General features: G+C 61.8%; 52 protein-coding genes (1 of these 52 only partly in view). 22 read left to right on the forward strand and 30 right to left on the reverse strand.

Annotation, left to right across the window (positions count from 1 at the left end):
- Positions 1 to 936, reverse strand: a 936-nt coding sequence (locus MN186_RS04950; RefSeq protein WP_242113165.1) for a site-specific integrase, incomplete at its 3' end; no start/stop codon positions are given.
- A 168-nt stretch (positions 937 to 1,104) separates the two neighbouring features.
- On the opposite strand from MN186_RS04950, the gene MN186_RS04955 reads away from it, so the two are divergent.
- Together MN186_RS04955 and scpB are read left to right on the forward strand one after the other, a co-directional pair.
- Complete coding sequence (locus MN186_RS04955) at positions 1,105 to 1,971, forward strand: DUF1403 family protein (RefSeq protein WP_289069584.1); 867 nt, start codon at positions 1,105 to 1,107, stop codon at positions 1,969 to 1,971.
- A gap of 1 nt (position 1,972) precedes the next feature.
- Positions 1,973 to 2,554: an SMC-Scp complex subunit ScpB gene (scpB, locus tag MN186_RS04960; protein WP_242113173.1), complete on the forward strand. Its 582-nt coding sequence runs from the start codon at positions 1,973 to 1,975 to the stop codon at positions 2,552 to 2,554.
- A gap of 28 nt (positions 2,555 to 2,582) precedes the next feature.
- On the opposite strand, the gene MN186_RS04965 is transcribed toward scpB, so the two are convergent.
- From MN186_RS04965 to MN186_RS04990, 6 genes are all read right to left on the reverse strand, one after another.
- Positions 2,583 to 3,530 carry an esterase-like activity of phytase family protein gene (locus MN186_RS04965; protein WP_242113174.1) on the reverse strand — a complete coding sequence of 316 codons (948 nt, stop codon included), beginning with the start codon at positions 3,528 to 3,530 and terminating at the stop codon, positions 2,583 to 2,585.
- 39 nt (positions 3,531 to 3,569) lie between these two features.
- Positions 3,570 to 5,132 carry an inorganic phosphate transporter gene (locus MN186_RS04970; RefSeq protein ID WP_242113175.1) on the reverse strand — a complete coding sequence of 521 codons (1,563 nt, stop codon included), beginning with the start codon at positions 5,130 to 5,132 and terminating at the stop codon, positions 3,570 to 3,572.
- Positions 5,133 to 5,170: 38 nt separating this feature from the next.
- Complete coding sequence (locus tag MN186_RS04975) at positions 5,171 to 5,971, reverse strand: polyphosphate polymerase domain-containing protein (RefSeq protein ID WP_242113177.1); 801 nt, start codon at positions 5,969 to 5,971, stop codon at positions 5,171 to 5,173.
- 33 nt (positions 5,972 to 6,004) lie between these two features.
- Positions 6,005 to 6,577 (reverse strand): DUF4956 domain-containing protein, encoded by a 573-nt coding sequence (locus MN186_RS04980; protein ID WP_242113178.1) that lies wholly within the window; start codon positions 6,575 to 6,577, stop codon positions 6,005 to 6,007.
- A gap of 247 nt (positions 6,578 to 6,824) precedes the next feature.
- Entirely contained in the window at positions 6,825 to 7,574 is a 750-nt protein-coding gene (locus MN186_RS04985; RefSeq protein WP_242113179.1) for a hypothetical protein, read from the reverse strand.
- Positions 7,575 to 7,614: 40 nt separating this feature from the next.
- A complete protein-coding gene (locus MN186_RS04990; protein WP_242113180.1) occupies positions 7,615 to 8,106 on the reverse strand; it encodes an RNA polymerase sigma factor in 492 nt (163 codons plus the stop codon).
- A gap of 105 nt (positions 8,107 to 8,211) precedes the next feature.
- Between MN186_RS04990 and MN186_RS04995 the strand changes: the two genes are divergently transcribed.
- Positions 8,212 to 9,666, forward strand: a complete 1,455-nt coding sequence (locus MN186_RS04995) for a S8 family serine peptidase (protein ID WP_242113181.1) — start codon at positions 8,212 to 8,214, stop codon at positions 9,664 to 9,666.
- A gap of 121 nt (positions 9,667 to 9,787) precedes the next feature.
- Here the strand turns inward: MN186_RS04995 and MN186_RS05000 are convergent, their stop codons facing one another.
- From MN186_RS05000 to MN186_RS05010, 3 genes are read right to left on the reverse strand one after another with little or no spacing between them, the layout of a single operon-like run.
- A complete protein-coding gene (locus MN186_RS05000; RefSeq protein WP_242113183.1) occupies positions 9,788 to 11,299 on the reverse strand; it encodes an aldehyde dehydrogenase (NADP(+)) in 1,512 nt (503 codons plus the stop codon).
- 48 nt (positions 11,300 to 11,347) lie between these two features.
- On the reverse strand, positions 11,348 to 12,349 hold the full coding sequence (locus tag MN186_RS05005; protein WP_242113184.1) for a 4-hydroxyproline epimerase: 1,002 nt from the start codon (positions 12,347 to 12,349) through the stop codon (positions 11,348 to 11,350).
- The gene (locus MN186_RS05010; RefSeq protein WP_242113185.1) at positions 12,346 to 13,593 is read right to left on the reverse strand and encodes an NAD(P)/FAD-dependent oxidoreductase; all 1,248 of its coding nucleotides are present in this window, start codon (positions 13,591 to 13,593) and stop codon (positions 12,346 to 12,348) included. Before MN186_RS05010 ends, MN186_RS05005 begins: the two co-directional genes overlap by 4 nt.
- Before the next feature lie 205 nt (positions 13,594 to 13,798).
- Here MN186_RS05010 and MN186_RS05015 point away from each other — a divergent pair, with 205 nt between their 5' ends.
- The 7 genes from MN186_RS05015 to MN186_RS05045 all read left to right on the forward strand — a co-directional run bounded on the left by MN186_RS05015 (position 13,799) and on the right by MN186_RS05045 (position 23,393).
- The gene (locus MN186_RS05015; protein WP_338024983.1) at positions 13,799 to 14,452 is read left to right on the forward strand and encodes a GntR family transcriptional regulator; all 654 of its coding nucleotides are present in this window, start codon (positions 13,799 to 13,801) and stop codon (positions 14,450 to 14,452) included.
- Positions 14,453 to 14,691: 239 nt separating this feature from the next.
- A complete protein-coding gene (locus tag MN186_RS05020; protein ID WP_242113188.1) occupies positions 14,692 to 16,440 on the forward strand; it encodes an ABC transporter substrate-binding protein in 1,749 nt (582 codons plus the stop codon).
- Positions 16,441 to 16,518: 78 nt separating this feature from the next.
- Positions 16,519 to 18,366 (forward strand): dipeptide ABC transporter ATP-binding protein, encoded by a 1,848-nt coding sequence (locus MN186_RS16535; protein ID WP_242113190.1) that lies wholly within the window; start codon positions 16,519 to 16,521, stop codon positions 18,364 to 18,366.
- Positions 18,366 to 19,367 (forward strand): ABC transporter permease, encoded by a 1,002-nt coding sequence (locus MN186_RS05030; RefSeq protein ID WP_242113191.1) that lies wholly within the window; start codon positions 18,366 to 18,368, stop codon positions 19,365 to 19,367. Before MN186_RS16535 ends, MN186_RS05030 begins: the two co-directional genes overlap by 1 nt.
- Positions 19,368 to 19,370: 3 nt before the next feature.
- The gene (locus tag MN186_RS05035) at positions 19,371 to 20,324 is read left to right on the forward strand and encodes an ABC transporter permease (protein WP_242113192.1); all 954 of its coding nucleotides are present in this window, start codon (positions 19,371 to 19,373) and stop codon (positions 20,322 to 20,324) included.
- 35 nt (positions 20,325 to 20,359) lie between these two features.
- Entirely contained in the window at positions 20,360 to 21,640 is a 1,281-nt protein-coding gene (locus tag MN186_RS05040; RefSeq protein WP_242113193.1) for an alpha/beta fold hydrolase, read from the forward strand.
- Positions 21,618 to 23,393 (forward strand): aminopeptidase P family protein, encoded by a 1,776-nt coding sequence (locus MN186_RS05045; protein ID WP_242113194.1) that lies wholly within the window; start codon positions 21,618 to 21,620, stop codon positions 23,391 to 23,393. Before MN186_RS05040 ends, MN186_RS05045 begins: the two co-directional genes overlap by 23 nt.
- Here MN186_RS05045 and MN186_RS05050 read toward each other — a convergent pair.
- The 6 genes from MN186_RS05050 to MN186_RS05075 form a co-directional block, all read right to left on the reverse strand.
- A complete protein-coding gene (locus tag MN186_RS05050; protein ID WP_242113196.1) occupies positions 23,360 to 24,388 on the reverse strand; it encodes a trans-3-hydroxy-L-proline dehydratase in 1,029 nt (342 codons plus the stop codon). The genes MN186_RS05045 and MN186_RS05050 overlap by 34 nt on opposite strands.
- The gene (gene lhpI, locus MN186_RS05055) at positions 24,378 to 26,066 is read right to left on the reverse strand and encodes a cis-3-hydroxy-L-proline dehydratase (RefSeq protein WP_242113197.1); all 1,689 of its coding nucleotides are present in this window, start codon (positions 26,064 to 26,066) and stop codon (positions 24,378 to 24,380) included. Before lhpI ends, MN186_RS05050 begins: the two co-directional genes overlap by 11 nt.
- Complete coding sequence (locus MN186_RS05060; RefSeq protein ID WP_242113198.1) at positions 26,063 to 26,785, reverse strand: amino acid ABC transporter ATP-binding protein; 723 nt, start codon at positions 26,783 to 26,785, stop codon at positions 26,063 to 26,065. The genes lhpI and MN186_RS05060 overlap by 4 nt, the downstream gene beginning before the upstream one ends.
- Positions 26,778 to 27,431: an amino acid ABC transporter permease gene (locus tag MN186_RS05065; protein ID WP_242113200.1), complete on the reverse strand. Its 654-nt coding sequence runs from the start codon at positions 27,429 to 27,431 to the stop codon at positions 26,778 to 26,780. Before MN186_RS05065 ends, MN186_RS05060 begins: the two co-directional genes overlap by 8 nt.
- A gap of 12 nt (positions 27,432 to 27,443) precedes the next feature.
- Positions 27,444 to 28,109 (reverse strand): amino acid ABC transporter permease, encoded by a 666-nt coding sequence (locus MN186_RS05070; RefSeq protein ID WP_242113201.1) that lies wholly within the window; start codon positions 28,107 to 28,109, stop codon positions 27,444 to 27,446.
- A 66-nt stretch (positions 28,110 to 28,175) separates the two neighbouring features.
- The gene (locus MN186_RS05075; protein ID WP_242113202.1) at positions 28,176 to 29,018 is read right to left on the reverse strand and encodes an ABC transporter substrate-binding protein; all 843 of its coding nucleotides are present in this window, start codon (positions 29,016 to 29,018) and stop codon (positions 28,176 to 28,178) included.
- A 180-nt stretch (positions 29,019 to 29,198) separates the two neighbouring features.
- On the opposite strand from MN186_RS05075, the gene MN186_RS05080 reads away from it, so the two are divergent.
- The gene (locus MN186_RS05080) at positions 29,199 to 30,218 is read left to right on the forward strand and encodes an Ldh family oxidoreductase (protein WP_242113205.1); all 1,020 of its coding nucleotides are present in this window, start codon (positions 29,199 to 29,201) and stop codon (positions 30,216 to 30,218) included.
- A 73-nt stretch (positions 30,219 to 30,291) separates the two neighbouring features.
- On the opposite strand, the gene MN186_RS05085 is transcribed toward MN186_RS05080, so the two are convergent.
- The 6 genes from MN186_RS05085 to MN186_RS05110 all read right to left on the reverse strand — a co-directional run bounded on the left by MN186_RS05085 (position 30,292) and on the right by MN186_RS05110 (position 36,978).
- Positions 30,292 to 31,230 carry a dihydrodipicolinate synthase family protein gene (locus MN186_RS05085; RefSeq protein WP_242113206.1) on the reverse strand — a complete coding sequence of 313 codons (939 nt, stop codon included), beginning with the start codon at positions 31,228 to 31,230 and terminating at the stop codon, positions 30,292 to 30,294.
- A 186-nt stretch (positions 31,231 to 31,416) separates the two neighbouring features.
- Positions 31,417 to 31,899: a CIA30 family protein gene (locus MN186_RS05090; protein WP_242113208.1), complete on the reverse strand. Its 483-nt coding sequence runs from the start codon at positions 31,897 to 31,899 to the stop codon at positions 31,417 to 31,419.
- A gap of 17 nt (positions 31,900 to 31,916) precedes the next feature.
- Positions 31,917 to 32,957, reverse strand: a complete 1,041-nt coding sequence (locus tag MN186_RS05095; protein WP_242113210.1) for a lipocalin-like domain-containing protein — start codon at positions 32,955 to 32,957, stop codon at positions 31,917 to 31,919.
- On the reverse strand, positions 32,947 to 35,322 hold the full coding sequence (locus MN186_RS05100) for an ABC transporter permease (protein WP_242113211.1): 2,376 nt from the start codon (positions 35,320 to 35,322) through the stop codon (positions 32,947 to 32,949). The genes MN186_RS05095 and MN186_RS05100 overlap by 11 nt, the downstream gene beginning before the upstream one ends.
- The gene (locus MN186_RS05105) at positions 35,319 to 35,975 is read right to left on the reverse strand and encodes an ABC transporter ATP-binding protein (RefSeq protein WP_242113212.1); all 657 of its coding nucleotides are present in this window, start codon (positions 35,973 to 35,975) and stop codon (positions 35,319 to 35,321) included. Before MN186_RS05105 ends, MN186_RS05100 begins: the two co-directional genes overlap by 4 nt.
- Before the next feature lie 97 nt (positions 35,976 to 36,072).
- The gene (locus tag MN186_RS05110) at positions 36,073 to 36,978 is read right to left on the reverse strand and encodes a bestrophin family protein (RefSeq protein WP_242113213.1); all 906 of its coding nucleotides are present in this window, start codon (positions 36,976 to 36,978) and stop codon (positions 36,073 to 36,075) included.
- Positions 36,979 to 37,042: 64 nt separating this feature from the next.
- On the opposite strand from MN186_RS05110, the gene MN186_RS05115 reads away from it, so the two are divergent.
- Positions 37,043 to 37,591: a HutD/Ves family protein gene (locus MN186_RS05115; RefSeq protein ID WP_242113214.1), complete on the forward strand. Its 549-nt coding sequence runs from the start codon at positions 37,043 to 37,045 to the stop codon at positions 37,589 to 37,591.
- Here MN186_RS05115 and MN186_RS05120 read toward each other — a convergent pair.
- On the reverse strand, positions 37,588 to 38,946 hold the full coding sequence (locus tag MN186_RS05120) for a formimidoylglutamate deiminase (protein ID WP_242113216.1): 1,359 nt from the start codon (positions 38,944 to 38,946) through the stop codon (positions 37,588 to 37,590). The genes MN186_RS05115 and MN186_RS05120 overlap by 4 nt on opposite strands.
- 93 nt (positions 38,947 to 39,039) lie before the next feature.
- Between MN186_RS05120 and hutI the strand changes: the two genes are divergently transcribed.
- Genes hutI through MN186_RS05145 form a run of 5 tightly spaced genes read left to right on the forward strand, consistent with a single transcriptional unit; the run spans position 39,040 to position 44,639 of the window.
- Positions 39,040 to 40,251 (forward strand): imidazolonepropionase, encoded by a 1,212-nt coding sequence (hutI, locus tag MN186_RS05125; RefSeq protein WP_242113217.1) that lies wholly within the window; start codon positions 39,040 to 39,042, stop codon positions 40,249 to 40,251.
- Positions 40,248 to 41,786, forward strand: a complete 1,539-nt coding sequence (gene hutH, locus MN186_RS05130; RefSeq protein WP_242113218.1) for a histidine ammonia-lyase — start codon at positions 40,248 to 40,250, stop codon at positions 41,784 to 41,786. The genes hutI and hutH overlap by 4 nt, the downstream gene beginning before the upstream one ends.
- Positions 41,783 to 42,583: an N-formylglutamate deformylase gene (gene hutG / locus MN186_RS05135; protein WP_242113219.1), complete on the forward strand. Its 801-nt coding sequence runs from the start codon at positions 41,783 to 41,785 to the stop codon at positions 42,581 to 42,583. The genes hutH and hutG overlap by 4 nt, the downstream gene beginning before the upstream one ends.
- Positions 42,580 to 44,247, forward strand: coding sequence for a urocanate hydratase (gene hutU / locus MN186_RS05140; protein WP_242113221.1), 1,668 nt, complete (start codon positions 42,580 to 42,582; stop codon positions 44,245 to 44,247). Before hutG ends, hutU begins: the two co-directional genes overlap by 4 nt.
- Positions 44,248 to 44,297: 50 nt before the next feature.
- Entirely contained in the window at positions 44,298 to 44,639 is a 342-nt protein-coding gene (locus MN186_RS05145; RefSeq protein WP_242113222.1) for a RidA family protein, read from the forward strand.
- A gap of 47 nt (positions 44,640 to 44,686) precedes the next feature.
- Here MN186_RS05145 and MN186_RS05150 read toward each other — a convergent pair whose 3' ends face one another.
- Both MN186_RS05150 and MN186_RS05155 read right to left on the reverse strand, forming a co-directional pair.
- Positions 44,687 to 45,376: a GntR family transcriptional regulator gene (locus MN186_RS05150; protein WP_242113223.1), complete on the reverse strand. Its 690-nt coding sequence runs from the start codon at positions 45,374 to 45,376 to the stop codon at positions 44,687 to 44,689.
- A 92-nt stretch (positions 45,377 to 45,468) separates the two neighbouring features.
- The gene (locus tag MN186_RS05155) at positions 45,469 to 46,362 is read right to left on the reverse strand and encodes a LysR family transcriptional regulator (protein ID WP_242113225.1); all 894 of its coding nucleotides are present in this window, start codon (positions 46,360 to 46,362) and stop codon (positions 45,469 to 45,471) included.
- Between the two features lie 80 nt (positions 46,363 to 46,442).
- Here MN186_RS05155 and MN186_RS05160 point away from each other — a divergent pair, with 80 nt between their 5' ends.
- The 5 genes from MN186_RS05160 to MN186_RS05180 all read left to right on the forward strand — a co-directional run bounded on the left by MN186_RS05160 (position 46,443) and on the right by MN186_RS05180 (position 52,078).
- Entirely contained in the window at positions 46,443 to 47,621 is a 1,179-nt protein-coding gene (locus tag MN186_RS05160; RefSeq protein ID WP_242113227.1) for a CaiB/BaiF CoA transferase family protein, read from the forward strand.
- The gene (locus tag MN186_RS05165) at positions 47,618 to 48,757 is read left to right on the forward strand and encodes an acyl-CoA dehydrogenase family protein (protein WP_242113228.1); all 1,140 of its coding nucleotides are present in this window, start codon (positions 47,618 to 47,620) and stop codon (positions 48,755 to 48,757) included. The genes MN186_RS05160 and MN186_RS05165 overlap by 4 nt, the downstream gene beginning before the upstream one ends.
- A gap of 126 nt (positions 48,758 to 48,883) precedes the next feature.
- Positions 48,884 to 49,969, forward strand: a complete 1,086-nt coding sequence (locus MN186_RS05170; protein ID WP_242113229.1) for a TRAP transporter substrate-binding protein — start codon at positions 48,884 to 48,886, stop codon at positions 49,967 to 49,969.
- A gap of 64 nt (positions 49,970 to 50,033) precedes the next feature.
- Entirely contained in the window at positions 50,034 to 50,528 is a 495-nt protein-coding gene (locus tag MN186_RS05175) for a TRAP transporter small permease subunit (protein ID WP_242113230.1), read from the forward strand.
- Positions 50,528 to 52,078: a TRAP transporter large permease gene (locus MN186_RS05180; RefSeq protein WP_242113231.1), complete on the forward strand. Its 1,551-nt coding sequence runs from the start codon at positions 50,528 to 50,530 to the stop codon at positions 52,076 to 52,078. The genes MN186_RS05175 and MN186_RS05180 overlap by 1 nt, the downstream gene beginning before the upstream one ends.
- On the opposite strand, the gene MN186_RS05185 is transcribed toward MN186_RS05180, so the two are convergent.
- The 5 genes in view from MN186_RS05185 to MN186_RS05205 are tightly spaced (each overlapping or abutting the next) and all read right to left on the reverse strand, a layout consistent with a single transcriptional unit that may run on beyond the window.
- Positions 52,075 to 53,067 (reverse strand): P1 family peptidase, encoded by a 993-nt coding sequence (locus MN186_RS05185; protein ID WP_242113232.1) that lies wholly within the window; start codon positions 53,065 to 53,067, stop codon positions 52,075 to 52,077. The genes MN186_RS05180 and MN186_RS05185 overlap by 4 nt on opposite strands.
- Positions 53,064 to 54,005: an isoaspartyl peptidase/L-asparaginase family protein gene (locus MN186_RS05190; RefSeq protein WP_242113234.1), complete on the reverse strand. Its 942-nt coding sequence runs from the start codon at positions 54,003 to 54,005 to the stop codon at positions 53,064 to 53,066. The genes MN186_RS05185 and MN186_RS05190 overlap by 4 nt, the downstream gene beginning before the upstream one ends.
- A complete protein-coding gene (locus MN186_RS05195; protein WP_242113235.1) occupies positions 54,002 to 54,907 on the reverse strand; it encodes a polysaccharide deacetylase family protein in 906 nt (301 codons plus the stop codon). Before MN186_RS05195 ends, MN186_RS05190 begins: the two co-directional genes overlap by 4 nt.
- Entirely contained in the window at positions 54,904 to 55,659 is a 756-nt protein-coding gene (locus tag MN186_RS05200) for an SDR family NAD(P)-dependent oxidoreductase (RefSeq protein ID WP_242113237.1), read from the reverse strand. Before MN186_RS05200 ends, MN186_RS05195 begins: the two co-directional genes overlap by 4 nt.
- Positions 55,650 to 56,469, reverse strand: partial view of a ketopantoate reductase family protein gene (locus MN186_RS05205; RefSeq protein WP_242113239.1) — the 3' portion only. The gene runs 200 nt beyond the window's last position; the window shows 820 of its 1,020 coding nt (coding positions 201–1,020); its start codon lies beyond the right edge, outside the window — the gene reads right to left on this strand; the stop codon is at positions 55,650 to 55,652. Before MN186_RS05205 ends, MN186_RS05200 begins: the two co-directional genes overlap by 10 nt.

Genomic DNA, 56,469 nt, shown 5'->3' on the forward strand with positions numbered 1-56,469 from the left:
GTGTTTCTGGACGTGGCGTTCGTCGACCTCGGCACTGCTGGCAAGGCCCGCGCGCAGAGAATGACCGGAGTAGAGCGCCAGACGTTCCTTTTCAGGCAGGTCCGCGCGCAGCCCGGCGTCCAGCACGCAGCGCTTGATCAACCGCGCCACGTGCTTGTCACTCAGCCGCGCATCCAGCGCGCGTTTCCCGTCGCGCGAGGTGCGGGTGAAGATGGGGCCGAAGTCGATCTTGGCGAAGTCCAGCCAATGTTCCAGCGCATGAACCGGGCAGGTCCGGTCCGACGATCCGCGGCCCACTTCGACCTCGCGCCAGCCGGTCTTGGCGTTCAGGGTCAGAACGGCGCCGTCATCAAAGATTTCGACCCAGCCGCCCGCGTCGGGCGTGTCGTCCTTGTGCACATCCAGGCTTACAATTTCACTGCGCCTGAGCGCGCCCGCGTAACCCAAAAGCAAGATCGCCCGGTCACGCAGCCCGCGCAGGTCGAAACCCAGCGTGGCGATCATCGCCAGAATATCGTCGGGCAGGATGGCGTCCTTCTGCACCGGGGGGCGGGCGTGTTTGCGCCTTATGCCGGCCAGCACGCTGGCGATGTGACGATCCGTGCGGTCCAGCGGCTGGCCGCGCTGCGCGCAGTTCCAGACAAGGCCGGACAAGCGTCGTTCGATCGTGGCCACCGACAGGGCCGGGGCGGCGTCCCGCGGCGCGGCCAGATCGGCCAGATAAAGACCAATCAGCTCAGACGAGGGGGGCAGGGGGTCCACACCCTTCGCGCGACACCAGCGGGTGAAGTGTTTCCAGTCCGTTCCATAGGCTGCAAGCGTATTGTCAGACGCGGCCGCGCGGGCATAGTCGCGGGCGGTGTCAACCAAACGATCAAGGGTGCCGGAGGGGGCGATATGGTCGGGCAGGGCGGTGTTTTCAGGGGTTTTGGGCATGGTTCAGAGGGTAAGCTTGAAAGGTCCGATAAGGCAAGCTTATTGGACATAGACAGAAACTGCAAGGCGGGGCGGTTTGTGCAATATTCACTGGCGCCAAGCGCCGCCATCCAGTACGCTTTCTTTATGAGCCATCCGCATCCCATTCCGAAAGACGCCCCGGCGGCAATGGCCGATACCGCCATTGGCAAAATACCCGCGCTTCCGCGCTGGGTCACGCGGGCGCGGGGTGAAACCCTTGAAGATGTGGCTTTTTTGTCAGGCGCGACGCTGGGCCATCTATGTCTTGTGGCGAGGCGGGATGACTTGCCCAACGCTTTGTGGCGTAGCCGTCTGGCGCTGGGTGCCACTGAGGCTTGCATGACCATCGCGGGCCGGTCTGAGCGCGTCGCCGATCTGCGCGATGCAGTGCTATTTCTGCGCCCCGGTGACACGCCTGACCCTGCTGGTGCGGTGTGCCAAAGCTGGCAACAGGCGGTGTCGCGACCGCTTTCGGCGCGAAACCTACAGCGCGCCTTGCCCGATCTGCGGGGGGACGAGGTTGCCCATTGGGTCGGCGCCCAGCAGGGGGCGGCGGTCGGCCGCGCGGCAGATGTGTTGCAAGCGGTGCTGACTGACCATCCCCACGCCGAGCACGCGGCGCTGATCCTGGCTGACGCGGCGCTGGCGCGGGCGATGGGTTGGGATCACGTCCTGCCGATCTTCGCCGCGGGGCTTGGCCCGCGTGATCTGCGCAAGACCGAAGATGAATTGCGGATGGCCTGCCACCGGGCGGTGGTTCGGGGCGCACAGGCGGCGATTGCGATGGCGGCGGATCTGGCGCGGCGGGCGTCGCGGTTGCAAGCGGTCGCGCCAAAGCTGCGCGCGAAGGGCGCGATGGCAGCGGTTGATATGTTTTTGACCCGCGATGCGGTGGTGCCCGCAGCCTTGCCCTTGCCCGACCGTGCGGCGCGACGGTTTTGCGACCGGCTGGTGACGCTGGGCGTTGCGCGTGAATTGTCGGGTCGCGACACTTTCCGCGTGTATGGAGTGTGACATGACCGCTGATTCACTGGACCGTGATCTTGCCCATTTGCCGGCTGATGCGCGTTGGCGCGAATGGCTGCTGCGGATCGAGGCGGTGCTGTTTGCCAGCGCATCGCCGGTGTCGCGCGACGATCTTGCCCGCGTGGTGGGGCAGGGGGTGTCGGTCGATTTATTGATCGACGATTTGGCCACCGATCTGCACGCCCGGCCGGTCGAGGTGGTCAAGGTCGCTGGTGGCTGGCTGATGCGCACCCGCCCGGCTTTTGCCCCGGTGATCCGTGCGGCGGCGGATGTGGGCGGACAGGCGCTGGACCTGCGCGAGTTCGATCTGGCTGTCTTGGCGGCGATTGCCTATGCCCAACCGATCACGCGCGACGGGTTGAAGGACATCTTCGGCAAAGAGATCAGCCGCGACCTGATCGGGCGCCTTAGCGCGCAGGGTTTGATTGCCACCGGCCCCCGCGCGCCCCGCCGCGGCGCGCCCTACACTTTCGTCACCACCAACCATTTCCTGACCGCCTTTGGTCTGCAAACCCTGCGTGATTTGCCGGATCGCGAGCAGTTGGAAGATGCGGGGATGAAAACAGGGTGAATTTTCACGCGGTATGTGGCGTTGCCGATTACTGTTCATGCAATGTTGCGGCACCGGTTATCCGAAGCAACCCGAAGACGCTGCGGTGATCGCCGTCTATCTTGTCGTCGCTGACGATCAGGAACAGGTCATCGGTAAGCTGCGTCAGGCCCTCGAAATCCGCGTCGGAAATGCCGGGAATTTCGATTTTTGCCACTTGCGTCGGGCATAAGCCACCATCCTTGCAGTCGGCGGGGTCGAGCAGCCGCAGCCACGGGATCAGGCGGTCGCTATCCGCTGCAACGTCGCGTTCAAGGATCATCAGGCGACCATCCGAAATGACGCCCATCGCCTTGATGCTGGTCGTTCCTATACCGGTCGTGTCATAGGCAAAGCTTTCACCCGTCGCGGCATGGATGGTCTGGGTCGTGCGCTTTTCGTCCTCAAGCGGTTCTTCGGGCGCGGTGAGCAAACCGAATGTCGGGTGCAGGGCAAGTGATTCCAGCCCGTCCTTTTCACTGCGCTGAGCAGCGGGATCGCGCAGGGCTTCGGGGACGGTCAGATCCTCGATCCATTCGCCTTGCAGCGAAAAGCGGGCGATGCGGGGGCCATCTTCGCTGACGATAGCAAGCGTTCCGTCCTGATCCAGCGCGATATCTTCGGCGTTGAAGCCCTGATCGTTCATGCGGGCGCCGTTGGGGTCAAGCAGTCGGTGGCCCGACAGAGGGGTCAGGGCGGCAATCCGGTCGCCGGTCAGATCAATGGCAAAGCGGAACAGCCGGCCCTTGTCGGATATCGCGAACAGCGCGTCTTCGTCTTGGTCATAGGCAAGGCCTGAGAGTTCAGAGATCTTCAGATCGTCAATGCGCGGTTCGGCCAAGGTCAGCGTATCCAGCACCTCGACCATAAGGCCGGGTTGTTCGGCTGTGGCGATTTGTGGGGAAAGCAGGCTTGCGGCGCAAAGCAGCGCGGCGGTGATGTGGGTCGTTTTTACCATGGGATATTCCTTTCATAGTTCCGAGTCAAAGCGGGCAGATCAGGGCAGCATGATCCCCCGCAAGGTGAAGTAGATAAGGCTTGCCATTGCTGCCGCGGCGGGGACCGTGACCAGCCACGCGGCGATGATGCGCAGGACCACAGCGCGGTCGACCAAAGCGTGTTTTGGCTTGGGTGCGGGCATGGTCTGCCCAGACAAGCCATTACGGGCCTTGAGGTCGGCAAGCAGCGCGGCACGTTCGGTAAATGGTGTGGCGTGAAACCGGTCGATGAACCTGTCGGCGGCCTGTTGACCAGCGCCGTGATTGGCGCGGATTTCAGCCAAAATGCCTTGATGCTGCGCCTTCAGACGTTCGCGCAGGAAGCCGACGCCAAGAATCGCGCCCACGGTGACGTGGGTGGTCGAGACCGGCATCCCAAGCTGGCTGGCCAGAATGACTGTCAAGGTTGCCGCCATCGCGATGCAATAGGCGCGGATTGCGTCAAGGCGCGTGATCTCGCCCCCGATTGTGCGCACCAGCCGCGGGCCGAACAGAACCAGACCCGCCGCCAGACCGATGGCGCCAAGTGCCATGATCCACAGGGGGATACCTGCGTTGCTGTTGATTGTTCCCGACGACAGCGCATCGAAAATTCCCGCCAGCGGCCCGATCGCATTGGCCACGTCGTTCGAGCCATGCGCGAAGGACAGCGACCCGGCCGCAAGCACCAGAGGAACGGCCAGAAGCCGGTTCACGCTGCCTTTGCAGTTGCGCAGATATGGCAAGCGGCGCGCCACATGCGCCCGCATCAAAGCCCAGACCGGCAGGGCGGCGACAAGACCGCCAAGCATGGCCTGCACCAACCCGATATCGGTGATTTTGGACAGGCCCTTCAGCATCAGATAGGTTGTAAACGCCCATGCCATCGCGGCGGCAAGCACAGGCACACCGCGCTGCGCGGCACTCAGTTTGTCGGGGCTCCATGTGATGCTGCGTTTGACCAGATACAGGCACATGGCGGCCAGACCTGCACCCAGGGCCGGTGACAGCACCCAACTGGCGGCAACACCGCCCATGACACCCCAATCGACCACGCCGAAGCCAGCGGCGGCAATACCTGCGCCAAGCACTCCGCCGACGATGGAATGGGTGGTGCTGACCGGCGCGCCGATCATGGTCGCGAGGTTCAGCCAAAGGGCCGCCGCCAGAAGCGCCGCGAGCATCACCCGGACATAGGCCATTGTGTTGGGGATCAGGGACGGATCAATGATGCCTTTGCGGATCGTGCCAACCACGTCGCCACCCGCGATTATTGCGCCTGCGGCTTCGCAGACTGCCGCCATGACCAACGCCGCCCCCAACGGGATGACGCGCGCACCGACGGTGGGGCCGATATTGTTGGCAACGTCATTGGCCCCAATGTTCAGCGCCATATAGGCGCCTACACCTGCCGCCAGACCCATCAGAAACCCCGTGGCACCGCCACCGGCCCCGGCCCAGACGGCGGCCGCGACCAGAAACGCGGCGCAGGCGGTCAGCCTCCAGATCAGGGGGCCGTGCTGTGCCAAAGCTGGAAACCAGCGAATAAGCGGCGGTTGTTTTGTGGGGAAATGAGCCATCATGGCGATCTCCTTTCAAGGATTGTGTTGGGCGGGTGGGGTCACGCGGCTTTGGCGACTTTGGGTTGCCATGCCGGTTCACGCAGATGCAGGCGGCGCAGGGCGGGCAGAAAACGGTTGTGCCGTCGAACCTGTCCAAGGGCGGCCATGCCCACGCAATATTTCGAACACCGCTTGGTTGGATGCAGGTGCAGCCCGCGCAGGATCTTGTCGGCAAGCCCGTTGCCACGCGCCGATTTCGTTTCGACGATGAACATGTCGGGCAAGACATCGCGGCTGGCGTCGTCCACCTGAAACCCAAGGGCGGTGTCGATGGTCATCCGCTCGCCGCCTTCTTTGGCAACCAGGGTGATACGTTCGTATTCCATCTCGATCACCGGAAGCAGCGATTGGCCCAGGGGTTCGCCGTAAAGGTCACGGTGGCAGGTTTCGATGAACGCCATGCAGCGCTGATCAAGCTTCGTCAGACCGCATTCGACTTTCAGCCGCTTCTTGATGGTCATGCCGCGCTTGTCTTTCAGTTTGACCTCAAGATAGCTGAAGCCGGCATCGACATAGCGACGGATACGCACCTTGCAGCGTTTGCGCCGCCCCTGATGGTGGTCGTAATAGGCGCTTCGATCCACGCTGTCGTAATAGCGTGTCGCGTATGTGAAGGCGCGTTTGCCGTCGATTTCAAGCACATCGAAATACTTGGAGAACGCTTCAAGGGCAGGGCGCAGCCGTGTGGCCGGAATGATGTATTTGTTGTCCAGCCGTTCCAACATGGCGGCCTTGCCGTTCAGGTCATCCAGCCCAAGGGGCGTGAAATGCGTTAGCGATTTATCGATAAGCGGGTCCATTGGGGCCTCCTTTATTTTCTGAGGGTTTGGGGGTTACTGGCGGTAAAAGACCTTCAGGCGCGCCATGTCGTTGATGTAGTCAAGCGCGGTGATCTGGAACGACATCACATCGACGCCCAGACGGTTGGACAGGTCATTGCGCATCCGTTCCGGGTCCGACAATGCATCCGTGTCGATCTTGTCGAGCGTGATCTTGACGCCGTGGGCCGAGCTTAGGATGCGCGGATGGTCCAGCGCCCAAGCGCCAACGACCACGATGCTGACCACGATGCCGGTGAACAAAAGCGTGGTGCCCTGCAGCGAGCAGATCACCGCGATGGCGATGGCACCGAAGAAATATGTGATCTCGATCTTCGAGATTTGTTCCGAGCGCAGGGTGAACAGGGCAAGGATGGCAAAAAGGCCGAAACCGGCGGTGATGCTGAATTCCACCGATGAAAGAACCGTCAGCACGCCAAAGGCAAAAACGTTGAACAACGATGCGGCGGTGACAAGTTCCTTATCGCGGTAGCGGCTGTAATACAGGCCAAAGATCAGGGTCAGCATGGCGGCGATGTTGATGCCAAAGCGCAGTAATGTTTCGGGGGCGGGCAGTTGATCCAACATGATGTTCTTCCTTCTTCCGGCAGTTTCAGCCGGTGTTGTCAGTGTGTAGGTAATGGGATTACGGCAGGCCCCCGGACTTATTCCCCGAAGTTGCAAATTCATTTCAGACAAGAAGAAATGGGCGGATTGTTGCGCAGGACAACCGACCCGCAGGCCAATGAAAAAAGGCCGCTGGCTTGAATATAGCCAGCGGCGCAGATTTACGTTTTCAACTTTCAGGGGTGTCTGCTTTCAGCAGCGGAGTGGGTTAGTCTGCCTGCGTCAGCTTGCGAAGGGCGGCGGCTTCATCCGCGACCGACATGGGTGCGCTGGCCTGCGACGCTGACAAATAAGCATCCAGTGTTTCAAGCGACGATGCGGGCGCATAGCCGGTGTCATCTGCCGTGGCGGCGGCGACGGCCAAGCGGACCGTCCAGCTTGTATCTTCGTGACACGCGACCGAGATGATAGTGCGGCCCCGAGCTGGGCGGAATTCTATCTCGCGGCAAAATTCGCCTTCGGCATTGGTGAATGACGCAACGGCCACCACTTCGCCCCCGCCTGCAATGTCACGGCTTTCACCCGAAGGCAGATCGTCCAACGCCTTGTGCAAAGCGGGCTGTTCTAACCCCGTGACGTGCAGCGGATGGTTTGTTTGGCCTTGTTGCAGAAGCAATGTCCCCGCCACTCCGACCGCCAGAAACAAGCTTGCGGCAACCGGGATCTGCCAGAACGGCACCTGCCGCGCTTTGCGATGCGCAGCCAGATTAATCACGGGTTCGGGTGCGGTTTCGGCGGCCAGGGCACGGATGTGATCTTCAAGCCCCGCGGGCACGTTCGCCTTTTGCGCTTGGGACAGGTCCGACAGTCGTGTTGCCGTTTCGCCAAACATCGCGACCCGCGCGGCCAGTGCGGGGTCGTTTGCAACGGCGGCGTCGACCTTGGCTGCTTCGTCATCAGGAAGCATTCCATCGGCATAGGCCATCAATGTTTCGTCTGTTATCGCGCTGTTTGGCATTCGGAGTATCCTTGCAACTGCGATGTATACGGGTGGGCCACTAACTTATTCCCAGTTTTTCTGCCAATGCCAAACGACCGCGGGCAAGGCGGCTCATGACAGTGCCGATTGGTATGTCCAAAATCGCGGATGCTTCTTTATAGGTCATCTCTTGCATACAAACGAGGATCATCACCTCGCGCTGTTCGTCGGGTAATGTTTGCAATGCGGTATTGGTCTTGTCCAGCATCAGGCGTGCCTCGATGTCGCGCACGCCATCAACGGCGGGCATGTCGAACGCGGTGTCCGCGTCCACTTCGACGCCCCGCGTCTGGTTGCGCCGTGTGATGTCGATCCAGGCATTGCGCAGGATACGAAACAGCCAGGGTTCCAGCCGGGTGGTTGGGTCATAGCTGGTCCGGCCACGAAGGGCGCGTTCGACGGCCGTTTGCACCAGGTCGTCAGCCAGATCGGGACGTCTGCACAACGAGATGGCGAAACGCTTAAGGTTTGGCAAAACGGCGATGATATCTTCGGCAAAAGGGTCAGACATAATGTAACAAGCCTGCAATCTCCCCAAGCCAATTGGAATAATTTATGGTTGGGTACGTAATCTAGACAACCACTAACGTCGTCGACGCCAATTCGAGGGTATAGTATGATGTTCAAAGCTGCTTACAAGCCATTGATCATTTTCGTTTTCATGCTGAGCATAATGACGCCGCCCACGTTTGACGGTCTGAGCTTCGTCGGGCCCGCTATGGCGGATGATGACGACGACCGGGACGATGACCGGGACGACGATGACGATGATGATGACGATGATCGCGACAGAAGCAGGGGCGACGGTCGATCCGATCGGGGTTCATCAAGTCGGGGTGGTGGATCATTCAAAGACGAAGTGAACAACTTTTTGAATTTGTTCAAGCGGCGAGGAGTTGAACAGCGCCCGCCAAAACCTGCGCAAACGGCGGGGCGTCCGGTCCCTCCGCTTGCGAAATATGCGAAGAACGAGATTGTCACCTTTGGACTGAACGATGACGACTTGGCCGAACTGCTGGCACAGAACTATACCCTGATTGAAGACCGCGAGTTGACGGGATTGGCCAGCACCCGTGCACAACGTCTTGGCGTTCCTGAAGGTCAAAGTCTGGAAGACGCACGCGCCCTTGTTCGTGCCTTGCCAAGCGGGCAGGCGGCGGATTTCAACCACTTCTATCGTGCGGATGAGGCGCTGCCGACGAACGCCGTCGCGCTGCCGCGTCCCAGCCCGTGCGACGGCCCGCATTGCGTCAATCGTGCCTTGGTGAGTTGGTCGCTTGATCTGGCCAAGCAAGGGAAATGCACCGGCGATGTCACGGTCGGCATGATCGACACCGGACTGAACGAAAGCCACGAGACATTCACCAAGGTTGACCTGACGGTGCATCGTTTGACCGCAGACAGCGCCGATCCGTCCCGTGCCGTTCACGGCACCGCTGTTGCGGCCCTGCTGGTCGGCGCGCCGGACAGCCGTTCGCCCGGTCTTCTGCCCGGTGCGCGCATGGTTGCCGTTGACGCATTCCACCGCGCAGGCCGGGACGAGCGGGCGGATGTGTTCACCTTGATCGACGGGCTGTCCTATCTGGCCGAGCAGGGCGCGGATGTTATCAACCTTAGCCTTGCCGGTCCGCCGAACACTGTTTTGGAACAGGCGATCACGGAGCTGGACCAGACCCACAACATCGTTCTGGTCGCATCGGCTGGCAACGCGGGGCCGCATTCTGATCCGTTGTATCCTGCCGCCTATGAGCCGGTGATCGCCGTCACTGCTGTGGACCGTAACAATAACGTCTATCGACGCGCGGTGCAGGGCGGACATATTGACCTTGCCGCGCCGGGGGTCGAGGTCTGGACGGCCGCATCGGTCAAAGGCGCTCGCTGGAAAACCGGCACCTCTTTTGCGGCGCCTTACGTGTCCGCCAGCGCGGTTTTGCTGTTGTCGCGCCAGCCGGAGCTGACGCCGACTGATGTGCGGACGATGCTAAGCGAAGGTGCCACCGATCTTGGAGCGGAGGGCCGGGATGAGGTCTTCGGCCACGGATTGGTGTCATTTGACGGTTTGTGTGAATAATTGCCCCAACCTGCGCCCGCCGCGCGCGGTCGTTGATTGTAGGCAGTAAAAAGCATGATTTCGTTTTAAGAAGGGATCAGCCGCGCCGCAAGCCGGACGCGGCTGATCTTTTAGTGTGGCATTAGGCCCAGTCGCCCGGCAGAAGCGCGTCGGGGAAGTTTTGATAGCTGACCGGGCGAAGGAAGCGGCGGATGGCCATCGTGCCGACCGAGGTGCCAGCGAAGGTGGACGCGGGGTAGGGGCCGCCGTGAACCATAGCGTCGCAGACCTCGACCCCTGTCGGGAAGCCGTTGATCAGAAGACGACCGGCCTTGCGTTCCAGCACGGGAACAAGGCGCTGCGCGGTCTCGGTGTCTGCGTCGTCCATATGGAGGGTGCAGGTCAGTTGCCCGGCAAGATCGGTTGCGACCGCAAGCATTTCGTCGGCGTCGGCCACGCGCAGGACGATGCCCAACGGGCCGAACACCTCGTGCGCGAGGTCAGGATTGGCGCGCCAGTCTGCGCCGCTGGTTACGAACAGGGCGGGGGCAGCGTTGCGACCGTCGCAGGTTTTGGACAGCACTTCGCGCGCCGCACCGGTCGCGTTGACGGTGTCGCGCCCACTGCGATAGGCGTCTGCAATGCCGTCGGTCAGCATGGTTTGGCCGTCAACCTGTTCCAGCCCGCGCGCGGTTGCGTCGATGAAGGCATCGGCGTCGGGGCCGTCCACAACCACGGCGACGCCGGGGTTGGTGCAGAACTGGCCGACGCCCATTGTCAGCGACCCGGCCCAGCCGTCGCCCAGCGTTGCCGCGCGGTCGGCCATTGCGGCGGGCAGCATGAACATTGGGTTGATCGAGCCGAGCTCTCCGTAAAAGGGGATCGGTTCGGGGCGGGCAGCGCACAGGTCATAAAGGGCACGGCCGCCGCGCAGCGAGCCGGTGAAGCCAGCGGCGCGGATCAGCGGGTGTTCGACAAGTGCCTTGCCCACCTCCAGCGACCCGCCGTGCACCATCGAAAAGGTGCCGGGGTGCAGGTCGCATTTTGCCACTGCTGCGGTGATTGCGTCGGCCACAAGTTCGGCGGTGGCGGGGTGGGCCTCGTGCCCTTTCACGACGACGGGGCAACCGGCGGCAAGGGCCGACGCGGTGTCACCGCCTGCCGTTGAGAAGGCCAGCGGGAAGTTCGACGCGCCAAAGACCGCGACCGGTCCGATGGGGCGCTGGATCAGCTTCAGGTCAGGCCGCGGCAGGGGTGCGCGGTCGGGCAGGGCCGCGTCGTGGCGACGGTCAAGATAGTCGCCCTTGCGGATATGGGCTGCGAACATGCGCAATTGCCCGGTGGTCCGCCCGCGTTCGCCTTCCAGGCGCGCGGTTGGAAGGCCGGTTTCGGCGTGACCCATCTCGGTAATCTCGGCGCCGCGGGCTTCGATCTCATCTGCGATGGTTTCAAGGAAGGCGGCGCGGGTTTCAATGTCGGTGCTGCCGAAGCTTGTGAATGCCTCGTCCGCTGCGCGCGCGGCGCGGTCGACCATGTCGGCATTGCCGGCCGAAAAGCTGTGCGATGCGCCGCTGGCTGGATTGGATTGGAAGCTGTCGTCTGTGCCGATGCGTTCGCCAGCGATCAGGTGTTTGCCGTGGGGAGTGTAGGACATTGTCGTCTCCTTTAGGAATTGGAAATTAAGATGCGGCGTGTTTTGCGATCAGGTCACAACGAAGCCGTGCGCATAGGGGTCGCGGTCGTCGATAAAGATCGTGTTGATCCCGGTCTGGCGGGCCCAGCCCCCGACGGAAGGGATAATGGCATCGCGGTCGCCGACTTTTGTCGTCGCCTCGACCCGGCCTTTGAACAGGCTGCCGATGATGCTTTCATGGATGAACTCGTCGCCGACTGCAAGCTTGCCCCGCGCCGCCCAATGCGCCATGCGGGCCGATGTGCCGGTGCCGCAGGGCGAGCGGTCGATCGCTTTGTCGCCATAAAAGACCGCGTTGCGGGCGGTGGCGCCGGGCTGCGTGGGCGCGCCGGTCCACAGGATATGCGACAACCCGTTGATGGCAGGGTTTTCAGGATGAATGAAGCTGTAGTTTTGGTTCAGGGCGGTGCGCAGCCTGGGGCTGAGGCCGACAAGCTCGCCGGCGGTGAAATCGGCCATGTCACGGAACGCCTTTTGCGGCTCGACGATGGCATAGAAGTTGCCGCCATAGGCCACGTCGACCGTCACCTGGCCCAGCCCCTCGATGTCGGCGGTCAGACCTTCGGCATACAGGAAGGCGGGCACGTTGGTCAGCCGCACTTCCTCGACGAAGCGGCCGTTTTGCCGGTATTCGACCGTGACCACGCCCGCAGGCGTATCAAGAACCAGCTTGCCGGGTTCGCGCGGGGTGACAAGGCCGTTTTCGATGGCCATTGTCACTGTGCCGATGGTGCCGTGGCCGCACATTGGCAGGCAGCCCGAGGTTTCGATAAACAGAACCGCCACATCGCAATCGTCGCGCGTGGGCGGATACAGGATCGCGCCCGACATCATGTCATGGCCGCGCGGCTCAAACATCAGGCCGGTGCGAATCCAGTCGAACTCGGCCAAGAAATGCGCGCGTTTTTCGATCATGTTTGCGCCGTCCAGACGGGGTCCGCCGCCCGCGACAAGGCGAACGGGGTTTCCGCAAGTGTGGCCATCAAAGCAGTTGAATGTGTGGTTGGTCATGGTCGGGCCTTCGTGAAACGGCTTGGGTCAAAAGGTGCAAGGTCAAGTGCTGTGGGCCGCCCTGCGATCAGGTCGACCAACAGTTCAGCGGTACCAGCCGCCTGGGTCAGGCCAAGATGCCCGTGCCCAAAGGCCAATACAAGATTGGGGTGGCCCGGTGCGGGACCGATGGCGGGCAGGCTATCGGGCATGGACGGGCGGAACCCCATCCACTGAACCCCGTCCGAGGTATCGAGGTCGGGCAGAAACGACTTGGCCTTGTCCAGCAAAATCTGCGCGCGTTTCATGTTGGGGGGCAGGTGAAGCCCGCCAAGTTCAACCGCGCCGCCCACGCGTACGCCATCGCCGATGCGGGTGACGACGAAACCGTGCGAGGAAAAGGTCAGATGCGTGCGCACGTCAAAGGCACCGGCGGGCAGGGTGGTGTTATAGCCGCGCTCGGTCTCTAATGGCAGCGACAGGCCAAGAGGGCGCAGCAATGTGTTGGAATGGGCACCAGCCGCCAGAACCACTTTGTCAAATCGCACGGTGCCGTTGTCATGGTGGACTTCGGTGCCGGACCCGTCGGGGTGCAGCGCGTGGACGGCTGATTGCTCGATCTGGCCGCCATTGCGGACCAAGTCTTCGGCCAGAGTTTTGACCCACAGTTGGGGATCGGTGGTGTTGATCCAGTCAGGCGTGAATACAGCCGAGGTGAAACGGTCGCTAAGACCGGGCTGGATATCGCGAATCGCCTCGCGCGTGGTCAGGGTTTCAAAACGGATACCGGCCGCCGCGCGTTCGTCCCAACCGGGCTTGCTGGCGCGCAGCTGGCGGGGGGTGTCGTAAAGCTGAAGCTGGCCTTCGCGGCGGATCAGGTCGTGGGTGTTCGTGGTGTCAAGCTGGCGGGTCAATGCTTCGGCTGACAGGCGCATCATGGCGGCTTGCGCGTCGCGCGCGGCCACGTACCGGTCGGGCGCCGAGGCGCGCGTGAAGCGGATCAGCCACGGCAGCAATTGCAAGGCATAGCCGGGGCGGATCGACAACGGGCCAAGGGGGTCGAACAGCCATTTCGGCGCCTGTTTCAGGATACCGGGCGTGGCCAGCGGGATAATGTCGGAAAAGGCAAAGGCGCCCGCGTTGCCTTTGGACGCGCCTTCGGCAATTCCCGCGGGATCAAACACCGTGACCTGATGTCCGTCACGCATCAGAGCATGCGCAGCGGTTATTCCGATCACGCCTGCACCAATGATGCCTATGCGCATGGTTTATGCCCCTTCTTCTGCTTCGCGATTTTGATACCTATCGGATTCGTCACTGTCGACAGAAATAATACATTTGGCAATCGGAAAAGCCCCGCGTATTAATCCAGGATGCTTTAATATGTGATTGGACAGGCGAATGAGTGGTGATGGGTTGGTTATAAACGCGACAGTTAAACCCGGCCGTAAGCGGGGTTCGGGTGTTTCCGTGGTTTACGAGACCCTGCGGCGCGAGATCATCGACCTGACCCTTGCCCCCGGCAGCCCGATCGACGAGGTGCAGTTGTCGGAACGGTTCGACATGTCGCGCACCCCGATTCGCGAGGCGCTGGTGCGGCTGGCGGCGGAAAACCTGATCACAACGCTGACCAATCGGGCGACCGTGGTGTCACAGATCGACTTTCTGAACATGCCGGCCTTTTTCGATGCGCTGACCTTGATGTATCGCGTGACTACGCGCGAGGCGGCAAAGATGCGCTCGGACGCGGATCTTGAGAACATCCGAAGCTTGCAGGCCGCCTTTGCCAAAAGTGTCGCGTCGGGCGATGCGCTTCAGATGATCGCCACCAATCGCGAGTTTCACAACGGCATCGCCGAAGCGGGCGGAAACAAATATTATACTGCGCTGTTTGCTCAACTTCTGGACGAAGGGCTGCGCATTTTGCGGCTTTATTATTCGTCGTTCAACGATGAATTACCACCTGAATACGTGACCGAACATGATGACATTATCGCAGCGATCGCGGCGAAAGATGTGGAACAGGCCGACGCTTTGGCGACTGCTCATGTGAATCAGATCGTGCGGCAAATTCAGTCTTATATCGCGACGGACCGGCGCAGCAGTCTGGATCTTGCGCTGTAAGTTCCGGCGCGTAACACGGTCGAACTCTCACTTTAAACAGCCATCTTAGTAAGCTTCGGCACCTGCCGGGGCGGTGTTCGTGGTGATCGGTGGCAGCGTGCCCTGCGCCGGGTGTCACCGCTGATTTCCCTTTGCGTCAAGCTTGTAAATTAAATCGGCGGTGGCTTTCCAAGCGGGTTGACAGCTTGCCAAACGCACATCAATGATGTCGACAAAGATTACACAAATGGGAGAGAGATATGACAAACACTGTCAGAAAGGCGCGCACAGCCGCCCTTGCAGGCACCGCGCTGTCGCTGGTGCTGGCTGGCGCAATGCCAGCATTTGCCGAAGGCCAGAAGGGGGGAGTTCTTAAGATCCTCGGATCGGGCGATCTGGGGCGGCTGGACCCGACCACCGTTGCGACCGTGACCGACAACAACTTTGTCCGGGCCACCGCGCGCACGCTGATCAGCTATGAAAGCTCGATGGACGAAGAGGTGCGGATCGCACCGAAGGGCGATCTGGCGACCGAGGTATCGGAACCCACCGATGACGGTCTGACCTATACGTTCACCTTGCGGGACGGGGCGACCTGGGATGCACCCGATGGCGCGCGCGCGATTGTTGCCGCCGATTTCGAACGCGGCCTGAAGCGCGCCTGCAACCCCGCGCTTGGGACGCCGTTCCTGACCTACTACGTGTCGCTAATCGAAGGGATGGAGGCGTTTTGCGACGGGTTCGCCAAGGTCGACCCGACCCCCGAGGCGATGAAGGACTATATCCAAAACAATGACATTTCGGGCATCGAAGCACCGGACGACAAGACGGTCGTCTTCAAACTCACGGAACCTGCGGGCGACTTTGTTTATATGCTGTCGCTATCCGCGGCGGCGCCCGCGCCGGTCGAGGTGCTGGATTATGTGCCCGACAGCCCGGAATATCGCGAGAATTTTATCTCGTCCGGGCCATACACGCTGACCGAGAACATCCCCGATGTGCGAACCCGGTTGGTGCGCAACCCGTCGTGGAACCCCGATAGCGACCCGCTGCGCGCGGGTTATGTCGACGAAATCGAGCTGGTTTTCGGGCTGCAAGCCGATGCTGCAATTCAGCAGATTCAGGCAGGCGATGCGGATATGCTTTACGACATTCTGGTGCCGCCTGCGCTCATCCCGATGTTGCAGGCCACCGGTGATGACAAGCTTGTCGCGATCGCAAGCGGACGCACGGCGTTCATCTTCATCAACTCCAAATCGCCCAACGCGGATGGTGCGCTGGCCGATGTGAAGGTACGTCAGGCAATCAACTATGCCATCAACAAGGCCGCCGTAGTGCAGCAATTGGGTGGACCTTTCGTGGCCGCGCCGCAGAACGGCATTTTCGGCCCCGGTCTGCTGGGCTATCACGACTTTGACCTGTACCCGTCCGAAGGCGCCAAGGGCGACCCGGAAAAGGCCCGCGAACTGCTGGCCGAGGCCGGATACCCCGACGGTATCACCCTGAAGATGCCGTTCCGTAACCTGAACAACGAAAGCGCGATTGCGCAGACGCTTCAGGCCAGCTTTGCCAAGGCGGGGATCACGGTTGAGCTGATCCCGGTGTCGGCTGCGGACTATTACTCGAAGTTCATGACCAACCCGCAGAACACGACCGAAGGCGGATGGGATATCGCTCCGGTCAGCTGGTCGCCTGATTGGGCCGGTGGTGCCGCGCGGTCGGTGTTCCAGCCGCAGTTCAGCTATGATGGGCGTCGTCAGACGTACAACTACACCGACTACAACAACGACGAGGCCAACGCCAAAGCCAAGGAAGCGATCAACGCGACCACGGTCGAGGAAGCTGGCCGTCTTTGGGGCGAGGTCGACGAGATCGTGATGGCAGATGCACCGGTTGCGCCGTTCATCTCGCAAAACGTGGTGGTGTATCACAGCGACGCGGTCGAGAATTTCGCACCCTATGCACTTGGGGCGAATGGCGACTGGACCAACGTCTGGCTTGATCGCTGACGACATGAAACGGCGCGCTGCGACCATCGCGGCGCGCCATTTTCGAGCTTTGACCGAAGCAGCCAACAGGGACATACCATGCCGCTGATCGAGGCACGCAACATCACCATCCGCATTCCGACTGAAGACGGGGTCGTCCACGCCGCGCGCGATTTGTCCTTTACCGTCGAAGCCGGCAGCCTGTTCGGCATTGCGGGCGAAAGTGGGTCCGGCAAAAGCGTTCTGATCCAGGCGATCATGGGGCTGTTGCCGCAGGCCGAGATCGAGGGGGAATGCCTGTTTCAGGGTCAGGATCTTCTGGCCATGACGCAACAGGAACTGCGCGCCCTGCGTGGCCGTCACATCGGCATGGTCTTTCAGGATCCTTTGTCCAGCCTGCACCCTTATTACAGCATCGGTCGGCAGATCACCGAGGTGATCCACACCCACGAATCTGTCAGCAAGGACGAAGCGCGCCGCCGTGCCGCCGACATGCTGGAAAAGGTCGGGATCGAGGACGCCGTTGCCCGGCTGAACGACTTTCCGCATCAATTCTCTGGCGGGATGCGACAGCGGGTGATGATTGCGATGGCGCTGGTGTTGCAGCCGCCTCTGATCTTCGCCGATGAACCAACGACCGCGCTGGATGTGACGGTGCAGGCGCAGATTATGGACCTGCTGAAACGCATGAGCGACGAGCTGGGCGTGACGATTGTGATGATCACCCATGATCTTGGGCTTTTGTCCTCGGTCGCGGATCGGGTGATGATCTTGTATGCGGGCCACCGGCTGGAATTTGGTCCCGCCGCATCGGTCTTCGGCACACCCGCGCATCCGTATACGCAAGGGCTGTTGCTGTCGTCGCCCGGAATTTCGGGCCCGGACGAGGCGCTGGTGTCGATCCCCGGTCGCCCGCCCAGTCTGCTGGCCACGCCGCGCGGGTGCATCTTCGCGCCGCGCTGTGGACAAGTGCAAGAGATATGCAAGACCCCGCCGCCCATCCGCCGATATGCCGATGGGGCCGAGGCCTTGTGCCATTTCGAACCCGAGGCGCGCGGCCCGAATGACGACGTAGCGATCGCGCATACTGCACCTGCGCCGGGCACCGCGCCGCTGGTGTCGATCCGCAATCTTCACATGACCTATCGCATTGCGACGGGCTTTGGCCGCAAGCGCGACCTTGACGTGATCAAGGGCATTGATCTGGACGTGATCCGCGGCGAAACGCTGGGTCTTGTAGGCGAATCCGGTTGCGGGAAATCCACGCTGGCGCGGATCGTCGCCGGGCTGACCCCGGCCACTGGCGGGCAGGTCAATTTTGATGGGACCGAAGTATCGGACCTGACCGGGCGGGAATGGCGCGATTTGCGCAAACGTGTGCAGATCGTGTTTCAGGACCCCTATGGATCGTTGAATCCGCGTCGCCGGGTCGGCTCGATCATCGGGGCGCCCCTGAAGATCCACGGTCTGGCGCAAGGTGCCGCGCTGAAGGACGAGGTGCGGCGGCTGATGGGGCTGGTGGGCTTGAATCCCGAACACTACAACCGGTTTCCCAACGAATTTTCGGGCGGGCAGCGGCAGCGCATCGGCATTGCGCGTGCGTTAGCTTTGAAGCCCGATCTGATGATCTTCGACGAACCTGTTTCGGCGCTTGATGTTTCGATCCAGGCGCAGATTTTGAACCTGATCAAGGAATTGCAGGCCGAGCTGAACCTGACCAGCCTGTTCATCTCGCATGATCTGACGGTGGTGCGCCATATGTGCGACCGCATCGCGGTGATGAATATGGGCCGCATTATTGAGCTGGAGGAGGCAGACGCCATCTTCGCCAACCCGCGCGAGGAATACACCCGTACCCTGCTGGCCGCGTCACATGTGCCGCCGCGCCCGGTCGAACCTGACCACCGCCAGTTGATCGCAAGCGAGCCGCAACAGGGGGCCATGTGATGGGACAGTTTCAAAGCCGGAACGAAGAAATGACCAATGAGATCGAAGAGGATGATGGCACCGAAGACCGTGGCCCGGTCGTCGTTCAACGCTCGTCCGCTGCGCTGACATTCCGACGGCTGGCCCGCGACCCGGCCAGTGTGATCGCATTTTTGTTCATCGTCGCGCTTTTCGCCTTTGCCATCGGCGCCCCGTTGGTCGAGACATGGACAGGCCACGGCGTGATCACCCAATACCGCGAAACTGCGTTGTCGCCGGTTGGCCTGCCCGTCGGCCCGAATTCCGAGTTTCTGTTGGGCGGCGACCAACTGGGCCGCGACGTTCTGGTGCGCATCGCATACGGCGCGCGCGTGTCGCTTTTGGTTGGGGTCATGGCATCGCTGATCGCGGCGACAATTGGCGTGACCGTGGGGATGCTGGCAGGATATTTCGGCGGTTGGGTCGATTTCGTGCTTGGCCGGTTCATGGATCTGGTGATGTCGGTTCCGTTCCTGCTGGCCGCGCTGGCGCTGGTGTCTGTTTTTGGCCCGTCGCTGCCCTTGTCGGTGTCGGTCATCGTCTTTTTTAGTTGGACAACCATCGGCCGGGTGATCAGGGCCGAGACAACATCCCTGAGCCGGCGTGAATTCGTGCAGGCCAGCCGGTCTTTGGGCGCGGGGCATGGATATATCCTGTTGCGTGATATCCTGCCCAATCTGGCGCTGACGATTATTATTTATACCACCATGCTGATCCCCAACGCGATCGTGTTCGAGGCCACGTTATCCTATCTGGGGATGGGCATTGTGCCGCCCACGCCGTCCTGGGGCGGGATGCTGGCCGAGGCCGGGGCGAACTCGATCTATCTGGTGGCGTGGTGGCTGGTGCTGTTTCCGGGTCTTGCGCTGCTGGCGGCCACGCTGGCGTTCAACATTCTGGGCGACGGGCTGCGTGATGCGCTTGATCCGTCCGCGCGGGGCCGTGCCGTGTTTCGTAAGAAAAAGAAATCCGAGGAAGGCTGACCTATGATTGTTTTCATTGCCAAGCGCCTGACATTCGGGCTGTTCGTCCTGATCACGCTTAGCCTGTTCGTGTTCTTCCTGTTCTTCGTGGCCCCTGGTGATCCCGCCCGTGTGGTGGCCGGCGACAAAGCGCCCGAGGCGCAGTTGCAGCAGGTGCGAGAAAACCTTGGCCTTGACCGACCAATGCCCGAACAATACCTGCGCTTTGTCACTCGGGCGGCGCAAGGTGATCTTGGCTTTTCCTATCGCAACCGCCAGCCGGTCACGGACCTGATCGTGCGGCGCATTCCGGTCACAGTGTCCCTTGTTTTTGGCGGGGTGTTGTTCTGGCTTTCCTTGGGGGTGCCGATCGGCATCATCTCGGCCCGAAATCCGGGGACGTGGAAGGACCGATTGGGGCAGGTGTTCATCCTGTTGGGCTTGTCCTTTCCGACCTTTGTTCTGGGGATGCTGGCGCTTTACACCCTGTATTTCCTGCCGCGCACGGCGGGATTCACGCTGTTCCCGCCGGGGGGCTATGCGCCGCTTCTGGACAATCCGCTGAAATGGGCGTGGCATCTGGCGCTGCCTTGGGCCACGCTGGCGCTGGTTGTGGCGGCGATCTATGCCCGCCTGACGCGCGGCCAGCTTTTGCAGGTATTGGGCGAGGATTACATCCGCACCGCCCGCGCCAAGGGTTTGACCGAACGGCGCGTCGTCTATCGCCACGGGATGCGCGCGACGCTGACGCCTTTGGTCACACAACTGGGCGCGGATATTGCGGTGCTTCTGGGCGGTGTGATCGTGATCGAGCAGGTCTATGGCCTGCAAGGGGTCGGAGCTTTGGCCGTGCAGGCGGTGCAGAATCAGGACCGCCCCATCATCATCGGGGTTGTCATGCTGGGCGGGCTGTTCATCGTGACCACGAACCTGATTGTCGATCTGCTGTATGCCGCGCTTGATCCTCGGGTCAGGTAAACCACCCACCACCGAAGAAATTGGAAGGAGCCAACATGCAACGCATTCCTGGTTTTGAAACTCGTGACCATATGGTGGATGTGCCGCTGGACTGGTCGCGGCCCGATGGCGATGCGATCAGCGTTTTCGCGCGCGAGGTGACGGCGCCGGGCCAGATGCAGGACGATCTGCCGGTGCTGGTCTTTCTTCAGGGGGGGCCGGGGGGGAAATCTCCGCGCCCCAATCGTGGGCCGGGCTGGCTTGAGGTTGCGACGAAACGCTTTCGCGTGTTGCTGTTGGACCAACGCGGCACCGGGCGGTCTAGCCCGGTGCAGGGCCGCCAATTCGCCGCGATGGATGCTGATGCCGGCGCCGCCTATCTGTCCTGTTTGCGGGCCGATAGCGTGGTGAAAGACTGCGAACATATCCGCAAGACCCTGTTTGGCGGCAAGCCGTGGTATACACTGGGGCAAAGCTATGGCGGGTTTCTGACGCTGTCCTATCTGTCCCATGCGCCCGAGGGGCTGGCGGGCTGTTATGTCACCGGCGGAATGGCGGGGATCAAGGCCGATGCGGCGACGATCTATCGCCACACTTATCCGCGCGTGGCGCACAAGAACGCGCTGTATTTCGCGCGCTATCCAGATGATCGCGCCAAGGTTGACCGTCTGGCCGACCGGTTGGCGGCGGGCGATGTGCTTTTGCCCGATGGTGACGTGTTGACAGTGCGCCGTCTGCAATATCTGGGGATGGAGCTGGGCACGGTCGAAGGGTTTGAAACCCTGCACTGGCTGCTGGACGAGGCGTTTGCCGCGGATGGCGAGGTTTCAGACACGTTCCTGGGCACAGTGCGCGGCATGACCGCGTTCGACGACAACCCGCTGTTTGCCGCGATTCACGAACAGCTTTACGCCCAGAACGGGCAGCATACGGATTGGGCCGCCGAACGGGTGTTGGGCGAATTTCCCCAGTTTCACGCCGACGCCCGCCCGCTTTTATTCACCGGAGAGATGATCTATCCGTGGATGCTTGACGATATTCGCGCGCTGCGCCCCTTCGCTGATGCGGCCAAACGGTTGGCACAGATGCCGATGGACGCGCCGCTTTACGACCACGCACGACTGGCCGGGAACGAGGTGCCGGTTTGGGCCGCTGTCTATGCCGACGATATGTATGTCGACATGAACCTGTCGATGCAGACCGCCCGCGACGTGGGCAATGTGCGCGTCTGGCTGACGAATGAATTTGAACATAACGGACTGCGTCATTCGTCCCGTGTTCTGGAACATCTTTTCGCGATGGAGGGTAATCTTGATGGACACCAATATCTTGGCTGAGCATCGCGACCGGCTGGCCGGGCTGCGCGCTTGGATTGCTGCACAAGATCTGGACGGAATGATCCTGACCACTGCCGACGCCTTTCAAAACGAAGACGCGCCGGAACATGACCGCGACATTGCGTGGCTGACCGGCTTCACGGGGTCATTGGCACATGCGCTGGTGATGGCCGATGGCGCAGTGTTTCTGGTCGATGGGCGCTATGGCATTCAGGCTGCCGCGCAGGTGGATGGTGCCGACTGGACGTTTGGGCATATTCACGATGCCCCGCTGGCGGGTTGGCTGCGCGATAGGGCGGATGGCAAGGTGGTTGGCTATGACCCGATGCGCTGGACCGTGTCGCAGATGGCGGCGCTGCGTGACAAAGCGCGCGGCGTCACGCTGTCGCCCTGCGCCGATCCCTATGCTGAGATCTGGGCAGACCGCCCGCCGATGCCGCAAGCCCCCCTGCGCGTGATGCCAGAGGGCGAAGCGGGGCGCACCACAGATGACAAGCTGCGCTGGCTGGCGGAACAGATCACCGTGGCCGGGGTCGATATGTGGGTCGAGACCCGGCCTGACAATATCGCGTGGCTGTTCAACATGCGCGGCGGTGATGTGGCGATGAACCCGTTGCCGTTGTCTTTTGCCGCCATCACGGCGGATGGGGCGGCCCATTGGTTTATTGATCCCGCAAAGCTTGTGGTGTCCTTGCCCGACGGCGTGACCCCGCACGAGGTTGACGCGTTTCTCCCTTGGCTTCAGAAGCAAAAGAAACGCTGCGCGTTTGACCCGGCGTTCACCCCCGACGCGGTGGCGCAGGCTTTGACGCAAAGCCAGCATGCGGATGGGGTGATCACGATTGAAAAGGCCCGCAAGACGGCGGCCGAGCTGGCCGGATTTCGCCGCGCGCATTTGGATGATGCCGTTGCGATGGCCCATTTCGGGCATTGGCTTGAACAGGTCATGGCGGGCGATGACTGGCCCGATGAATACGGTGCGGGCCAACAGCTAGAAGCGTTTCGCGCAGCATCTGGCGATTATCAAGAACCCAGTTTCGTCACCATTGCAGCGTCGGGCGGCAATGCGGCGATGTGCCATTATCATCCGCCCGCAGACGGCTCGGCCCGGCTGGATCGCGATGCAATCTTTCTGTGCGACTCCGGCGGACAATATGCGGCCGGGACGACCGATGTGACGCGCACCTTTGCGTTTGCGCCCGTGCCCGACGATATTCGGCGCATTGCCACCGCCGTTCTGCGAGGGTTTATTGCGCTGTCGCAGGCGCGGTTTCCCGTGGACACGATGCCACACCAGATCGACGCGATTGCGCGTGCGCCCTTGTGGGACATGGGGTTGGATTATGACCACGGGACCGGTCACAATGTGGGCCATAATCTTTTGGTGCATGAACATCCCCATCGGATCGGACAAAAGCCCAACGCTTTCGCGTTGAAGCCGGGCCACGTCCTGACCATTGAACCGGGCTTCTATCAGGCCGACACATGGGGCATCCGCGTCGAAAATCAGGTCGAGGTGATAGCGCGCGGCGATGGGTTCATCGGTTTCGATCCCATGACGCTCGTGCCGATTGACTTGGGCCTTTACGATCTGGACGCCTTGGACGACAGCGAACGCGCGTGGATCGACGCCTATCACGCCCGCGTCCGCGACGAAGTTTCGCCGCGGTTGTCAGGCGATGTGCGCGATTGGCTGATCGGGGCGACCGCGCCCGTGGATCAGCGCGCGCCCCAGGTGTCGGACAGTCGATAACCACCCGGCCAAGGATCATCGGGGTCCAGCATGTGCTGATGCGTCCCGGTGATCCAGCCGCGGCCTGAGATTTCGGGGCGGATGCCCGTGCGGTCACCAATCGTGGCATCGCCCAGAATGCGACCTGAAAAGGTCGATCGGATTAGTGATTCTGCGGTCAGCGTGTCATCCATACCCATCTGCCCGCGCGCGGCAAGGATCGCCATGCGGGCCGACAGGGCTGTGCCGGTGGGCGAGCGGTCGACCTTGCCGGGGCGGATCGCGACGGCCTGGCGGCTGCGCATTCCATCTGCGCCCTTGTCGATCGCGCCGGCGAACAGACAGAAGGAATAGTGGTTCCAGTCCGGGTTGGTCGGATGGCGGAAGGGCAGGGCGTCGGTGGCCGCTTGGGTGATGCGCACGCCAAGGCGCGCGATATCATGCGCCTCGTCTGCCTCAAGCGATAGCCCCAAAGCGGCCGCGTCGACCACCACGAAACTGTCGCCACCATAGGCGGTATCGACGGTCAGGGTGCCAAGCCCCTCGACCTCAAGCGTTTCGTCCAGCCGGTCGGCATAACTGGGCAGGTTTTCGACAAAGATGCGTTGTGCCTTGCCGTTTGCACATTCGGCGCGGACATGAACCAGACCGCCGGGTGCCTCAAGCACCATTTTCGTGACGGGTTCCTGCATCGGAATGATGCCGCCATCCAGCAGCACGGTCGAGACGCAAATGCTGTTGGACCCGGACATCGGGGGGGTGTCTTCGGGCTCCATTATGATGAAGGCGGCGTCGGCGCGGGGGTCTTTGGGCGGAACCAGAAGGTTGACGTGGCGAAACACTCCGCCGCGCGGTTCGTTCAGCACGAAATCCCGCAAGGTCCCGTCGCGCGCGATCCAGCGGGATTGTTCCCATATCGTGTCACCGGGTGGCGGGGTGACACCCCCGACGATAACATCACCGACTTCGCCTTCGGCATGGGCGGAAATGACGTGAACGACTTTGCTACTGCGCATTTGGGGATTCCGTTGGGTGGGGGGCGTGACCGGACAAGGCGGCGCGCGCGCAGGCAGACAGCCCGGCAAAGCGAACAGCGCGGCCCGACAGGCCGGGGGCATAATGGGCGTATTTGGCCGAATTGGTCATCAGGGTTTGTGCGGCAGGCGGGAACACCGGTTCGGTAATGGAACACCAGCACAGATCGGGAATGACGCGGACGCCTGCCGCGTGCAGCGCGTCCAGCGTGCCGTCGGCGGTGATGGTCTTGATCGTGTCGCGCGCGCAGGTCACGATGGTCGGGATCGCAACCTTTGCGCCCCCAAGTGCCGCCACCAGCGCCCGGCACTCACTGGCCGAGGCATGGGGCGAGCCGATGGCAATCAGATCGACCGCCTCGCCGCCCGTGTCCATCGACGCCCAATCGTCACGCAGCATCGCGGCGGTGACTTCGACAGTATCAGTATCCGGCGCGGGCGGCATATCGGCTTCGGGCGTGTGGCCGGTGATGTGCAACATTGGCGCGGCCGAGGTGGTGCCAAACGCGGCACACAACGCCTTGAGGTCATCGGCGGTCGGCGCGGCGTCGTTCAGACCGTCGATGCGTGGCACAAGGTCGGGGGCAAGGCGACCGGCAAGGTGGCCCAGCAGTGGCCAAAAGACATCATCCGCTGTCATTTCCACCGCCGAAGGGTCAAGCGACAGGATGCGGCGCGGTGCGCGGTTGGCGGTCAGATAGACACCCGATTCCGGCGCTCGGCCTGTCACAGCGATGCACAGGTCCAGAAAGTCGGGATGTTTCGCAGTCCGTGCGCCCAGTACGGTGTTGGCGTGAATGACCGCGTTGGATTCCGACCATGCGATGGCTTGCCCCAGCCCCGGTGCGTCGTCCAGAAGATAGGGCGCACAGGTGAAACTTGGCGCGCACCCCATGCGCAGATAGGCCTGCGCGAGCGCCGCCGCGGGCGTGCCGAAGGCCGGGTCGACGCCCTGTTCGCGCCAGTTCTCAAGATCGACCGAGATTGCGTTGGTGGTTGTTGGCACGCGCACCTGCGCGCCCAGATCGGCCATGCGTTCAGCAAAGGTCAGGTTGGCGGGGCTGGCATAGATGCAGCCATCGATATGGGCGCGGTCAATGTCGATCAGCTGCGTGGCGCCCTGAATGCGGGCCATGTCATGCACGACGCCCAGACACACCGCCGCCGCTGCGCCATCGGAGCCGTCAAGCATGGCCTGATCGGCGAGGCCTAGTGCGACCTCGCCTTCCGTGACCTGCGCGATGTCATGGTCTGTGCCATCAATCGTCACGCGGTCGGGCGTAATCTGGACCTCGGCACCGTTTGTCAGGGCGGCAAATTTGTCAGGGCTGGCGTGCAGAACGGGAAGCGGGTGGTCAAACAGCCGCGCGGCGATTAACGCGCCCAAGGTCAGCACATCTTCGGGTTCGGAAAAGATCAGCGCGGCAGGGGCGCAGCCGTTCAGTACAAGTTCCAGCAATACGCCGCTGCCGGTGCAAGACCCGCGGCTGGTGGGCATCGCCAGCACCCGCCCGGCAAGCGATTGCCCGTGCAGCGGATGAAGCGCGTCGATCACTGTGCCGGTGGTGGCATCGACGCCGCCCCAGAAGCTAAGCCCTTCGTCGCTGCGCAACAGCGCACCGCGCGCGGTGCCGGGCAGGATTTGCAGCAATCCGGTCATCCTACGCTCGATAAAAATGTCTTGGTTTCGGCGTTTTGCGGTGCGTCGAAAATCTGCTCGGGCGGCCCGATTTCGGCCAGAATGCCCTTGTGGAAATATGCCACACGGTCCGAGACCTGACGCGCGAATTTCATCTCGTGGGTGACGACGATCATCGTCATGCCCTTGTCGGCCAGCATTTTCAGCGTATCCAACACTTCGCCCACCAGTTGCGGGTCAAGTGCCGATGTCACCTCGTCCAGCAACATGTAGTCGGGCGACATGGCCAGCGCGCGGGCGATGGCCATACGTTGTTGTTGCCCGCCGGAAAGCCGCCCCGGATACACATCAAGCTTGTCGCCCAAGCCGACATTTTCAAGCTGTTGCACGGCGATATCGCGGGCTTCGGTCTTGCCCATGCCCAACACCTTGCGCGGAGCCAACGTGACATTTTCCATGACAGTGAGGTGCGGAAACGCGTTGAACTGCTGGAACACGATGCCCAGATGGCGCCGCAGCTTGTTCAGGTCCGTGGTCTTTGCATGGACTTCCGTGCCATCGACAAGAATGCGACCTTTCTGGATCGTCTCTAGCCCGTTGATACAGGTCAGCAGAGTGGACTTTCCCGAGCCTGATCCGCCGATGACGGACAGCACTTCGCCTTTTTCGACGGTGACGGTCACACCCTTCAGCACTTCAAGGGCGCCAAAGGATTTATGGACATTTTCAACTTCAATCATTCTCGCGCCACTTTCTTTCCAGATGCCCGCCGAGCCGGGCGATGGGAAAGCTGATGATGAAATAGATGGCACCGGCAATCAGCAAGATGGTCATCGGCTCTTGCAAGCGGGTGATAAGGATCTGCGAGGATCGCAGCAATTCGATGATGCCCAGCCAGAAGACAAGAGCAGAGTCCTTCAGAACACTCAGCACCAGCCCAATCCAACTGGGCAGGCCCACGCGCAGCGCCATGGGCCACACGACATAGGTCATGTCTTGTGTCCACGTCATGCCAAGCGATCGCGACGCGCGCCGGGTGGTGGTGGGCACCGCCCCGATGGCGCCGCGCACGATTTCACTGCACAGCGCCGCAGTATAAAGCGCAAGAACGACGCAGGCGGTTGTGAAAGGCTGAAGCCCCAGTCCGGCAATCGCCTGGAACGCGTTGGCCAGAATCAACTGGATCAGCAGGGGGACCGAGCGGAACACATCAAGGATCACCGCCAACAGACCCGAAACAACGCGCCCCAAGTTCATACGTGCCACGCCGAAAATAATGCCCAGCAGTGTGCCCCCTGCGACCGAAATCGCAGTGATCAGCAGCGTGACGCCTGCGCCCCGGGCCAGAAACATCATGTCATTGAGGCTAAGATCGGTTTCTAACATTACCGCGACCCCTCAATACCGGAACAGGCGCCAGGCCAGAAGCCGGGCACCCAGCATCACCACTTTGGCGATGACGTAATAAAAGACAGCTGCCAGCGCGAACAATTCGAACGTGCGGAAGGTGCGGGCGTTGATGTCCTGCGTGACACCGGTCAGGTCAGTGCTTAGTCCCACGGTGACACCCAGAGATGTCATCAGAATGGCCCAGACCATCTGGTTCGTGGTGGGCAGAAAGGCGATGCGGAACATCTGCGGCACAACGATCAGGCGGAAGGCTTGAATGGGCGGCATTCCCAGCGACCGGGCGGCGCGGGTCTGGGTTTCGGGAATTGCACGCAGGGCGCCGCGGAATGTTTCGGCCAGATAGCCTGCGTTGTTGAAGGCGATCCCGCCAAGCAGGGCCGCATAGGGCGAGATGTATATGCCGAACGATCCCAGCCCGAAATGTGCCATATAGATCTGGAACAAGGCGGGCGTGTTGCGGGCCAGTTCGACCCATGCGGTCGCGGGCCATCGCGCCCATGGCGATTGGGCTGTTCGCCCCACAGCCAACACGATGCCGATGGCACCGCCAATCAGCATCGAAAGCACGGCGATTTGCAGTGTCACCAACGCCCCGTCCATCAGGTCGGGCACGTAGCGCAGCGCTTGGCGCCATTGAAAGGTATAGTCGAACATGCGGTCCTGCCCGGGCTGGTGGCCTTTGGGGGTGACGGGGGCGATCAGCCCCCGCCAGTCCTTGGCTTAGCGGTAGGACTTGTCGATGGTCAGGTCAGGCGCGTCACCGCCGACCCATTTCTCATACAGTTCCTGATAGCGGCCTGTGCGCACCTGTTGGTTGATGAACAGGTCAAGATAGTTCAGCAGACCATATTCGCTGCGCAGCGTGATCAGGCTGACATAGTCAGGCAAATAAGGCGCATCGCCACCGATGGTCAGCCCCTCATACTTTCCGCTTTCCACAATGGATGATGCCACAGTCGAGGTCACGACGGTCGCGTCGATCTGGCCTTGCGACAGGGCCAGGAACACATCGGCCTGGCTTTGATACGGACGATAAGCGCCGCCTTCGCCCCATTTTTCGATGTCCGCGTCAAGCTGGATACCCTCATATGTGCCGGCGACCGAGCCGACAGTTTTGCCGGCAAGCGATTCGTAGCCGTCGATGCCGGTTTCTTCGCGCGTCAGCACCACGTTGGTGAACGCAAAATAGGGAATCGTGAAACCTGCGGTCTTGGCGCGCTCAAGCGTGTCCGAGGTCGAGGCGACGCCAACATCCGCACGGCCCGAGACCAGCGCGGGAATACGGTCGGGGAAGGGTGTTTCGACGATTTCGTAATCAACCCCAAGCGCGTCGGCCAGGTCGCTGCAATAATCGACATCAAAACCTGTGGGCTCGTTGTTTTCATCCCGTGACCCCATCGGCGGGAAATCCAACACCACTGCGCAACGCAAGGTGCCGCTGGCGATAATGTCGTCCAGCTTGTCTGCCTTGGCGATGCCCGCGGACAGGCCGATGGCAGTGACGCCGGATGCCACGAAAAGGGCGCCGGTGCGCAGGGCGGGGGAAGTAAAGTAATCAGTCATCTGGTATCCTCAGTCTGTTGCGCGCGCACCCCTTGTTCCGGGTCGATCCCTCGAGGTGTCGCGATACGAATCACCGTAGGACGGCATCGACCAGTTGTCGACAAAAAAAATACCACCTTGCCCTGACGCCTCGGGAACCCTATCCAATAGGTTGATTTTTCTATGCCGCAGGAGGGTTTCATGCGTGACGGGTTCGTTTCGATCGACGCTTTGACTGAACGGGTCACAGCCATTATTGCCAATGCCGGGTTTTCGGCTGACCATGCCGCCGCGCTGGCCCGCACCATCGTGGCGGGCGAACGGGACGGTTGCAAATCGCACGGGATTTATCGCATCGCCGGGTGTCTGCGCACCCTTGAGGCAGGCAAGGTCGTGCCCGATGCCGACCCCGTGGTTGCCGAACCGGACGGTGCCATCGTGCGTGTGGATGCCAAGGGCGGTTTTGCCAACCTTGCTTTCACACGCGGGCTGCCGGTGCTGGCCGAACAGGCGCGCAAAAGCGGTCTGGCGGCTATGGTCATTAATGACTGCGTGCATTTCGCCGCCCTGTGGCCCGAGATCGAGGATATCACCGCCGAAGGTCTGGCGGGCATGGCAATGTGCCCCAGCTATGCCACGGTTGCGCCTGCGGGCGGCACCCAGCCATTGTTGGGCACCAACCCCTTTGCCTTCGGTTGGCCGCGCGAGGGTCAGCCGCCCTATGTCTTTGATTTCGCCACCAGTGTTGTCGCGCGCGGTGAAGTTGAACTTTACCGTCGTGCCGGCGACCCGCTGCCCGATGGCTGGGCGCTGGATGCGGACGGCCAGCCCACCAACGACCCCGAAGCCGCGCTGGATGGTGCGATGCTGCCCTTTGGCGGGCACAAGGGGTCGGCAATCTCGACCATGATCGAGCTGCTGGCCGGGGCGATGATCGGTGATTTCACGTCAGACACCGCACTGGAATGGCTTGGAACCACAACCATCGCCCCGCGTCACGGCGAGTTGATCCTTGCCTTCGATCCCGCGCGTTTTGCCGGTGGTCGCGCCGACCCGCGCGCCACCGCCGAGGCGTTCATTGGCGCCATTGAAGGACAAGGCGCCCGCCTGCCCGGTCAACGCCGCTTCGCCGCGCGTGACAAGGCGATGAACGAAGGGATTGCCCTGACTGCGGCCGAGTTCGAAGAATTGGACCGTTTGGAAAAGGAAGGTGTCGCCTAAGGGCGGCGTCTGCGCAGAGAACCTGGCGCAAAAAAGCCGGAAACCACCCAAAGCGGCGGTTTCCGGCAAAGGTTCAGGCCGATTTCGACCAGTCAGCATACCATGCTTTGAACAGATCATACTGGGCATCAGCAAAGGCGCGCTGCGCATCGCTAAGCGTGTCTGTTTCGTTGAAATGCAGGCGGTATTCTTCGTCCCCACCGCGCACCATCAGATGCTTGTAATACAGGACCAAGTCGCCTTCTTCGTCGAATTTCGACAGGACGTGCATGGCCTTGTCCAGTTCATGCGCGCGAAGACGGGCTTGCGCGTCGCCGGTGGCGGCTTTTTGTGACAGCTCGACCAGATGCAACACTTCTTTCGGCAGAACGTTCCCGATGCCGGTGATCGAGCCGGTCGCGCCGCAGTTCACGAAGCCGTGGAATACGGTGGTATCGACGCCCACCATCAAGGTCACATCCGGATTGCCGCTTGAGATATGCTCGGCGGCATAGGTCAGCGCGGCGTTTCCGCCAAACTCCTTGAAGCCTGCCAGATTGGGGTGGTCGCGCTTGAGGTCAAAGAACAGATCGGCGCGTGTGGAAAACCCGTAATGCGGCGAGTTGTAGATGACGGCCGGCAGGTCCGGTGCGGCGGACAGGATGGCTTTGAAATGCGCCTTCTGCGCCGGGATCGAAGCGCCGCGCGACAACAGGCGGGGGATCAACATCAGGCCGGCGGCGCCGACGCGGGCGGCGTGGGCGGCGTGTTCGGCAGCAATCTTGGTGTTCACGGCACCTGTGCCGACGATGACGGGCAGACCTTCTTTCACCAGCGCCTCGACGCCTTCCATGCGTTGTTCGTCGGTCAGAAGCGGCCAGTCACCCATCGAGCCGCAATAGACCACAGCGGACATGCCAGCGTCGATCAGTTCGCGCCCCTTGCGCACAAGCGCAGGGATATCGGGCGTCCGATCTTCTTTGCAGGGGGTCATAAGGGCCGGCATCGTGCCGGTGAAAACGGAATCGTTCATCTGTGCGTCCTTTGCTTTTCCTGTTCGTTTTGTCGTCCACCATGCCTGCCCTTATTAAGGTGCAGGCAGGCGTTCACGGCCCATATAGCCACTTTGCATATCGTTTGTCGACAAGAGTTTGATGCGCGGTTGATTGCGCGCGCCAACCACGTTCTGCGTGAGCGGTGAGTTGGGGTTGTCGCTGCCTTAGCGAAAAAGCCGTAAGGCGGACACGGCGACATCTGCGTGGAATTCGCGACCTATCGCGATGATGCCGATCCGGCGCAGGTGGGCGGGATCGAAGGGGATGTCGGTTCTGTGTGGCGTGACATCAGCGAAGGGAAAACGTAGCGTGGTCCAGTCAGGGGGGGCTGTGAAGGTCGTGCGAAACGATTGCCACGGGCGCGTCAGTTGATCGGTGCGCAGGCGCAGTTCGTAGGATTCGCCATTGCCGCGCAGGTCCAACGCCAGTCCGTGCCAGTTGCTTACATTGCGTGCTGTGCCATCAGGGCTCAGGTCCGTTGCCATCTGCACAAAGCCACCGTTGTTGGCAAGCGATATGCGACCCGTCAGTCGGGTGGCGGGGCGTCCGTGAACATGGCCAGTCGTGACTGCCCCTTGCGACACGCCGCCCATCACGGTGTCAGCGACGAATTCCCATTTCGGCGCAAGATCTTGTGTATTTTCCATGCCATCGCCTTCCATGATCATTCGTATCCCGTCATCTCAAGATAACCCTGCCCTGTATGGGTTCCGGTCATTGTCACCGGCCCTTCCCAATAGGGGATGGTCAGCTCCATCCACGCGTCGGGGTTCAGCGCGGATACTGTCACGTCGACGCCACGTTGGGGCAGCACGACTTGCCAGCGCGTCGGGATAGTGCGGTCGGCCACCGTGCTCTGCGCCAGTGGGTCAGTGCGAAAGGCACCGTTGGGATAGGCCGTGGTCGCCCCGTCCGGCGCGATCCAGGTGGACGAGGTGAAATCCGTGCCATCGGCCTGGCGCAACTGGAACCCCATCAGCTTCGATCCGTCGTTGAACGACAGCGAAAACCAATCCCAGCCCTTCTGGTTGTCAGCCAGCGGTTGCGATGACCATTCGCGGTCCAGCCACGCGGTGCCGGTCACAGGCACATCGCCCGTGGGCAGGGTCAGCGTGCCCGTGATGCGAAAGAAGGGCTGGGAATAGTAGTAACTGGCCTGCCCTTCGACGGATTTCACGGAAAACCCTCGATCTCCGTGAAATACCAGCGGCCCGTCTGCGTTCAGCGTCATGTCATAGCCGAAATCAGGCCCGCGCGCGGTCAGGGACAGGTTGTCGAAATCCGCGCCCTCAAGCGCCCACTCGTCGATCCACGCCCGGAACGGGTCAGCCCTGACCCCGGCCTGTCCGATGCCGCCACGGGCAAACCGCTCGGTTGCCAGATGAGTGTCGGGGGTGGTGACGGCGGCGTGGGCGAACCAGATCTGCGGGGATTGCCAGCCCTTGTCTTCACCCGGCGCAAGGGCGGACCGGAACAGCGTCCATTGCAGGCCATAAGGCGTGCCATCCGTTCCGGTCAGGTTGGCGGTCAGATACCACCATTCGATGCGAAAATCCGGGTGCGGGCCATGATCGGCGGGGAAGGAAAATGTCGGGTTCGGCGCGGGCACGGCAAAACCTTCGGCATCGGTGCCAAGCCCGGAAAACCCCTGCGTGAAAGCGGCGAATGGCCAGAGGCACAGAAAGAGGACTATCCTAAGCTTCATTTGCAAACACTTTCAGCAAGGTAGAGGGCCGCGTGCGCATCATCCGCAGCGCAGGCCAGAGCGCCGCCAGAAAGGCCGCGACCAAGGCATAGCCGCCCAGTTTCAGATAATCCGCCGGGAACAGATACATGGGCAGTTGCCAGCCGAATGCTTCAGTATTGATGATGGTCAGCAGCACCCAGGCCAGCGCCAAACCAAGCGGGATGGCGCACAGAAACACCAGCGCCGCAAGGGCGATGGCGCGCAGAAGCTCGAACCAGCCCAGTTTCTGACGTGTCAGCCCCAGCGCCCAGACCGGCGCAAGCTGCGGCAGGCGCAGATCGGCAAGGGTCAACAGCGTCATCAGAATGGCAAAGCCCGCCACCAGAAGGGTCAGGACGTTAAGGGCGGCGGTGACGGTGAAGGTGCGCTCGAACACCTCAAGCGACAGGGCCTTGATCGCGGCCTGGTTGATCATGGCGCTGTCGGGGATGTTCAGGCGGGCCGTGATCTGTTGGCGCAACTGGTCGGCGTCATCGGTGCGCACCCCGAATTGCAGGGGGGAAAGGCCGGGGTGAAGCCTGTGGAACACGCGCTCGGACAGCACGACCTGCCCGTGCGGGTTGCCGTAGTCTCCGACGACCGCCGCGATGGGCAGGCTGAGGTCCGGGGCGATCTGCACCCCGTCCCCCACCCACAGATCGGCCCGCCGCGCGAGCTGTTCATTGACCACCACCGCAGCGCCAGCATCGACCGCATCCCAAGGGGCATCGGTGGCATCAAGGAACGCCCAGTTGTCGCGATAGGTCTGCTCAACCCGGACACCGAACAGGTCGGTCAGTTGCCCGGCGATCTGTGCCTCGGTGGACAGCAGCGGAAGCACCTCGGTCGCGTTTTGGGTCAGGAAGGCGTCAAGCCGTGCGCTGTCCGCGGCATTGTCGACCTGAACGAACAGTTCGGGCGCCAACCGTTGATCCAGAAACGCAACGAAGGTCGTGCGGAAGCTGGAGACCATGGTCGAGACACCGATATTGGCCGAGACCGCCAACAACAGCGCCATCAGCGCAAGGCTGAGGCCGGGCAGTTGTTGCCGTGTATCTGCCCAGAACCAGCCCCAGACCGGGCCTTTTGCCAAGGCTTGCACCTGCGACAGACCCCATTCAAACAGCACGGGCAGCAACAATGCCGCGCCTATCAGCAGGCACCCCAGCAGCACAAACCCCGCCATCAGCCCTTGGCCGAACACGGCCAGCACCAGCGCGGCTGTCAGCAATGCGATCGCCCCAAACGCCTGAAGGCGCAGCCGCGTGCCGGACGCCATGATCCATGCCCTTGGCCGCGCGCTTGCCAGAAGCGGCATCCGGGCAATCTGCCAAAGCCGCCCGGCCAGCGCGAAGGCGGTGCCAAGCACCGCGATCAGCAGCCCCGACAGCCACCATTCCGCGCGCAGTTGCAGCGCGCCCGAGATGTCGGCGCCGTAAAGCCCTCGCAACGTCGCGGCCACATCGGGCAGCAGGACCGCCGCGATCAGATAGCCCAGCACGACGCCGATGACCGCGCCGATGGTGGCCAAGCCCAACATCTCGCCCGTGATCAGAAGGACAAGGGTGCGCAGCGGCACGCCCAGTGACCTGAGCGTGCGGATCATCGCGCGGCGCTGTTCGAACGCCAGCCCGATCGTGCTGTGGACAATGAATAGCCCTACGGCGAAGCTGAGCAGCCCGAATGCCGTCAGGTTCAGGTGAAAGCTGTCGGTCAACTGCCCGACGCTTGTCCCCTGTTGCGCCGGTTGCAGCCGCAGGTTCGGCGCGACTGTGCTCAGATCAAGGCGGCCCAGAGGCTGCTCGGGCGCGACCGTCAGATAGGACAGGTCATCGCGATCAAGCAGGCGCTGCACCATGCCCACATCGCCAATGGCAATGCCGGGGGCGATGTCGGGGGTCCGGGTCACGTCAACACCTGCGCCAAGATCGCGCGCTGTCTGGGCATTTGCGAAAAGCTGCACCGGCCCTGTGAAGTCGAGCGCCAATGGCCCATCCGCGTTCAGCGCGCCAAGGCCGGTGGGGGATGTGATCGGGTCGATTCCCACGACCCGAACCGCGCCCAACCGCCCCTCGATCACTGGCGAGACAAGCCAGCCGGATCGTCTGAGCGCCAGATAGGTGTCTTGGGAAACCGACGCGCCCTGCCGGGGCATCAGACGGTCGAATTGCGCCTCGCCCAAGGTGGCTTCGGCGGCGTCATAGCTTGCGCGTGCCTCGGCGTTGATGGCCTGAACCCCCGACCAAAGCGCCGTCGCCAAGGCCAGCCCGGCCAGATAAGCGAATAGCTGCAAGGGGTTGCGCCGCCAATGCGACATCAGCGCCGACAAACAGGCGCGGATCATGCCAGACGCCCCCGGCTCAGGTGCAGTTGACGATCCATCCGCCCCGCGATCATCCGCGAATGGGTGACGATCAGCAGCGCCGCCCCCGTCGCGGATACAAGCTGCATCATCTGGTCAAGCACGTCGTCTGCGGTTGCCTCGTCCAGATTGCCGGTGGGTTCGTCCGCCAGCAACAGCTTGGGCCGCACTGCCAGCGCGCGGGCGATGGCCACCCGTTGCTGTTGCCCGCCTGACAGCGCCTCGGGATATTTTGCCATCTGATCGGTCAGGCCCAGGGCGGTCACGATCTGGTCGATATGGGCGTCATCCGTCCTGCCGGCCAGCCGGGCCTGAAACCCGATATTCGCCGCGACAGTCAGTGACGGGATCAGGTTGAATTGCTGAAAGACCAGCGCAAGCTCGGTCCGCCGGACAGCGGCGCGGGCGCGATCATCCAGCTGCGTCAGATCGCTGCCCGACAGAAGCACACGGCCCCGCTCGGGCTGCTCCAACCCGCTGACAATGTGCAAAAGTGTGCTTTTGCCGCTGCCGGATTCGCCGGTTAAGGCAAGTGTCTGGCCTGCCTCGAGCGTGAAGCTGACCCCTTGCAAGACAGGCACCCGGCCTTCGCTGTCGCGAAAAGATTTCTGCACGTTGTCCAACTCAAGCAGCATAGCATTCTCCTGTCCGGCCCGCAGGTTAGCCTTTTTTCACGCGATTGACAGGTATACGTGGCGGATGCGCGGATTGGATGACTCGGCGCATGAATTGTCAGGTCAGGATGTGATCGACTGGCTTCGCTTCGGGTGGGGTGGTTTGGTTCATCGCATCACAAAGCGTGCGCTCAATGACCCGGCACATGGCGTCAAGGGGCAGGCCGTTGGGGCGGAGGTCGAACGGGTGCTCAAGCTCGTTGGTGACGGCTTGCAGGCCAAAAAAGACATAGGCCACGACGACGGCAAAGACCGGGGCGAACCATTCGACCGAGCCAAGCAGTGCAAAGGGCAGAAGTGCGCTGTAAAGATAGGTCGTGCGTCTGACCAGAAGGGAATAGACGAAGGGTAAGGGCGTTGTTCTGATCCGCTCGCACCCTGCTTGTGACAGGGCCAGCCGTGACAAGGTATCGGCCAGCGCCATCTGCGCAAAGCCATCCACCACACCGGAGCGTTTAAGCTTTGCCACCTGTTCGGCAATGTGGCCAAGGGCGGCATCAGCAGGGTTGGCGCGGGCCAGAAGCGTCAGGGCCTTGTCCTTGCCGATCCACGCCGCAACATCGTCCTGCACATCGCACCGGCGCAGGCTGCCACGGTGTGCGTGGGCAAATGCGGCGGTCATGGTCAGAAGCGCGGGGCGATCAGAGGGTGGGATGCCAAACAATTCCAGCTGACGGGCAAGGGTGCGGGTGTCGGCGATCAGGCCACCCCAAAGCGTGCGTGCCTCCCACCAGCGGGCATAGGCGGCGTTGTTGCGAAAGCCCAGAAATAACGACAGGGCGACGCCAAAGACGCTCATCGCGGCAAGGGATATGCGAGGCAAGGGGGTCAGCAGCGTGTCGATCAGGACCACAGTAAGCGTCAGCACGAGGACAAAGCCCATCTTGCCGATGATGCGGGGCACGACCGAGCCTTGCATGATGAAAAACAGGCGCAATGCCGATGGGGGGTCACGAACGATCATAAGGTGGTTCTATCTGGTCGCATGTTGGGACATAAGGGGGCATGTTCGCCAAATGAGGGCAGAAATGCAGATTATCCGGCATCAAGATCTGGTGGAAACACCGTGGAAGAACGGCGGCGGCATCACCCGCAATATTGCCGAGCAGCGGGACGAGCGCAGCACCCTTTGGCGGCTGAGCATGGCGGATGTGGACGGCGACGGCGCGTTTTCCAGTTTTCCGGGTCTGACGCGTATTCTGACGGTGATCAAGGGCGACGGTATGGTGCTGCATGGGCCGCATGGCGATATGCAGGCGCGTTACGCGCAGCCCGTGCGGTTCGATGGCGGGGTGCCGGTCAGGGCCACGCTGACCCAAGGGCCGATCCGTGATTTCAACCTTATGTTTGATACCGCGCGTTGCGCGGGGGATGCGCAGACCATGCGCGAGGCTGGCCCGCGTGAGGTTGGGCAGGCAGGGCAGACCTGCGTGTTGCATGTGATCGCGGGCGCCGCGTTGGTGGATGGTGCGGAGTTGGGCGTGGGCGACACGGCGATCAGCCGGGACGCCCCTTTGCATTTTGATCTGGCGCAGGATGGGGTCGCACTGACCATCACCCTGCGCCCGCAAGGTTAAAGCGACGCCAGAAGGTCCGACACCGCGCTGCGATAGCGCGACACCACCGCATCGCGTGCGATGTGCCGCCCGCCGGTCACGTTGTGACGCCCGGCAGACCACAGATCTGTGATGACAGTGTCCTTGGCGGCGAAGCACAGACCGTCAAGGATCTGGTCAGGCGTCAGCGCGCACAGCGTCGGGTCAGTGCTGTCGATGGCGACCAGATCGGCAAGGCGGCCTTGCGCGATTTCGCCCGCGTCACGGCCAAGCGCCTGCGCTCCGCCACGGGCAGACCCGGTGTAAAGCGTCGCCCCGACCGACCCTTCGCCGACCACCATCACATTGCGGGCCATGTCGCGCAGACGTTGGGAATATTCCAGCGTGCGCAGTTCCTCGGTCAGGGAAATGTTGATGTTGGAGTCGGACCCGATGCCGAAGGCGCCGCCAGCCTCAAGATAGGTGGGGCCGTTGAAGGGGCCGTCGCCAAGGTTCGCCTCGGTGATCGGGCACAGGCCCGCGACAGCGCCCGAGGCCGCCATGGCGCGGGTTTCTGCATCGGTCATGTGAGTCGCGTGGATCAGGCACCAGTCTTTATTGACGGGGGCATTGGCCAGCAGCCATTCGACCGGGCGTGCGCCCAGCCATGTCTGGATGTCCTCGACTTCCTTGGGCTGTTCCGAGATGTGGATATGCACCGGCCCGCCCTGATGGTCCGCCAGCGCACGGGCCAGATCGTCGGGCGACGTGGCGCGCAGCGAATGCGGCGCGATGCCCACACGGGCGTCATCAGGTAGGTCCGCCAACCCGGCGCGCGCACCTTGAACCAGATCGGCAAAGCGGTCCACGTCATTGCCAAAGCGCAACTGGCCTTGGTCCAGCGGCTTTTGGCCTGCTCCGCCATAGGTGTAAAGCACCGGCAGATGGGTCAGGCCGATACCGGTGTCCCCCGCCGCCGCCATCACCCGCAGGGACAGTTCGGCCAGCGCATCATAGGGCGCACCGCCGCGTTGGTGATGGACATAATGAAATTCGCCCACGCTGGAATATCCGGCTTCCTGCATTTCGACGAAGACCAGCGCAGCAATCGCCTCGATCTGCTCGGGCGTCAGGCGGTCCATGAAGCGATACATCAGCTCGCGCCAGGTCCAGAAACTGTCGCGCCCGGCCATGCGAAACTCGGTCATACCAGCCATCGCACGTTGGAACGTGTGCGAGTGCAGGTTGCCCAATGCAGGCAGCAGAGTGTCAACGCGCACGTCATCCGGCTGGGCGGCTGTATTGACCGCAATCTGATCAATGCGACCATCGTGAAGGGTGATGCGAACATCCTGCGCCCATCCGGACGCGAGCAGGGCCTGACGAGCGTAGATCATGGTCTTTGTCCTGTGTATTTCATTTTATGTATAGACATATTACACATAAAATTATACTAGAAAAGATGAAACTTCGCTAAAAGGACTGATCTTATGACTGCTATGCCTCAGCTTTTGACCGATCTGCACGTAGCAACCATGGCGGACAGCGATGCGCCCTACGGGATGATCCGCGACGCCGCGATTGCCATTCAGGATGGCAAAATCGCCTGGGTCGGGCCACAAGCGGACGTGCCAGCCGAGTTCGCCGGATTGGATCAACGGTCGCTGGGCGGGCGTGTGGTGACGCCGGGCTTGATCGACTGTCACACCCATATCGTGCATGGCGGCGACCGCGCCGTAGAGTTCGAAATGCGCCTGAACGGGGCGAGCTACGAAGAAGTGGCGCGCGCCGGTGGTGGCATCGTGTCGACCGTCAAAGCAACCCGCACGGCCAGCGAAGAAGAGTTGCTCGGGCAGGCGCTGCGCCGCGTCGATGTTCTGATCGCCGAGGGTGTCACAACGATCGAGGTCAAGTCGGGCTATGGTCTGGATACTGAAACCGAGCTGCGAATGCTGCGCGTTGCGCGGGCGATTGCCGAGCAGCGCCCCATCCGCGTCAAAACCACCTTTCTGGGCGCTCATGCAACCCCTGCCGAATATGCGGGTCGCGATGACGAATATATCGACGAGGTGTGCATCCCCGCCCTGCGCGCGGCCCACGCCGAAGGGTTGGTGGATGCGGTGGACGGGTTCTGCGAAGGCATTGCCTTTCAGCCTGCTCAGATCGCGCGCGTCTTTGACGTGGCGCAAGAACTGGGACTGCCGGTGAAGCTGCACGCCGAACAACTGTCCAATCTGGGCGGCGCGAAACTGGCGGCAAGCTATGGTGCGCTGTCAGCCGATCATATCGAGTATCTGGACGAAGACGGCGTAAAGGCCATGGCCGATGCGGGCACCGTGGCCGTGATCCTGCCCGGCGCGTTTTATACCCTGCGCGAGACGCAACAGCCGCCCGTCGATCTGCTGCGCAAGCATACTGTGCCGATGGCCTTGGCCACCGATATCAACCCCGGCTCGTCGCCGCTGAACTCGATCCTTTTGACGATGAACATGGGCTGCACCCTGTTTCGCATGACACCCGAGGAAGCGCTGCGCGGCGTCACGCAACACGCCGCCGCCGCGCTGGGGCTGACCGATCTGGGCACAATCGCGCCGGGGCAGGTGGCTGATTTGGCGGTCTGGGATATCGCAGAGCCTGCAGAACTATCCTATCGCATCGGTTTCAACCCGCTGGCGTTTCGGATCACGGGGGGTGTGGCATGACTGCGCTGACCATGACCCCCGGCGCGACGACGCTGGCCGATCTGGAAAAAGTCTGGCGTGACGGATTGGCCGTTCGGTTGGACCCGGCATGCCATGACGGTATCCGTGCGGCCCAAGGTCGGATTGCCGATGCCGCCAATGGGTCGGACGCGGTGTATGGTGTGAACACCGGCTTTGGTAAGCTGGCGTCGGTTAAGATTGACCCGGCGGACACCGCGACCCTGCAACGCAATCTGATCCTGTCCCATTGCTGCGGTGTGGGTGACGCGATCCCCGAACCCCATGCCCGGCTGATGATGGCACTGAAACTGCTATCGCTGGGGCGCGGCGCATCCGGTGTGCGGATGGAGCTGGTCGAGTTGCTGGAAGGGATGCTCGCACGCAGCGTGACTCCGGTGATCCCGGTACAAGGATCGGTCGGCGCGTCCGGCGATCTGGCCCCGCTGGCGCACATGGCGGCGGCAATGATCGGTCATGGCGAGGCGACGTTTGAAGGCGAGGTTCTGCCCGGTGCCGAGGCGCTGAAGCGTGCGGGCCTGACCCCCATCGTGCTGAGCGCGAAAGAGGGGCTGGCGCTGATCAACGGCACGCAATTCACCACCGCCTATGCTCTGATCGGGTTGTTTGGCGCGTGGCGGGCGATGAACGCGGCGCTGGTCACATCCGCCATGTCGACGGACGCGATCATGGGATCAACCGCGCCGTTGCAGCCTGAAATTCACACTCTGCGCGGTCATGCTGGACAGATTGAGGCCGCTGCCACGATGCGCGCGCTGCTGGATGGCTCGGTCATTCGCGAAAGCCACCGCGAAGGGGATACCCGCGTGCAAGACCCCTATTGCATCCGCTGCCAGCCGCAGGTGACGGGGGCCGCGATGGACATGTTGCGCATGGCCGCCCGCACGTTGGAGATTGAGGCAAACGCCGCCACCGACAACCCGCTGGTGTTAAGCGAGGCGGGGCTGATCGTCTCGGGCGGGAACTTCCACGCCGAGCCCGTGGGTTTTGCCGCCGATATGATCGCGCTGGCGATTGCCGAGATTGGCGCGATTGCGCAGCGCCGCATCGCCCTGATCGTCGACCCGGTGCTGAGCCACGATCTGCCGCCGTTCCTGACGCCCAATCCGGGTCTGAACTCGGGCTATATGATCGCCGAAGTGACCACCGCCGCCTTGATGAGCGAGAACAAGCATCTGGCAAACCCCTGCGTGACGGATTCGACGCCGACCTCGGCCAACCAGGAAGACCACGTCAGCATGGCCGCGCATGGCGCGGTTCGCTTGTCGCGCATGGTCGCCAATCTGGAGCGCATCCTTGGGGTTGAACTTCTGTGTGCCGCGCAAGGGGTCGAGTTTCGCGCGCCATTGGCGACAAGCGCGCCGCTGGCGGCCGTGATCGCCACCCTGCGCGCCCAAGTCGAAACGCTGGGCGATGATCGTTATCTTGCGCCCGACCTGGAAAAAGCGGCGGCGCTGGTTGCGTCGAACGCGGTTGTGGCGGCCACCAACACCCAAATGCCGGAGCTTCACCCATGACCCCAGTTGAAATTCACCGGGGCGACGGTCCCATCGTGCTGGGCCTGCCGCATACCGGGACCCATGTTCCCGACGATATAAAGGCGCGTCTGAATGCGCGGGGGCAGGGGTTGGATGATACAGATTGGCACATCCACACGCTCTATGACGGGCTGTTGCCCGGCGCGACCACGGTGCGCGCGACGTTCCATCGCTATGTGATCGACGCCAACCGCGACCCGTCGGGTGGGTCGCTGTATCCCGGCCAGAACACCACCGGGCTTGTGCCGCTGACCGATTTCGACGGGCAGGACATTTGGGACACCCCGCCCAACGAGGACGAAGTTGAAGCCCGCCGCAAAACTTTCCATGCCCCCTATCACGCCGCGCTGGAGGCCGAATTGGAGCGTGTGCGCGACCGGCACGGCATTGCAATCTTGTACGATTGCCACTCCATCCGGTCGCATATCCCGTTTCTTTTTGATGGAATCTTGTCTGATTTCAACATTGGCACAAATCTGGGCACCACCTGCGCGGCGCAGATCGAAGCCGCCGTGCAAAGCTTGTGCGAGATGGCGGAGGGCTATTCGACTGTCACCAACGGGCGCTTCAAGGGCGGCTGGACAACGCGCCATTACGGGCGCCCGGCGGACGGCCTGCACGCGATCCAGATGGAGTTGGCGCAAAGCACCTACCTGAAGGACGAAGCCGCACCCTGGACCTATGACGACGTAAAAGCCGCGCGATTGCGCGGGCATTTGAAAACCATTCTGACAACTCTGGCCGATCTGGCACCTGACCTGAAAGGAACATCATGAGCGATCCGCGCAAAAACACCCGCGACATCTATCCCGCAACCGGCACCGAGATGACGGCCAAGCACTGGACGACCGAGGCGCCGCTGCGGATGCTGATGAACAACCTGCACCCCGACGTGGCCGAAAACCCGCACGAGTTGGTCGTGTATGGCGGCATCGGTCGCGCCGCGCGCACTTGGGACGATTTCGACAAGATCGTCGCGAGCCTGCGCGATCTGGACGAGGATCAGACGCTGCTGGTGCAATCCGGCAAGCCCGTTGGCGTGTTTCAGACCCACAAGGACGCGCCCCGCGTTTTGATCGCGAACTCGAACCTCGTGCCGCATTGGGCGACGTGGGACCACTTCAACGAGTTGGATAAGAAGGGTCTGGCGATGTATGGCCAGATGACGGCCGGTTCGTGGATTTACATCGGATCGCAGGGCATCGTGCAGGGCACCTATGAAACCTTTGTCGAGGCGGGGCGTCAGCATTATGACGGCGACCTGACCGGCAAGTGGATCCTGACCGGTGGTCTGGGCGGCATGGGCGGTGCGCAGCCTTTGGCGGCAGTGATGGCCGGGGCCTGCTGCTTGGCTGTTGAGTGCAACCCCGACAGCATCGATTTCCGCCTGCGCACCCGTTACGTGGACGAAAAAACCGACAGTCTTGATGAAGCGCTTGAGATGATCGAACGCTGGACCGCTGCCGGTGAAGCCAAATCGGTCGCCCTGCTGGGCAATGCCGCCGATGTGTATCCCGAACTGATCAAACGCGGCGTCCGCCCCGATATCGTCACCGACCAGACCAGCGCGCATGACCCCGTAAACGGCTATCTGCCGCAAGGCTGGACCATGGCCGAATGGCGCGAGAAACGCGAAAGCGACCCGAAAGCCGTTGAAAAGGCCGCCCGCGCGTCGATGAAGGTGCAGGTCAAGGCGATGGTCGATTTCCACGCCGCCGGTATTCCGACCGTCGATTACGGCAACAACATCCGCCAGATGGCGCTGGAAGAAGGGTTGGAGAATGCGTTTGATTTCCCCGGTTTCGTGCCCGCCTATATCCGCCCGCTGTTCTGCCGTGGCATCGGCCCGTTCCGTTGGGCGGCGCTGTCGGGCGACCCGGAAGATATTTACAAGACCGACGCCAAGGTGAAAGAAATTCTGGCCGAAGACAGCCACCTGCACAACTGGCTGGACATGGCGCGTGAGCGGATTGAATTCCAAGGTCTGCCCGCGCGGATCTGCTGGGTTGGTCTGGGCGTGCGTCACAAACTGGGCCTCGCGTTCAACGAAATGGTGCGCAATGGCGAGCTGAAAGCACCGATCGTGATTGGTCGCGACCATCTTGATTCAGGGTCCGTCGCATCGCCCAACCGCGAGACGGAAGCGATGATGGATGGCTCGGACGCCGTGTCGGACTGGCCGCTTCTGAACGCGCTTCTGAACACCGCGTCGGGCGCGACATGGGTATCGCTGCACCATGGTGGCGGGGTTGGCATGGGCTTCAGCCAGCACTCGGGCATGGTGATCTGCTGTGACGGGACCGAGGACGCAGATCGCCGTATCGAGCGTGTTCTGTGGAACGATCCGGCCACGGGCGTCATGCGTCACGCCGATGCAGGTTACGAGATCGCCAAGGATTGCGCCCGCGAGAATGGTTTGAACCTGCCGGGTATTCTGTAATGATCCGGGGGGCGAACATCGCCCCCCATTTCAACGAAGGAGATCCACATATGATCGAACGCATCGACACCGGCATCCGGTCGTCAAAGATCGTGAAACACAATGGCGTTGCTTACCTGACCGGACAGGTCGGGGAAGGCGCGACTATTCAGGACCAGACTGCCGAATGCCTGCGCCGCGTCGATGCGTTGCTGACGCAGGCGGGATCGTCGCGCGAACACATGCTGCGCGCCACGATCTGGCTGGCCGACATGAGCGATTTCGACGGGCTGAACGAGGTCTGGAACGCTTGGGTGCCCGAGGGCCACGCCCCCGCCCGCGCTTGTGGTGAAGCCAAACTGGCACGGCCTGAATTGAAGGTCGAGATCATCGTGGACGCGGCTTACTCCTGACGAATTGGCCCGTGCGGATTATCCCGCGCGGGCTTCTTCGTGGGCGGTCAATACTGCATCGTCACCCGGTGGCCACGGCGATAGGTCAGTTGCACAAAGGTGATCGTGCGGCCTTCAAGCCACGTGGTGCGCTCGGTCTGGAACAGGGCGTCGCCTTCGGTGCAATCCAGATAATCCGCGATCGTGGCATCGGCGGCAACGGCGTGAAAGCTGATCTGCGCATCGGTGAACGGCACCGTCGACACCAGCCATTCGTTGGGGCCGACATCCGAGAAATCATGCTGTTCGGCATCCGGCAGGGCGCTGAGGTTGATCCAGCGGTCCTCGTGCTGGTAAGGCGCGCCATCGGCGTAGTGCATGCAGGTCAGATGCAGCACCCGGTCGTCGCGTTTCAACGCCATGCGCGCGCGCAGCCAGTTCGGGGCGGGTTCGGCTTTGCATTGGACCAGCGCATAGCGGTAAGTGGCGCCCAGTTCCTCAATCTCTTGCCCGACGATGGGGATGTTCATGCGCACATGGCGGATCGGGTTTTGGCGCACGCGCGTGCCGGCCTTGCGGCGGCGTTCGATGATGCCGTCATCGGCCAGTTCGCGCATTGCCCGATTGACAGTAGCCCGCGCGCAGCCATAGCTTGCGGCCAGGTCGACCTCGTTCGGCATGGCGCTGCCGGGGGGCAGTTGGCCGCGGGTGATCTGGCGCAGGATATCGGCTTTCACCTCGCGATAGGTAACGGACATGATGCGCTCTCCGACACTGCGGTTAAGGGTGATCCCGGCGGATTGATCCCGAAAGATATAGACATAAAGCGTAAAAGGCCAGACATAGCGTCTCAGGCGTTGAAACTGTGCGCCGCGTGGTCCTGAAAGGCCGCAACCAGCGGCGCGGTATGGGGGTGCGGTGCGCGGGCCAGCGCGATGCGGTGGGGCACCAGCGGATCGGCCAGTTCCAACCGGGTCACGGGCTGGCCGTCACAGGCGGTGTCCTGCGCGATGTCGGTGGCCAGAAGCCCGACGCCCATGTGGTTGGCAACCATGGCGCGCAACATCTCGACCGAGCCGGTTTCATGTGCGATGCGCGGGCGGATGCCGTTCATCTGCGCCAGCGTCAGGAAATAATCGCGACTGTGTGGCAAGCTCATCAGGATCAGGGGGTCGGTCAGCAATTCGGCCATCGCAACCGCGCCGCGCCCGGCCAAGGGGTGCGCGCGCGCGACCAGCCCATAGGGGCGCACATCGGCCAGCGGGATGATGTCCAGCGACGAGGGCAGGCCGAAATCATAGATAAGGGCAAGGTCGATGCGGCCGTTTTCCAGCCAGCGGGTCAGCTGGCCCAGATCGCCTTCATGCAGCTTGATTGCAGCTTCGGGATTGGTCTTTCGAAAGCCATTGACCAGCGCAGGTGCGTAACGGGGGCCAAGGGTCGAGAAGACGCCAAGGTTCAATTCCTCTGCCCCACTGTCCTTGTGGTCAAGCACCGCTTGCGCTTGCAGGCGCAGGCTGCGCAGGGCGGCCAGCTTGCGCAGCCCGAAGGCGGTGGGCGCGATGCCTTGGCCTGCGCTGCGGGCAAATAGCGGGCGGCCAAAGTGGGTTTCGACCTTGGAAATGGCCAGCGATACCGATGGTTGAGACACGTTCAACGCCCGCGCGGCGGCGGCGGTGCTGCCCGCTTCTGCGGCGGCGATGACATAGTCGATCTGGCGAAGGCTGATAGGTATAGTTTGCATTTATTGATCTATCAGAAATGTATATTTCCGCTTATACCATGATCGCCCTTATGCTCAACCGATCATTATCGGAGGATCATATGTCCACGCAGCCCCCCAACCCCCAAGCGTCCCAACCCTTAAGCGGGGTGCGCGTGCTCGATTTCACCCGCGTTCTGGCAGGCCCTTATTGCACGGCGATGATGGCTGATCTGGGTGCGGATGTGATCAAGGTCGAAGCCGCACATGGCGACGATTACCGCCATATCGGCCCGTTCAAGGATGGCGAAAGCCTGTTGTTTCAGGCGATCAACCGGGGTAAACGCTCGATCGCGCTGGACCTGAAATCGCCGGACGCGATCGCGACGGTGAAGGCGCTGTTGGCCGATTGCGACGTGCTGATCGAAAATTTCCGTCCCGGTGTGATGGAGAAACTGGGGCTGAGCTATGACGCCTTGGCCGAGGCGTTTCCGCATCTGGTCTATGTCTCGCTGTCCGGGTTTGGTCAGACCGGCCCGAACACAAAAAAGCCCGCCTATGACATTATCGTGCAGGCGATGAGTGGGTTGATGGATGCCACCGGCGAGCCTGATGGCGCGCCAACGATGGTGGGCGAGGCGTTGGGTGACGTCGCGGGCGGCCTGTTTGCCGCATGGGGCACGATGGTTGCCCTGTTTGAACGCAGCCGCACGGGGCAGGGGCGTCATGTGGATGTGGCGCTGTTTGACGGGTTGGTGTCGATGATGCCGATCTTGGCTTGTCGCACCTTGATGGGCGGCGAGGCCCCTGTGCGCACCGGCAACCGCCATCCGCTATCCGCGCCCTTTGGCACCTATCCCGCCGCAGACGGACATTTCGCGCTCGCGGTTCTGAACGACCGGCTGTTTGCAACCTTTTGCGATGTGATCGGCCAGCCCGATCTGGTGCAGGACGCGCGGTTCACCACTGACACGCTGCGCCGTGAAAACGAACCTGCTTTGGCGGAATATATCGACCAGTGGGCGGGCGGATTGCCTGTGGACGCGGTGGTTGAACAACTGTCTGCGGCGGGCATCCCGGCATCCCCTATTCAATCGGTGGCCGAGGCTTGGGCGTCGCCCCAAGCGGTGGAGCGCGGGTTGGCGTCCACGGTCATGCATCCCGACTTGGGCGTTTTGAACGTGCCCGAACAGCCGGTGCATTTCAGCGGCGTTGGGCGCGGGGGGCGTAAGGCGGCTCCGGCCCTGAACGCGGATGCAGGCGACATTCTGAACACTTTGAACAAGGAGCAAGGCGCATGACCACCTATCCCATGAGCGACGACGAACGCGCGCTGGTCGCGCAGATCGAACGGTTCTCGGCCGAGGTGCTGGCCCCGAAAGCCGCGCAGATCGACGAAGAGGCGCTGTTTGCCATCGTCCACTTGGACGCGATGGCCGAGATGGGCCTGATGGGTCTGAACCTGCCGGAAGACCACGGCGGCATCGGATTGTCCGGCCCTGCGCTTTATGCGGCGGTCGAGGCGATCGCGGGGGCTTGCGGGTCCACCGCGTCGATGCTGACGGCGCATTTTCTGGCGACGGATTCGCTGCTGCTGGGTGCGGATGCCGACTTGCAGGCGCGTATTCTTCCGGGTGCCGCGGCGGGCACGTCTTTGGGTGCTTTTGCCCTGACCGAACCGCAGGCCGGGTCGAACCCCGCCGACATGCGCACGACGGCGAAGCGCGAAGGGGATGGATACCGGATCAAGGGGTCCAAATGCTTCATCTCGAACGCGGGCGCGGCGGATTTCATGGTGGTCTATGCCAAGACCGACCCAGATGCCGGCGCGCGGGGCGTCAGCGCCTTCATCGTCGAGCCGAAGAAGATCGAAGGTGTTTCCGTCGCGCCGCATGAAAAGACGATGGGTCTTAAGGGCGGGCATGTTTTCGGCATCAGCTTCGATTGCTGGGTGCCGGAAGAAAACCGTCTGGGCGACGAAGGCACAGGGTTCCGCACCGCGATGAAGGTCTTGGACAATGGCCGGATCGAGGTCGCCGCGCAAGCAACCGGCATTGCCGACGCTGCGCTGAAGGCTGCGATTTCCTATGCCAAGGAACGTCAGGTCAGCGGTCATGCGATTGCGGAATTCCAAGGGCTGCAGTGGATGCTGGCTGACAGCGCCACCGAACTGGCCGCAGCCCGTGCGCTGGCGATGCAGGCGGCGACCCTACGCGGGACCGGCGTTCGCTATTCCAGCGAATCTGCCTTTGCCAAGCTATACGCCAGCGAGGCGGCGTGGCGGATTGCGGATCGCGCGCTGCAAATTCACGGCGGCTATGGCTATACCCGTGATTTTCCGTTGGAACGTTACTTGCGCGATCTTCGGATTTTCCGCATCTATGAAGGGTCGTCCGAGATCCAGCGCACAATCATCGCGCGAGGATTACTGGCTTAAACAGCTTTTTGCGCCGCAGAGATTGACTCGCTTATGTATTTACATAATAGCAATAAGCATGAATTTGACCTTGGCAAGGCCAACCCCCCTGCCAAGGTCGCAATCGCCTGACTGGAGGAGAGGCACATGCAAAGACGGACATTTCTGACAACCGGCGCCATCGGCACCGCCGCAACGGCCCTGGCAACCCCTGCGATCGCGCAAGACGTGCGCCAGTGGAAGATGGTCACGGCATGGCCAAAGAACCTGCCTGGGCCGGGTGTGGCTGCGCAACTGCTGGCCGACCGTATCACCACCCTGTCCGGTGGACGGATCGAGGTAAAACTCTATCCTGCCGGTGAACTTGTGCCTGGTCGCGGCGTCTTTGACGCGGTCAGCGAAGGCACTGCTGAACTGTATCACGCCGTTCCCGCCTATTGGGGATCGAAGTCCAAAGGTATTCTGTTGTTCGGCTCGCAACCTTTCGGTCTGCGTGCGGATGAGCAAGTTGGCTGGATGATGCATGGCGGCGGGCAAGAGCTGTACGACGAAATGTATGGCCGCTTTGGCATCAAACCGTTCCTGTGCGGCAACTCTGGCCCGCAATGGGGTGGTTGGTTCCGCAACGAAGTCAAATCGGCCGAAGACCTGAAAGGCATGAAGTTCCGCACCACGGGGCTTGCGTCGGAAATGGCGGCGAAGCTGGGTATGGCGGCCGAGGCGATGGGCGGCCCGGACATGTTCCAGGCGCTGCAAACCGGTGCGCTGGACGCGGGTGAATTCATTGGACCGTGGACCGACAGTGCGCTTGGCTATTATCAGGTTGCCAAGAACTACTATTGGCCCGGCGTGGGCGAGCCGTCGTCGGCTGAGGAATGTGGCGTCAATGCGGATGTTTATAACGAACTGCCCGACGACCTGAAACTGGTTGTGAAAACAGCTTGCGACAGCCTGTATAACCAAGTTTGGGGCGAGTATTTCACCAAGCACGCTCAGGCTTTGGAAGCGATGGTGGCCGAACACGGCGTTCAGGTAAAAATGTTCCCCGAGGACGTCCTGATCGCCATGGGCAAGGCCGCCGCCGAAGTCATCGACGATTTGCGCAACGATGACGATGAACTGGTGAAGCAGATCACCGAAAGCTTCGTGGCGTATCGCGACTCGGTCGGCAAATACATGGTTTATGCTGACAACGGCCAGATGAACGCACGTAACCTGGTCATGGGTTACTGATACCTTCCGGACAAGGGCGCGGTGAAAGCTGCGCCCTTTCTGACCCAAGCGACGGGAGCAGGCGATGGAGCATCTGGCAAATGCCTTGGACAAGGTGAACCTGGGCGTGGCCTATGTGGTGCGCTGGCTGGCGTTGGCCATGATGCTGGTGCAATTTACCATCGTTGTCGGGCGCTATGCGTTCGGTGTGAACTCTATCGCATTGCAGGAAAGCGTTTTATACATGCACGCCGCCCTGTTCATGCTGGCGGCGGGCTATACGCTTCTGGTCGACAAGCATGTGCGCGTCGACGTGTTTTATGCCAAGGCATCGTCCGCGGTGCGGCGGCGGATCGACATTTTCGGGCATCTGTTTCTGCTGATGCCGTCGATGATCGCCCTGATTTACTGGTCATGGCCGTCGGTGCGCAATTCGTGGAAAATTCTTGAAGGGCCAATTTCCGTGGGCGGGATCGAGGCGGTGTTCCTGCTGAAATCCCTGATCCCTGTCTTTTGCGTCCTCTTGATTTTGCAATCACTTGCCCTGCTGATCCGCCTTCTGGCCGTGAAAGAGACCTGATGATCGAATACCTCGACCTTATCATGTTCGCCGCCCTGATGGGGGCGATCCTTCTTGGGTTTCCCGTGTCGTTCAGTATCGCTGGCGTTGCGGTAATCTTTGCCTATCTGGGCTGGTCATTGGGGCAGATGGATATCAGTCTGCTGGGCGCATTGGGCCAGCGGGTGTTTGGTATTTTGACCAACCCGGTGTTGATCGCCATTCCCCTGTTTGTGCTGATGGGTGCGCTGCTAGAGAAAAGCCGCATCGCGGAGGGGCTTCTGGATACAATGGGTCGTCTGTTCGGGCAGTTGCGCGGTGGGCTGGGCATTTCGGTCGTGCTGGTCGGCACCTTGCTGGCGGCATCCACAGGGATTGTCGGGGCGACCGTGATCGCGATGGGCATGATCGCGCTGCCGACGATGCTGCGTGCGGGTTATGACGCGCGTGTTGCGTCGGGGATCGTCTGCACCGCAGGTACGCTGGGGCAGATCATCCCGCCCTCGACCCTTCTGATTATTCTGGCGGACGTGATGTCGACCTCGTTCCAGCAGGCGCAATATGAGCAAGGCAAGTTTTCGGTCGAGGCGCTGTCGGTCGGTCAATTCTTCGCCGCCGCCGTGATCCCGGGGCTGGTGCTGGTCTGCCTTTACCTGATCTATATTCTTGTGCGCGGTTGGCTGCGCCCAGAGGATATGCCGCCTGCGCCCCTTGATCTGGCCAAGCCCGGCTGGCGCGAGGTGGTCGGCGCGGTGATCCCGCCCGTCTTGCTGATTTTCGCCGTACTGGGCGCCATTCTGGGTGGCATCGCCACCCCGACCGAAGCCGCATCCGTTGGCGCTGTTGGTGCCCTATTGATGACCGGTTATCGCTCGGGCACCGCGCCGGGTGTCATTCTGCTGGGCACCGTCGCCCTGATCGCACTGGGTATTCTGGCCGGGGCTTTCCCGGTGCGGTTTCAGCGCAGCGACCTGACCTCTGGGGCTTATGCGCTTGGCATTTTCTATGCCGGGCTTGCGGTCTTAGGCGGGTTGTCCGTGCTGCTGGCCTTGCGCGCTGCCCTGAAAAAGAAGGTCGTGCAAGCGGCTGTCAAATCCACGATGACCATGACCTCGATGATCTTTGCGACGATCATTGCCGCCGGGTTCTTTAGCCTTGTGTTTATCGGTTTGGGCGGCGAGGAACGCGTGGCGGACATTCTGGCCGAGATGCCGGGCGGCGCAAACGGCGCCTTGGTCTTTTGCATGATTATAATTTTCATCATGGGCTTCTTCCTTGATTTCGTTGAAATCTCGGTGATTGTTTTGCCACTGATTACGCCGTCGCTGATTTTGCTGGGCCACGATCCGATCTGGCTGGGCGTGTTGATCGCGATAAACCTGCAAACGTCGTTCCTGACGCCGCCTTTTGGCTTTTCGCTGTTCTATCTGCGTGGCGCGGCCCCGGCCGAGGTGTCGACGGGGCAGATTTATGCGGGTGTGTTGCCGTTCATCTGCCTTCAGATCGCGGGGATTTCCCTGATCTGGCTCTTGCCGGTGCTGGCAACGTGGCTGCCGTCGGTCTTGTTCTAGGGCCGCGGCAGGGTCAGGGCTGCGATGTGGTTGGGCGCGTCTTTCCCGGCGTCGTAGCCATCCATATCAACAGCTGCCACAAGCGAGTTCAGGATCGCTTCTTCCGTCGCTTCGATTGCGGCTTCGAACAGAGGTGACATGGCGTCATGCGCCAAGGACGGCCCATCGCCGGGATCGGTGCTGAACGCCAGCGCATAGTCGCCTGATCCGTTGCTTAGCGCCGCACCTGTCCGCGCAAGGCCGCCAAAGCAGCGCTGTGCAAGCCGTTCCAGATTGCGCGACGATAGCGGTGCGTCGGTTGCGGCGATGATCACGATGGACCCGTCCGTGTCGGCGCCCACCGGCCCCGCTACGGCTTGCCCGTCGATGCGCAGTGAGCCGCCGAAATTGGTTTGTACCAGCACGCCGAGGGTGTGTTCGCCCACCACCAGCCGAGAGGCGGTGCCAATCCCACCCTTCAACCCGAACGCCACTGTTCCCGTGCCAGCGCCGACAGCGCCTTGCGCCACGGGACCGTCTTGTGCGGCGTCAAGGGCTTGCGTCATCTCGGCCACGGTGGGGCGGGGTGCGCGGATGTCGTTCAGACGGCTGTCATTGGTTTCACCTACCACGGCGTTGATCGAGGTGACGCGCGCGTTTCCCGGCTGCGCCAATGTATGGGCAATCAACGCGTCAATCGCGCGCCCGGTGGCCAGAGTGTTGGTTAGAAGGATGGGGGTTTCGATCTGCCCAAGCTCTTGTATTTGGGTGGCACCTGAAAACTTGCCAAACCCGTTCAGAACCGCCAGCCCCGCGCGCGCTTTGCGGGTGAAAACGTTGCCACCGTGCGGGATGATCGCGGTGGCGCCGGTGCGGGTCCGCGTGCCCTCGATCAGTGTGCAATGGCCGACGCGCACCCCATCCACATCGGTTATCGCGTTCAAGGGACCAGTGGGATAGCGCCCGATAGACACACCGTGGTCGCGCAGGGTGGAGGGGTTTTGAGTCAATTCACAGCCTCTTCGCGATAGATGAACGTTTTGAATGCGCCATCCTGCGTGACCATGCCGCGATACATACCATCGCAGTTGAACGGCATCGTGATGTTGCCTGCGGCATCCACCGCGATCACGCCGCCCGAACCGTCATTGGGTGCAAGGTCGTGCATCACCACATGCGCGGCCGCATCGGTCAGCGACTGGCCGGCGTGGCGCATCCGGGCTGCGATTTCGGCGGCGGCTGTGTAGCGGATGAAAACCTCGCCGTGGCCTGTGGCGGAAACGGCGCAGGTTTCGTTATCGGCGAAGGTGCCAGCCCCGATGATTGGGGTGTCGCCAACCCGGCCCGGTGCTTTGGCGGTCATGCCGCCCGTCGATGTGGCTGCCGCAACCGCGCCTTGCATATCGCGCGCAACGGCACCCACTGTGCCGTGACGGCGGGCAGGGTCATCATCTTCGACACCATCCGCGCGCATCTTCAGCGTTGACTGAAGCGCGTCCCAACGGGCTTGGGTGAAAAAGTACTCTGCCTCTGCAAATGGCAGATCCGCTGCGCGGGCGACGTTCAGTGCGTTGGGACCGATCAGCATCACGTGGTCTGTCCGGTCCATCACCGCGCGCGCTGTGCGAATGGGGTTGCGCGGCCCGAATATGCCACCAACCGCACCAGCAGCCCGCGTTGTTCCATCCATGATGGCGGCATCCATTTCCTGTTGTCCATCTGATGTGAACACCGCACCACGGCCCGCATTGAACAGCGGCTCGTCTTCAAGCGCACAAACGGCGGCTGTGACGGCGTCAAGGGCTGACCCACCCTTGGCAAGGACCGCATGGCCCGCGTCCAGCGCTGCACGCAAACCGGCGTGGTATTGGACCTCTAGTTCAGGGGTCAGGTTCTTTTTCAGGATGGTGCCGGCACCACCATGAACAGCAAGGGAAAATTGGGTCATTTCGGGCCTTTCGGTGTCATACCGGCCTGTTGGGCGCAGTATTGGGCAATCTGAGCATGAGTTGCCACCCAGCAGTCACCTTTGGCGGCTATCTGGTGCAGAAGATCGCGCAGGATGAAAATTCGGCTGCGATAGCCGATCACATGGGGATGCATGGTCAGAAGGAACAGCCCGCCTTCGGCATAGGCGCCCTCGAACTCGCGGGTGAAGATGTCCAGCACATCGGTGGGCGGGGTATAGGGACGCTGCGCGCCAAAGCGGTTCATCATGAAATAAACCGCATCATCGCGTATCCATTCCACCGGCAGTTCAACGATGCCCGTGGGGTCGCCGTTTTGCACAATCTCATACGGATCATCATCCGAGAAAAGCGAGCTGTCATACAGCAACCCCATCTCGCGCGCGAGGGTCAGAGTGTTTGGGCTGTAATCCCAAGACGGTGTGCGCATCCCGACGGGCCGTATGCCGCTGATCTTTTCAAGCGTGTCGGCGGCGCGCAACATCAGATCGCGTTCGGTGGTGACATCCAAGCCCGTGTTCAACTCGTGAATCCAGCCATGCAGGCCAATTTCATGGCCCTCATCCGCCAATTCGCGTTGTTCATCCGGGTGCAGCAGGGCCGACACGGCTGGCACGAAAAAGCTGGCTTTCATGCCAAAACGGTCCAGCACTTTGCGAATACGCGGGATGCCGCGCCGGGTGCCGTATTCCCCCCAGCTAAGCCGCGCGGTCGACGCCCCACCATCGCGCAGTTCATTTGTTTCATGATCGCTGTCGAAGGACAGGGCGACGGCACAGCGCGCGCCGTTGGGCCATGTGTCGGGCAATAGATTGCGACCGGCGCGCACGGCCTCGACCTTGCCGCGCCATGTGGGTTCATCCCATGTGTGGGGATCTGTCATGAATGTCCTCCGTCAACTTGCAGGGTTTGGCCGGTGATCCAGCCCGCCTTGTCCGAGCAAAGAAAGATGACAGCATCTGCGATATCCTTGGCATGACCAAGGCGGCGCATGTGAATGCTGTTGATAATCTGCTCTTGCCGCGCTGCGCCAAAAGCCTGCCACTGCCGTTCCGTTGCGGGGTTGGACAGTATGAAGCCGGGGGCCACGGAATTGACGGTGATCCCAGCTGGCCCAAGTTCCAGCGCCAACTGCTTGGTCAACCCAATCAGCGCATGTTTGGCCGAGGCATAGGCCTGTATTCCCGTCAAGCTGGCTTTCAGACCCGCCCCGGACGAAATTGTGACGATCCGTCCCGCCCCGTGTTTTTTCATGTCCGGGGCGAAGGCTTGGGCACACCACATCGCTGCGTCAACATTTGCGGCGAAAATTGTCTGCCAATCGTCAGAGGAGATATCTTCCAGCGGGCGTCCCGCCTGACCCCGCACGCCGCCTGCGGCTGTGATCAGCCCGTCGATATGGCCATGGTGGGCGATGACATCAGCGCATAGCGTGTGGGCGTTCTTTTGGTCGCCAAGGTCGCCGGCGTGACAGGTGACGCGCGGTAGGGACGAAAAATGCTCTAACCCCTGTGCGTCAATATCAAGGGCGGCCACCGTCGCGCCGGCATCTGCAAGCCCATGCGCGATCGCAGTGCCGATCCCTTGGGCTGCGCCCGTCACCGCAAAGGTTTTTCCATTTAGGTTCAGATGCATACCGGCAACATCAGTTCAAGCAGATCGGTGGATTGTTCGCGGTTCCCGTCCTCGATATCGTGGATCAGGTCGCACAACATGGCAAGCGCTGGCGTCGCGACATCATGGGCCTGCCCGATTGCGATAAGCGCCCCGATCTGGGCGTCCACTTCGGTCTTGCGTTTGCGTATCGCAAGATCGCGATAGATGCCGGAATGGGTCTTGGCCGTCTGGCGGTTATGGGCGACCATTGCGTCGATGGATGCGTTTATTTTGGTGGGATCATTTGTGCGAAATGCATCCGGGTCGAAGCCGTTGAAGCCCAGCGGTGTAACGCCTTCAGCCGCGGCCAGTTGCATCGCTTCGGCACCTAGCTTGGCAAAAACGGGGCGGGTCTTGGCCGGGTCCATCGCGTCGGCCATTGATGCGGGCGTCAGCGCCGTTGCAAACAATAGCGCGCCATAGCCGCATTTACCCCAAAGATAGCCCCAGATATTGTCTGTTTTGACCGCTTCAGGCTCGACAATGCGAAAAAGCGTGTGCATTTCGCGCAGGCGTGTGCTGTCGCTGCCGTCAAGCTCTCCCAGTGCGACTGCTGCGCGATTGCCATATAAAATATGGCCCGGTTCCAGCCAGTCCGCGCCGAAATTGACAAAGCAGCCCAACACCCGATCCGCGCCGATACGGGCTGCGATCAAACGCTCGTTAAGCCCGTTTTGTGCAGACACGACGTAGCCATCATCGGCCAGATGCGGCAAGAGCATGTCCAGCGCGGCGCCGGTATGATGTGCTTTGACGGCAAGGATCACGCGACGGAATTTGCCGGTCAAC

Origin of the sequence: Aliiroseovarius sediminis (assembly GCF_022678485.1) — a bacterium.
GTDB classification, from domain to species: Bacteria; Pseudomonadota; Alphaproteobacteria; order Rhodobacterales; family Rhodobacteraceae; genus Aliiroseovarius; species Aliiroseovarius sediminis.

What these genes read in the sequence shown, in the direction of transcription:
- MN186_RS04955 (WP_289069584.1), top strand. Translation starts at nt 1,105, where the DNA reads ATGGCCGATACCGCCATTGGCAAAATACCCGCGCTTCCGCGCTGGGTC.
- scpB (WP_242113173.1), top strand. Translation starts at nt 1,973, where the DNA reads ATGACCGCTGATTCACTGGACCGTGATCTTGCCCATTTGCCGGCTGAT.
- MN186_RS04965 (WP_242113174.1), bottom strand. Translation starts at nt 3,530, where the DNA reads ATGGTAAAAACGACCCACATCACCGCCGCGCTGCTTTGCGCCGCAAGC.
- MN186_RS04970 (WP_242113175.1), bottom strand. Translation starts at nt 5,132, where the DNA reads ATGATGGCTCATTTCCCCACAAAACAACCGCCGCTTATTCGCTGGTTT.
- MN186_RS04975 (WP_242113177.1), bottom strand. Translation starts at nt 5,971, where the DNA reads ATGGACCCGCTTATCGATAAATCGCTAACGCATTTCACGCCCCTTGGG.
- MN186_RS04980 (WP_242113178.1), bottom strand. Translation starts at nt 6,577, where the DNA reads ATGTTGGATCAACTGCCCGCCCCCGAAACATTACTGCGCTTTGGCATC.
- MN186_RS04985 (WP_242113179.1), bottom strand. Translation starts at nt 7,574, where the DNA reads ATGCCAAACAGCGCGATAACAGACGAAACATTGATGGCCTATGCCGAT.
- MN186_RS04990 (WP_242113180.1), bottom strand. Translation starts at nt 8,106, where the DNA reads ATGTCTGACCCTTTTGCCGAAGATATCATCGCCGTTTTGCCAAACCTT.
- MN186_RS04995 (WP_242113181.1), top strand. Translation starts at nt 8,212, where the DNA reads ATGATGTTCAAAGCTGCTTACAAGCCATTGATCATTTTCGTTTTCATG.
- MN186_RS05000 (WP_242113183.1), bottom strand. Translation starts at nt 11,299, where the DNA reads ATGTCCTACACTCCCCACGGCAAACACCTGATCGCTGGCGAACGCATC.
- MN186_RS05005 (WP_242113184.1), bottom strand. Translation starts at nt 12,349, where the DNA reads ATGACCAACCACACATTCAACTGCTTTGATGGCCACACTTGCGGAAAC.
- MN186_RS05010 (WP_242113185.1), bottom strand. Translation starts at nt 13,593, where the DNA reads ATGCGCATAGGCATCATTGGTGCAGGCGTGATCGGAATAACCGCTGCG.
- MN186_RS05020 (WP_242113188.1), top strand. Translation starts at nt 14,692, where the DNA reads ATGACAAACACTGTCAGAAAGGCGCGCACAGCCGCCCTTGCAGGCACC.
- MN186_RS16535 (WP_242113190.1), top strand. Translation starts at nt 16,519, where the DNA reads ATGCCGCTGATCGAGGCACGCAACATCACCATCCGCATTCCGACTGAA.
- MN186_RS05030 (WP_242113191.1), top strand. Translation starts at nt 18,366, where the DNA reads ATGGGACAGTTTCAAAGCCGGAACGAAGAAATGACCAATGAGATCGAA.
- MN186_RS05035 (WP_242113192.1), top strand. Translation starts at nt 19,371, where the DNA reads ATGATTGTTTTCATTGCCAAGCGCCTGACATTCGGGCTGTTCGTCCTG.
- MN186_RS05040 (WP_242113193.1), top strand. Translation starts at nt 20,360, where the DNA reads ATGCAACGCATTCCTGGTTTTGAAACTCGTGACCATATGGTGGATGTG.
- MN186_RS05045 (WP_242113194.1), top strand. Translation starts at nt 21,618, where the DNA reads ATGGACACCAATATCTTGGCTGAGCATCGCGACCGGCTGGCCGGGCTG.
- MN186_RS05050 (WP_242113196.1), bottom strand. Translation starts at nt 24,388, where the DNA reads ATGCGCAGTAGCAAAGTCGTTCACGTCATTTCCGCCCATGCCGAAGGC.
- lhpI (WP_242113197.1), bottom strand. Translation starts at nt 26,066, where the DNA reads ATGACCGGATTGCTGCAAATCCTGCCCGGCACCGCGCGCGGTGCGCTG.
- MN186_RS05060 (WP_242113198.1), bottom strand. Translation starts at nt 26,785, where the DNA reads ATGATTGAAGTTGAAAATGTCCATAAATCCTTTGGCGCCCTTGAAGTG.
- MN186_RS05065 (WP_242113200.1), bottom strand. Translation starts at nt 27,431, where the DNA reads ATGTTAGAAACCGATCTTAGCCTCAATGACATGATGTTTCTGGCCCGG.
- MN186_RS05070 (WP_242113201.1), bottom strand. Translation starts at nt 28,109, where the DNA reads ATGTTCGACTATACCTTTCAATGGCGCCAAGCGCTGCGCTACGTGCCC.
- MN186_RS05075 (WP_242113202.1), bottom strand. Translation starts at nt 29,018, where the DNA reads ATGACTGATTACTTTACTTCCCCCGCCCTGCGCACCGGCGCCCTTTTC.
- MN186_RS05080 (WP_242113205.1), top strand. Translation starts at nt 29,199, where the DNA reads ATGCGTGACGGGTTCGTTTCGATCGACGCTTTGACTGAACGGGTCACA.
- MN186_RS05085 (WP_242113206.1), bottom strand. Translation starts at nt 31,230, where the DNA reads ATGAACGATTCCGTTTTCACCGGCACGATGCCGGCCCTTATGACCCCC.
- MN186_RS05090 (WP_242113208.1), bottom strand. Translation starts at nt 31,899, where the DNA reads ATGGAAAATACACAAGATCTTGCGCCGAAATGGGAATTCGTCGCTGAC.
- MN186_RS05095 (WP_242113210.1), bottom strand. Translation starts at nt 32,957, where the DNA reads ATGAAGCTTAGGATAGTCCTCTTTCTGTGCCTCTGGCCATTCGCCGCT.
- MN186_RS05100 (WP_242113211.1), bottom strand. Translation starts at nt 35,322, where the DNA reads ATGATCCGCGCCTGTTTGTCGGCGCTGATGTCGCATTGGCGGCGCAAC.
- MN186_RS05105 (WP_242113212.1), bottom strand. Translation starts at nt 35,975, where the DNA reads ATGCTGCTTGAGTTGGACAACGTGCAGAAATCTTTTCGCGACAGCGAA.
- MN186_RS05110 (WP_242113213.1), bottom strand. Translation starts at nt 36,978, where the DNA reads ATGATCGTTCGTGACCCCCCATCGGCATTGCGCCTGTTTTTCATCATG.
- MN186_RS05115 (WP_242113214.1), top strand. Translation starts at nt 37,043, where the DNA reads ATGCAGATTATCCGGCATCAAGATCTGGTGGAAACACCGTGGAAGAAC.
- MN186_RS05120 (WP_242113216.1), bottom strand. Translation starts at nt 38,946, where the DNA reads ATGATCTACGCTCGTCAGGCCCTGCTCGCGTCCGGATGGGCGCAGGAT.
- hutI (WP_242113217.1), top strand. Translation starts at nt 39,040, where the DNA reads ATGACTGCTATGCCTCAGCTTTTGACCGATCTGCACGTAGCAACCATG.
- hutH (WP_242113218.1), top strand. Translation starts at nt 40,248, where the DNA reads ATGACTGCGCTGACCATGACCCCCGGCGCGACGACGCTGGCCGATCTG.
- hutG (WP_242113219.1), top strand. Translation starts at nt 41,783, where the DNA reads ATGACCCCAGTTGAAATTCACCGGGGCGACGGTCCCATCGTGCTGGGC.
- hutU (WP_242113221.1), top strand. Translation starts at nt 42,580, where the DNA reads ATGAGCGATCCGCGCAAAAACACCCGCGACATCTATCCCGCAACCGGC.
- MN186_RS05145 (WP_242113222.1), top strand. Translation starts at nt 44,298, where the DNA reads ATGATCGAACGCATCGACACCGGCATCCGGTCGTCAAAGATCGTGAAA.
- MN186_RS05150 (WP_242113223.1), bottom strand. Translation starts at nt 45,376, where the DNA reads ATGTCCGTTACCTATCGCGAGGTGAAAGCCGATATCCTGCGCCAGATC.
- MN186_RS05155 (WP_242113225.1), bottom strand. Translation starts at nt 46,362, where the DNA reads ATGCAAACTATACCTATCAGCCTTCGCCAGATCGACTATGTCATCGCC.
- MN186_RS05160 (WP_242113227.1), top strand. Translation starts at nt 46,443, where the DNA reads ATGTCCACGCAGCCCCCCAACCCCCAAGCGTCCCAACCCTTAAGCGGG.
- MN186_RS05165 (WP_242113228.1), top strand. Translation starts at nt 47,618, where the DNA reads ATGACCACCTATCCCATGAGCGACGACGAACGCGCGCTGGTCGCGCAG.
- MN186_RS05170 (WP_242113229.1), top strand. Translation starts at nt 48,884, where the DNA reads ATGCAAAGACGGACATTTCTGACAACCGGCGCCATCGGCACCGCCGCA.
- MN186_RS05175 (WP_242113230.1), top strand. Translation starts at nt 50,034, where the DNA reads ATGGAGCATCTGGCAAATGCCTTGGACAAGGTGAACCTGGGCGTGGCC.
- MN186_RS05180 (WP_242113231.1), top strand. Translation starts at nt 50,528, where the DNA reads ATGATCGAATACCTCGACCTTATCATGTTCGCCGCCCTGATGGGGGCG.
- MN186_RS05190 (WP_242113234.1), bottom strand. Translation starts at nt 54,005, where the DNA reads ATGACCCAATTTTCCCTTGCTGTTCATGGTGGTGCCGGCACCATCCTG.
- MN186_RS05195 (WP_242113235.1), bottom strand. Translation starts at nt 54,907, where the DNA reads ATGACAGATCCCCACACATGGGATGAACCCACATGGCGCGGCAAGGTC.
- MN186_RS05200 (WP_242113237.1), bottom strand. Translation starts at nt 55,659, where the DNA reads ATGCATCTGAACCTAAATGGAAAAACCTTTGCGGTGACGGGCGCAGCC.